At 36.9% G+C, this 57,671-nt stretch carries 50 protein-coding genes and 1 tRNA gene (1 of these 51 only partly in view); 46 read left to right on the top strand and 5 right to left on the bottom strand.

What is annotated here, in order from left to right; genetic code table 11:
* The 18 genes from pgsA to nrdG all read left to right on the top strand — a co-directional run.
* A protein-coding gene (gene pgsA / locus GCWU000282_RS01900; RefSeq protein WP_023353296.1) for a CDP-diacylglycerol--glycerol-3-phosphate 3-phosphatidyltransferase crosses the window boundary here: on the top strand, positions 1-18 show its 3' portion. The gene continues 522 nt to the left of window position 1, outside the view; only the last 18 of its 540 coding nucleotides appear in the window; its start codon lies off the left edge, out of view; it ends in the stop codon at positions 16-18.
* Positions 18-500 carry a CinA family protein gene (locus GCWU000282_RS01895; protein WP_023353295.1) on the top strand — a complete coding sequence of 161 codons (483 nt, stop codon included), beginning with the start codon at positions 18-20 and terminating at the stop codon, positions 498-500. The genes pgsA and GCWU000282_RS01895 overlap by 1 nt, the downstream gene beginning before the upstream one ends.
* A gap of 53 nt (positions 501-553) precedes the next feature.
* Positions 554-1,156 (top strand): hypothetical protein, encoded by a 603-nt coding sequence (locus tag GCWU000282_RS01890; RefSeq protein ID WP_023353294.1) that lies wholly within the window; start codon positions 554-556, stop codon positions 1,154-1,156.
* The gene (locus GCWU000282_RS01885) at positions 1,149-2,384 is read left to right on the top strand and encodes a BaiN/RdsA family NAD(P)/FAD-dependent oxidoreductase (RefSeq protein WP_023353293.1); all 1,236 of its coding nucleotides are present in this window, start codon (positions 1,149-1,151) and stop codon (positions 2,382-2,384) included. Before GCWU000282_RS01890 ends, GCWU000282_RS01885 begins: the two co-directional genes overlap by 8 nt.
* A gap of 25 nt (positions 2,385-2,409) precedes the next feature.
* Positions 2,410-2,781, top strand: a complete 372-nt coding sequence (locus tag GCWU000282_RS01880) for a RidA family protein (protein ID WP_023353292.1) — start codon at positions 2,410-2,412, stop codon at positions 2,779-2,781.
* 61 nt (positions 2,782-2,842) lie between these two features.
* Positions 2,843-3,523, top strand: coding sequence for a (d)CMP kinase (cmk, locus tag GCWU000282_RS01875; RefSeq protein WP_023353291.1), 681 nt, complete (start codon positions 2,843-2,845; stop codon positions 3,521-3,523).
* Positions 3,524-3,581: 58 nt separating this feature from the next.
* Positions 3,582-5,525, top strand: coding sequence for a bifunctional 4-hydroxy-3-methylbut-2-enyl diphosphate reductase/30S ribosomal protein S1 (locus GCWU000282_RS01870; RefSeq protein ID WP_023353290.1), 1,944 nt, complete (start codon positions 3,582-3,584; stop codon positions 5,523-5,525).
* 154 nt (positions 5,526-5,679) lie between these two features.
* Positions 5,680-6,456 carry a CheR family methyltransferase gene (locus GCWU000282_RS01865; RefSeq protein ID WP_023353289.1) on the top strand — a complete coding sequence of 259 codons (777 nt, stop codon included), beginning with the start codon at positions 5,680-5,682 and terminating at the stop codon, positions 6,454-6,456.
* A 27-nt stretch (positions 6,457-6,483) separates the two neighbouring features.
* Positions 6,484-7,494 (top strand): phosphate acyltransferase PlsX, encoded by a 1,011-nt coding sequence (gene plsX / locus GCWU000282_RS01860; RefSeq protein WP_023353288.1) that lies wholly within the window; start codon positions 6,484-6,486, stop codon positions 7,492-7,494.
* Positions 7,495-7,513: 19 nt separating this feature from the next.
* Positions 7,514-7,747, top strand: coding sequence for an acyl carrier protein (gene acpP, locus GCWU000282_RS01855; RefSeq protein WP_023353287.1), 234 nt, complete (start codon positions 7,514-7,516; stop codon positions 7,745-7,747).
* Between the two features lie 103 nt (positions 7,748-7,850).
* On the top strand, positions 7,851-8,576 hold the full coding sequence (gene rnc, locus GCWU000282_RS01850) for a ribonuclease III (RefSeq protein WP_242828918.1): 726 nt from the start codon (positions 7,851-7,853) through the stop codon (positions 8,574-8,576).
* A complete protein-coding gene (gene smc / locus GCWU000282_RS01845) occupies positions 8,567-12,127 on the top strand; it encodes a chromosome segregation protein SMC (protein ID WP_023353285.1) in 3,561 nt (1,186 codons plus the stop codon). The genes rnc and smc overlap by 10 nt, the downstream gene beginning before the upstream one ends.
* 12 nt (positions 12,128-12,139) lie before the next feature.
* Positions 12,140-13,054 carry a signal recognition particle-docking protein FtsY gene (ftsY, locus tag GCWU000282_RS01840; protein WP_023353284.1) on the top strand — a complete coding sequence of 305 codons (915 nt, stop codon included), beginning with the start codon at positions 12,140-12,142 and terminating at the stop codon, positions 13,052-13,054.
* Positions 13,055-13,510: 456 nt separating this feature from the next.
* On the top strand, positions 13,511-14,731 hold the full coding sequence (ilvA, locus tag GCWU000282_RS01835; protein ID WP_023353283.1) for a threonine ammonia-lyase: 1,221 nt from the start codon (positions 13,511-13,513) through the stop codon (positions 14,729-14,731).
* Between the two features lie 268 nt (positions 14,732-14,999).
* The gene (locus GCWU000282_RS01830; RefSeq protein ID WP_023353282.1) at positions 15,000-16,349 is read left to right on the top strand and encodes an MATE family efflux transporter; all 1,350 of its coding nucleotides are present in this window, start codon (positions 15,000-15,002) and stop codon (positions 16,347-16,349) included.
* Positions 16,350-16,361: 12 nt separating this feature from the next.
* Positions 16,362-17,039, top strand: coding sequence for a tRNA (N6-threonylcarbamoyladenosine(37)-N6)-methyltransferase TrmO (gene tsaA, locus GCWU000282_RS01825; RefSeq protein ID WP_023353281.1), 678 nt, complete (start codon positions 16,362-16,364; stop codon positions 17,037-17,039).
* A gap of 243 nt (positions 17,040-17,282) precedes the next feature.
* Positions 17,283-19,487, top strand: a complete 2,205-nt coding sequence (gene nrdD, locus GCWU000282_RS01820; RefSeq protein WP_035038999.1) for an anaerobic ribonucleoside-triphosphate reductase — start codon at positions 17,283-17,285, stop codon at positions 19,485-19,487.
* The gene (gene nrdG, locus GCWU000282_RS01815; protein ID WP_035039365.1) at positions 19,487-20,017 is read left to right on the top strand and encodes an anaerobic ribonucleoside-triphosphate reductase activating protein; all 531 of its coding nucleotides are present in this window, start codon (positions 19,487-19,489) and stop codon (positions 20,015-20,017) included. The genes nrdD and nrdG overlap by 1 nt, the downstream gene beginning before the upstream one ends.
* A 200-nt stretch (positions 20,018-20,217) precedes the next feature.
* On the opposite strand, the gene GCWU000282_RS01810 is transcribed toward nrdG, so the two are convergent.
* The 3 genes from GCWU000282_RS01810 to GCWU000282_RS01800 form a co-directional block, all read right to left on the bottom strand.
* Positions 20,218-21,333 carry a ribonuclease H-like domain-containing protein gene (locus GCWU000282_RS01810; protein ID WP_023353278.1) on the bottom strand — a complete coding sequence of 372 codons (1,116 nt, stop codon included), beginning with the start codon at positions 21,331-21,333 and terminating at the stop codon, positions 20,218-20,220.
* 95 nt (positions 21,334-21,428) lie between these two features.
* The gene (locus tag GCWU000282_RS01805; RefSeq protein WP_035038996.1) at positions 21,429-22,724 is read right to left on the bottom strand and encodes an ATP-binding protein; all 1,296 of its coding nucleotides are present in this window, start codon (positions 22,722-22,724) and stop codon (positions 21,429-21,431) included.
* Between the two features lie 307 nt (positions 22,725-23,031).
* The gene (locus GCWU000282_RS01800; RefSeq protein WP_035038993.1) at positions 23,032-24,384 is read right to left on the bottom strand and encodes an ATP-binding protein; all 1,353 of its coding nucleotides are present in this window, start codon (positions 24,382-24,384) and stop codon (positions 23,032-23,034) included.
* A gap of 284 nt (positions 24,385-24,668) precedes the next feature.
* On the opposite strand from GCWU000282_RS01800, the gene ruvA reads away from it, so the two are divergent.
* The 5 genes from ruvA to GCWU000282_RS15695 are packed head-to-tail and all read left to right on the top strand — an operon-like array spanning position 24,669 to position 31,834.
* A complete protein-coding gene (ruvA, locus tag GCWU000282_RS01795; protein ID WP_023353275.1) occupies positions 24,669-25,283 on the top strand; it encodes a Holliday junction branch migration protein RuvA in 615 nt (204 codons plus the stop codon).
* A gap of 13 nt (positions 25,284-25,296) precedes the next feature.
* Positions 25,297-26,298 carry a Holliday junction branch migration DNA helicase RuvB gene (gene ruvB, locus GCWU000282_RS01790; RefSeq protein ID WP_023353274.1) on the top strand — a complete coding sequence of 334 codons (1,002 nt, stop codon included), beginning with the start codon at positions 25,297-25,299 and terminating at the stop codon, positions 26,296-26,298.
* 18 nt (positions 26,299-26,316) lie between these two features.
* Positions 26,317-26,643 carry a cell division protein ZapA gene (locus tag GCWU000282_RS01785; protein WP_023353273.1) on the top strand — a complete coding sequence of 109 codons (327 nt, stop codon included), beginning with the start codon at positions 26,317-26,319 and terminating at the stop codon, positions 26,641-26,643.
* Between the two features lie 3 nt (positions 26,644-26,646).
* The gene (locus tag GCWU000282_RS01780; RefSeq protein ID WP_023353272.1) at positions 26,647-29,124 is read left to right on the top strand and encodes a peptidase U32 family protein; all 2,478 of its coding nucleotides are present in this window, start codon (positions 26,647-26,649) and stop codon (positions 29,122-29,124) included.
* Entirely contained in the window at positions 29,105-31,834 is a 2,730-nt protein-coding gene (locus GCWU000282_RS15695; protein WP_023353271.1) for an FtsW/RodA/SpoVE family cell cycle protein, read from the top strand. Before GCWU000282_RS01780 ends, GCWU000282_RS15695 begins: the two co-directional genes overlap by 20 nt.
* Before the next feature lie 45 nt (positions 31,835-31,879).
* Here GCWU000282_RS15695 and GCWU000282_RS01765 read toward each other — a convergent pair.
* Positions 31,880-31,962: transfer RNA gene (locus tag GCWU000282_RS01765), tRNA-Leu, on the bottom strand.
* A 152-nt stretch (positions 31,963-32,114) separates the two neighbouring features.
* Between GCWU000282_RS01765 and GCWU000282_RS01760 the strand changes: the two genes are divergently transcribed.
* The 10 genes from GCWU000282_RS01760 (at position 32,115) to thiI (ending at position 43,664) form a co-directional block, all read left to right on the top strand.
* On the top strand, positions 32,115-32,753 hold the full coding sequence (locus tag GCWU000282_RS01760) for a TetR/AcrR family transcriptional regulator (RefSeq protein ID WP_023353270.1): 639 nt from the start codon (positions 32,115-32,117) through the stop codon (positions 32,751-32,753).
* A 140-nt stretch (positions 32,754-32,893) separates the two neighbouring features.
* Positions 32,894-33,490 carry an MptD family putative ECF transporter S component gene (locus GCWU000282_RS01755; protein WP_035038990.1) on the top strand — a complete coding sequence of 199 codons (597 nt, stop codon included), beginning with the start codon at positions 32,894-32,896 and terminating at the stop codon, positions 33,488-33,490.
* Positions 33,432-34,193: an energy-coupling factor transporter transmembrane component T gene (locus GCWU000282_RS01750; protein WP_242828917.1), complete on the top strand. Its 762-nt coding sequence runs from the start codon at positions 33,432-33,434 to the stop codon at positions 34,191-34,193. The genes GCWU000282_RS01755 and GCWU000282_RS01750 overlap by 59 nt, the downstream gene beginning before the upstream one ends.
* Positions 34,178-35,647: an ABC transporter ATP-binding protein gene (locus tag GCWU000282_RS01745; RefSeq protein ID WP_023353267.1), complete on the top strand. Its 1,470-nt coding sequence runs from the start codon at positions 34,178-34,180 to the stop codon at positions 35,645-35,647. The genes GCWU000282_RS01750 and GCWU000282_RS01745 overlap by 16 nt, the downstream gene beginning before the upstream one ends.
* On the top strand, positions 35,637-37,424 hold the full coding sequence (locus GCWU000282_RS01740; RefSeq protein ID WP_023353266.1) for an ABC transporter ATP-binding protein: 1,788 nt from the start codon (positions 35,637-35,639) through the stop codon (positions 37,422-37,424). Before GCWU000282_RS01745 ends, GCWU000282_RS01740 begins: the two co-directional genes overlap by 11 nt.
* Positions 37,425-39,170 carry an ABC transporter ATP-binding protein gene (locus GCWU000282_RS01735; RefSeq protein WP_023353265.1) on the top strand — a complete coding sequence of 582 codons (1,746 nt, stop codon included), beginning with the start codon at positions 37,425-37,427 and terminating at the stop codon, positions 39,168-39,170.
* A 333-nt stretch (positions 39,171-39,503) separates the two neighbouring features.
* Positions 39,504-40,520 (top strand): 50S ribosomal protein L11 methyltransferase, encoded by a 1,017-nt coding sequence (prmA, locus tag GCWU000282_RS01730; RefSeq protein ID WP_035038987.1) that lies wholly within the window; start codon positions 39,504-39,506, stop codon positions 40,518-40,520.
* Position 40,521: 1 nt separating this feature from the next.
* Positions 40,522-41,262, top strand: a complete 741-nt coding sequence (locus GCWU000282_RS01725) for a 16S rRNA (uracil(1498)-N(3))-methyltransferase (protein ID WP_023353263.1) — start codon at positions 40,522-40,524, stop codon at positions 41,260-41,262.
* Positions 41,263-41,277: 15 nt separating this feature from the next.
* On the top strand, positions 41,278-42,459 hold the full coding sequence (locus GCWU000282_RS01720) for a cysteine desulfurase family protein (protein ID WP_023353262.1): 1,182 nt from the start codon (positions 41,278-41,280) through the stop codon (positions 42,457-42,459).
* A complete protein-coding gene (gene thiI, locus GCWU000282_RS01715) occupies positions 42,459-43,664 on the top strand; it encodes a tRNA uracil 4-sulfurtransferase ThiI (protein WP_023353261.1) in 1,206 nt (401 codons plus the stop codon). The genes GCWU000282_RS01720 and thiI overlap by 1 nt, the downstream gene beginning before the upstream one ends.
* A gap of 75 nt (positions 43,665-43,739) precedes the next feature.
* Here thiI and GCWU000282_RS01710 read toward each other — a convergent pair whose 3' ends face one another.
* Positions 43,740-43,973, bottom strand: a complete 234-nt coding sequence (locus tag GCWU000282_RS01710; RefSeq protein WP_023353260.1) for an HPr family phosphocarrier protein — start codon at positions 43,971-43,973, stop codon at positions 43,740-43,742.
* 108 nt (positions 43,974-44,081) lie between these two features.
* Between GCWU000282_RS01710 and mtaB the strand changes: the two genes are divergently transcribed.
* The 13 genes from mtaB (at position 44,082) to pepF (ending at position 57,307) form a co-directional block, all read left to right on the top strand.
* Positions 44,082-45,458 (top strand): tRNA (N(6)-L-threonylcarbamoyladenosine(37)-C(2))-methylthiotransferase MtaB, encoded by a 1,377-nt coding sequence (gene mtaB / locus GCWU000282_RS01705; RefSeq protein WP_156913099.1) that lies wholly within the window; start codon positions 44,082-44,084, stop codon positions 45,456-45,458.
* 13 nt (positions 45,459-45,471) lie between these two features.
* Entirely contained in the window at positions 45,472-46,764 is a 1,293-nt protein-coding gene (locus tag GCWU000282_RS01700) for a methionine gamma-lyase family protein (RefSeq protein WP_023353258.1), read from the top strand.
* Between the two features lie 150 nt (positions 46,765-46,914).
* Entirely contained in the window at positions 46,915-47,769 is an 855-nt protein-coding gene (locus tag GCWU000282_RS01695) for a YitT family protein (protein ID WP_023353257.1), read from the top strand.
* A gap of 120 nt (positions 47,770-47,889) precedes the next feature.
* Positions 47,890-48,183 carry an IreB family regulatory phosphoprotein gene (locus GCWU000282_RS01690; RefSeq protein ID WP_023353256.1) on the top strand — a complete coding sequence of 98 codons (294 nt, stop codon included), beginning with the start codon at positions 47,890-47,892 and terminating at the stop codon, positions 48,181-48,183.
* Positions 48,183-48,605 (top strand): Holliday junction resolvase RuvX, encoded by a 423-nt coding sequence (ruvX, locus tag GCWU000282_RS01685; RefSeq protein WP_023353255.1) that lies wholly within the window; start codon positions 48,183-48,185, stop codon positions 48,603-48,605. The genes GCWU000282_RS01690 and ruvX overlap by 1 nt, the downstream gene beginning before the upstream one ends.
* A 20-nt stretch (positions 48,606-48,625) precedes the next feature.
* Positions 48,626-48,934, top strand: a complete 309-nt coding sequence (locus tag GCWU000282_RS01680) for a DUF1292 domain-containing protein (RefSeq protein ID WP_023353254.1) — start codon at positions 48,626-48,628, stop codon at positions 48,932-48,934.
* 42 nt (positions 48,935-48,976) lie between these two features.
* The gene (locus tag GCWU000282_RS01675; protein ID WP_023353253.1) at positions 48,977-49,438 is read left to right on the top strand and encodes a Fur family transcriptional regulator; all 462 of its coding nucleotides are present in this window, start codon (positions 48,977-48,979) and stop codon (positions 49,436-49,438) included.
* Positions 49,439-49,463: 25 nt separating this feature from the next.
* Positions 49,464-51,401 (top strand): ribonuclease J, encoded by a 1,938-nt coding sequence (locus GCWU000282_RS01670; protein WP_023353252.1) that lies wholly within the window; start codon positions 49,464-49,466, stop codon positions 51,399-51,401.
* A gap of 17 nt (positions 51,402-51,418) precedes the next feature.
* Positions 51,419-51,823: an endolytic transglycosylase MltG gene (locus GCWU000282_RS01665; RefSeq protein WP_023353251.1), complete on the top strand. Its 405-nt coding sequence runs from the start codon at positions 51,419-51,421 to the stop codon at positions 51,821-51,823.
* Positions 51,820-52,473, top strand: coding sequence for an O-methyltransferase (locus tag GCWU000282_RS01660; RefSeq protein ID WP_023353250.1), 654 nt, complete (start codon positions 51,820-51,822; stop codon positions 52,471-52,473). Before GCWU000282_RS01665 ends, GCWU000282_RS01660 begins: the two co-directional genes overlap by 4 nt.
* 37 nt (positions 52,474-52,510) lie before the next feature.
* Positions 52,511-53,740 (top strand): peptidase U32 family protein, encoded by a 1,230-nt coding sequence (locus tag GCWU000282_RS01655; protein ID WP_035039351.1) that lies wholly within the window; start codon positions 52,511-52,513, stop codon positions 53,738-53,740.
* A gap of 9 nt (positions 53,741-53,749) precedes the next feature.
* Complete coding sequence (locus tag GCWU000282_RS01650; protein WP_023353248.1) at positions 53,750-55,471, top strand: phospho-sugar mutase; 1,722 nt, start codon at positions 53,750-53,752, stop codon at positions 55,469-55,471.
* Between the two features lie 36 nt (positions 55,472-55,507).
* A complete protein-coding gene (pepF, locus tag GCWU000282_RS01645) occupies positions 55,508-57,307 on the top strand; it encodes an oligoendopeptidase F (protein ID WP_023353247.1) in 1,800 nt (599 codons plus the stop codon).
* Positions 57,308-57,671 lie beyond the last annotated feature (364 nt).

The following is a 57,671-nucleotide window of genomic DNA, read 5'->3' as shown; positions in this document are numbered from 1 at the left end:
TTGAAGGAAACAAAATAATGACACTTGAAGAAAAAGTAGTTCAAAAATTGTTGGATAAAAATCTCACGATTACTACGGCAGAGTCTTGTACCGGAGGACTTATTGCAGCTACTATAGTTAATGTTTCAGGGGCTTCGGGCTGTTTTAACGAGGGTTATATTACCTATGCCAATGAAGCTAAAGTAAGACTGCTGGGTGTTAGCGAAGATAGCATAAGAAGTTTTGGAGTTGTGAGTGATACGGTAGTTACTGAAATGGCTGAGGGAGCGTTAAAAAAGGCAGATGCCGATATTGCCGTTGCAGTGTCCGGAATAGCGGGGCCTCTTGGCGGAAGTCCTAAAAAGCCTGTGGGTACTGTGTATATAGGAATTTGTCTGAGAGATAAAACGGATAAAAGTTTAACAAAGACTTCATACGAATTTCATTTTGAAGGAGACAGAAGTGAGATTAGAAATAAAACAGTTGAAGAAGCTTTAAAAATTGTTTTGACTGCCACATAACTGACAATAAAACCCCCTATTCTATAAATGTTATATTAGGAAAGGAGGTTTTTATGTTTAAAAGAGCTAAATGGATTTTGGCAGGTATTATTGCTGTTTCGCTCGGAATTACAGGTTGCGGAAACAAAGATAATGCAGATAATGTCAGTTCTAAGCATATATCCTCTGATGAACCTTTTATTGAATCCGATTCACAGATGTCAAGTACTGTCAATACAATAATTGAGCTTCCGGATAAGGAAGGAAATTTGGGGAATATAAGTATTAAACAGAAAAAAATAACCATATATACCATTGATACTGAAAATGATAAAGTAGTGGCAAAAAACAGTATGGTGACCGATAACGGAGAACTCAAACCTGAAACCGTAATTGATCTGGTTTTACTTGAACTTGATGATTTAATAGATGATGTATCTGTAAATATAACTGAGAAGAGTGATTCCGTAACGGTAGATTTAGCTGTGGAAAATAAAAGCTATCCTTTCGGAGAAAAGAATCGGATATCCGAGGTGAAGGTTTTAGATTGTATCTCATACAGCATATTTGATAATTTTACAGATTACAAGAAAATATATTTTAAATTGAATGGAGAGGCTTATAAATCAAAACAGCTGAAGCTGTCTGAGAAAAAGCCGTTTATGGCAGATGAGTAAAGTTATAGTTATCGGAGCCGGAGCCGCAGGAAGTATGGCTGCAATATTTGCGGCAAGGAAGGGACACGAAGTTACGGTATTTGAGAAAAACGCAAAAACCGGTAAAAAGATATATATTACGGGAAAAGGGCGTTGCAACATTACTAATGCAGTCAGTAATGAGGAACTTATAAAGAATACTGTCCGTAATCCTAAATTCATGTACAGTGCGTTTTCGACATTTACAAGTGAAGATGTAATCAGGTTTTTTGAAGACATGGGCTGTCCTGTAAAGGTAGAGCGTGGAAATAGGGCATTTCCGGTAAGTGATCATTCTTCGGATGTGATTAAGGCTCTTGACAAGGCTATGGAAAAAGCCGGAGTTAAAGTGCGTTATAATACACCTGTAGAAGAGCTTATAATAAATGATGCCGGGACTGAGATTGTCGGAATTAAGTTAAGAGACGGCAAAAGTGTTGAGGCTGATAAAGTAATTGTTGCTACAGGCGGACTTTCATACAAATCAACCGGTTCTACGGGAGACGGTTATGAATTTGCAAAACAGGCGGGGCATACTGTTAAAGACTTGAGACCAAGCCTTGTGGCTCTGATGGTAAAAGAAAAATTTATAAAGGATTTGCAGGGGCTTTCCCTGAAAAATGTGAGAGTAAGTGTTAAAGACGGAAAAAAACAGGTTTTTGATGAGCTTGGTGAAATGCTTTTTACAAGAGACGGAATAAGCGGACCGCTTATACTCTCTGCAAGCAGTATAGCGGGTGATTTATTTTATAATGAAGGCGGTATACTCAGTATAGATTTAAAACCCGCGCTTTCAGAAGAAGAGCTTGATACAAGGCTTTTAAGGGACTTTACGGAGTTTAAGGCAAAGGCGCTTAAAAATGCATTTGATAAATTATTGCCAAAGAGCCTAATACCGGTTTTCTTAGAAAGAACAAAAATTGATGCAGAAAAAAGAGCGGGGGACTTAACTAAATCAGAAAGAAGTGTTATAATAGATTTGCTTAAGCATTTCACGCTACAAATCACAGGCTTAAAGGGCTATGAAGAAGCAGTTATTACAAAGGGTGGGGTGTCGGTAAAAGAAGTCAATCCAAAAACAATGGAGTCAAAAAAAGTAAAAGGACTTTATTTTGCGGGTGAGGTTTTGGATGTGGATGCACTTACCGGAGGTTTTAACTTGCAGATTGCGTGGTCTACAGGGGCTGTAGCAGGAGTAGCCGATAATTAAAAAACAGTTTAAGGAGGTATTTTAAATGAACAAGATTAGTACAGACAAGGCACCGGCAGCAATCGGACCATACAGCCAGGGAGTAGAAACTAACGGACTTGTATTTACCAGCGGTCAGATTCCTATTAATCCTGCCGTGGGTAAGATTGAGGCTGAAGGAATTGAGGCTCAGGCAGAGCAGTCCTGCAAGAATGTAGAGGCTGTGCTTGCAGGGGCCGGACTTACTATGGAGAACGTAGTTAAGACTACTTGCTTACTTGCAAATATGGAAGATTTTGCAGCTTTCAACAAGGTATATGAGAAGTACTTTGTAAGCAAGCCTGCAAGATCCTGTTTTGCAGTTAAGGCTCTTCCTGCAGGTGCATTGGTTGAGATTGAAGCTATAGCTTCTAAATAGAAAATATGGGGGCAAATGAAGCGGACACTTCATTTGTCCTTTTATACAAAAAGAGGAAGAGATGAATAAGGAAATTGCGATAGACGGACCTGCGGGAGCGGGTAAGAGTACAATAGCTAAAAAAGTTGCTGAGAAACTGGGACTGGTTTATGTAGATACAGGAGCTATGTTTAGAGGAATTGCTCTTTATATGACTGAAAAAGGAATTGAGGGCAATGAGGTTGACAGAATAAAAACCGAACTTGAAAAAGTTAAAATAGACATAGTATATGAAGATGGCGAACAGCAGCTTATATTAAATGATGAGAATGTCAGCAAGAGTATAAGAAAGCCTGAAATAAGTAAGGCTGCATCTGCTTTTGCGACCATACCGGAAGTAAGGACAAGGCTGCTTAATTTACAAAGAGAACTTGCAGCTAAAAGACCTGTAGTTATGGATGGAAGAGATATAGGCTCCAAAGTACTTCCTGAGGCAACGGTTAAGATATTTTTAACTGCGGATGTGAATGTTCGTGCAGAAAGAAGATATAAAGAACTGACAGAAAAAGGTGAGAATGTTGATATAGCTGATATAATGGCCGATATCAAAAGCAGGGATGAGCAGGATATTAAAAGGGCGGTTTCGCCTTTAACACAGGCAGAGGATGCCGTCCTTGTAGATACATCTTCATTGAGTATAGATGAAGTGGTTGATACTATAATAAAAATTGCCTGTGAGAAAAATCCTGAGTTTAATAAATAACAGCGGATTTCCATATTTTTGACACTTATATAGAGTAAATTAGAAAGAGGAACTATATTTGGAAATAAAGGTTGCTAAAAATGCGGGTTTTTGTTTTGGTGTAAAGCGGGCTGTTGAGCTTGTGAACAAACTTTCATCTGAAGGAAAGCCCGTATATACCTATGGTGAGATAATCCATAATGAAAGTGTGGTAAAAGAGCTTGAAAGTAAGGGAGTTAAGGTTGTAAATGATTTAGATGAATTAAGGAATCTGGAAAAGGGTACCTTAGTCATAAGATCGCATGGTATACCTAAAGCTGATTATGACAAGCTTTCTGAACTGGGAACAAAATATGAAGATGCTACCTGCCCTTTTGTAAAAAAAATTCATAAGCTTGCAAGGGAGTATTCGGAAGATCCGAATAATAAGATTGTAATAATAGGTTCAAAGCATCATCCGGAGGTCATAGGTATCAGAGGCTGGTGCCTTACAGAGCCGGTTATCTTTGAAACTGTGGAAGAAGTCCTTAATTATTCGGAGAATTCTGACAAAAAACATATTATTTTAGCTCAGACTACATTTAATTTAAATAAATTTCAAGATATAGTTGAAATTTTTGAGAAAAAGAGATATTATAGTATTGTTTTGAATACTATCTGTAATGCTACCTCTGCAAGGCAAACCGAAACAGAGAAGCTGGCCGGGGAAGCTGATGCGATGATAGTAGTTGGGGGTAAGCATAGCTCCAACACTCAAAAATTATACAATATCTGTATAAAAAAATGTGTTGATACTTACTATATACAGACACCTGATGACTTGGACATAAGGAAACTAAGACTTTTTCGTTGCGTAGGTATTACAGCAGGGGCTTCAACCCCAAATAATATTATTGAGGAGGTTCGGACCAGAATGGCTGAAATGAGTTTTGAAGAAATGCTAGAGGAGTCTTTAAAGACTACCAGACACAACGGAGAGGTGGTAGAAGGAACTGTAATTGCTGTTAAGGAAGATGAAATCATTCTTAACATTGGATATAAAGCAGACGGAATTCTTACAAAGAATGAGTATTCCAATACTCCTACTGATCTTACCACCGTTGCTAAGGTTGGCGATAAGATGGAAGTTAAGGTACTTAAACTTAACGATGGAGATGGACAGGTGCTTCTTACATATAAGCGTCTTGCGGCGGAGAAAGGCAATAAACGCCTTGAAGATGCTTATAACAATAAGGAAGTGCTTAAGGCTAAGGTCAGCCAGGTACTTAATGGCGGCTTAAGCGTTGTAGTTGACGAGGCAAGGGTATTTATACCTGCCAGCCTTGTATCGGATACTTATGAGAAGAATCTTGATAAGTATGCAGGTGAGGAAATTGAATTTGTTATCAGTGAGTTCAATCCTAAGAAGAGAAGAGTAATCGGTGACAGAAAGCAGATTCTTACAGCTAAGAAGAATGAGCTTAAGAAGGCACTCTTTGAGAAACTTGCAGTCGGACAGGTTGTAGACGGAACAGTTAAGAATGTAACTGATTTTGGTGCATTCATAGATCTTGGCGGAGCAGACGGACTTCTCCATATCTCAGAAATGAGCTGGGGACATATCGAAAATCCTAAGAAGGTATTTAAGGTAGGCGATATGGTTAAGACTTTTGTAAAGGATATTCAGGGAGAGAAGATTGCATTAAGTCTTAAGTTTGAAGATCAGAATCCTTGGGCAGGTGCTGAAGAGAAGTTTGCTGTTGGAACTATAGTTTCAGGCAAAGTTGCCCGTATGACTGATTTTGGAGCTTTTATTGAACTTGAGCCGGGTGTTGATGCTCTGCTTCATGTTTCACAGATAGCAACAAATCATGTTGAGAAGCCAAGTGATGTGCTTAAGACCGGCGAGGAAGTAACCGCAAAGGTTGTTGATTTTAATGCTGAGACAAAGAAAATTTCGCTTTCCATTAAAGCTCTTTTAGCAGGAGCAGATGAGAATGAAGAAAAAGCTTCTGAGGATTCTGAAGAGAATCAGGCAGAATAAATTTTGAAGTTATACTCAGCTTGTGCAGTTAGGTCTGTATGAGCTGAGTATTTTGTTTAACAGAAAATTTCTATGTAATTTCCTGCTAAACAAAATAAAATAATAACATGTTCCGTGAATAGTTTGGGGTAAATTAGATATATGGAGGGGAAGTATGAGTGACTACGAGAGTTTTAAAAAGCAGATATATACCTTGTCTTCAATAGATTTAGATGCATATAAAGAGAAGCAGATGAAGAGAAGAATAGATTCTCTCATTGCAAAAAATGGTTTTAAAACCTATGATGACTATGTTAAAGCTCTAAAGACAGATAAAGAGTTGTATGCGGCTTTTATAAACTATCTTACAATCAATGTATCTGAGTTCTGGCGTAACCCTGAACAGTGGGCTATACTTGAAAAAGATATAATCCCATATCTTATGAAAAAACATGGAAAAAGCATAAAAATCTGGAGTGCTGCCTGTTCTACGGGTGATGAACCATACTCTTTAGTTATGTTGCTTTCAAAGTTTGTTCCGCTTAATCAGATAAGAATAGTAGCTACGGATATAGATGATCAGGTGCTTGAAAAGGCAAAGATGGGTGTGTATAGCTACAATAGTGTAAAAGGGCTTCCGAAAGAGTTTTTGGAAAAGCACTTTACCAAGCTTACAGCCACATCTTGTAAGATCAATGACGATATTAAGGCCAGGGTAGAGTTTAAGAAACATAATCTTCTTAAAGATCCTTACCCAACAGGTTGTTCTATGATAGTATGCAGGAATGTAGTTATATACTTTACTGATGAAGCTAAGAATGAAGTGTTTAAGAAGTTTCATTCGGTACTTAAGCCTGACGGAGTACTGTTTGTAGGAAGTACCGAACAGATTATACAGTCTACAAGTATAGGATTTAAACCACAGTACTCATTTTTCTATATCAAGCAGTAGACAAAAGAATAGGCGGTAAATAATAAAATGATTAAAGTTGCATTGGATGTAATGGGCGGTGATAATGCTCCGTATGAAATAGTCAAAGGAGCGGTTATTGCCGTAAATGAAAATAAGGAACTTAAGGTTTTTTTAGTCGGACAGACAGCGGTAATAGAAGAAACCATAAACAAATTAAAGTCTGAAGGCCTTTCAGTAAATGACAGCCTACTTGAAACAGTGGAAGCGCCGGAAGTTATAACAAATGATGAAGCACCGGTTATGGCCATAAGAAGAAAGAAGGATTCTTCAATATCTGTTGCGATGAGACTGGTAAAAGAAGAAAAGGCAGATGCCTTTGTATCTGCCGGCTCTACCGGAGCAGTTTTGGTCGGTGGACAGCTTATAGTGGGAAGGCTTAAGGGAATAGAGCGTTCACCTCTTGCCTCCCTCATGCCTACACAGAAAGGTGTTTCGCTTTTGGTAGACTGTGGTGCCAATGTTGATTCAAGATCGGCTCATCTGATACAGTATGCAATCATGGGCTCGATATATATGGAAAATGTAATCGGAATAAAGAATCCAAAGGTAGCCATAGTAAATGTGGGAGTAGAGGAAGAGAAGGGAAATGCCCTTGTCAAAGAGACCTATCCTTTACTTAAATCCCGCTCGGATATTAACTTTACGGGCAGTATAGAAACTAGGCAGATACCTTATGGTGATGCGGATGTAATTGTCTGTGATGCCTTTGTGGGGAATGCAATTTTAAAGCTCTATGAAGGAGTGGCAGGAGTACTTTTGGAAGAAATTAAAAAAGGACTTCTTAGTACAACTATCAGTAAAATAGGTGCTATGCTTTCTAAAAAAGCACTTAAAAACACTCTGTCTGCCTTTGATGCAACCAAACATGGAGGAGCACCGATGCTCGGACTTAACGGACTTGTAGTAAAAACCCATGGTAATGCAAAGCATAATGAGATAAAAAATGCACTTATTCAATGTATAAGCTTTAAAAATCAGGGAATAAATGATAAAATAAAAGAGTATTTATCAGAATAAACTGATCCAAGGAGGAAATATGGAGCTGGAAAAAATTAAGGAGATTGTAGCGGGAGTACTTCATGTAGATGAAAACAGCATAACTCCTGATACAAAATTTGTAGATGATCTGGGAGCGGATTCCTTAGACCTTACATCAATTGTTATGGAAATTGAAGAGCAGTTTGGAATTGAAATTCCGGATGATGCAATAGCTTCTATTGTAACGGTTGGTGATGCTGTAGAAAAGCTTGCAGAAGCAAGTGAACAGTAAATAATACCGGATATGCTATGGAGCTGTCGTTTAATGCCTTTATTCATAGATTTATGCGTAAAGGCATTTTACGACCTTTATTTTTTTGAAGGGGGATAAAAGTTTGAGCTTATTTATCAAACCTGAAAAGGCTGAAAAGATAGAACAGACTATAGGCTATGCATTTAAGAACAGAAAATTCCTAACCAATGCATTTTCTCATAGTTCGTTTGTAAATGAAAAACATCTCTCAAAGTCCGATTGTAATGAAAGAATGGAGTTTTTGGGAGATGCAGTGTTGGAGCTTGTTACAAGTGAATTTTTGTTTAACGGACATAAGGATATGCAGGAGGGAGAACTTACCAAGCTTCGTGCAAGACTTGTTTGTGAACCTGCGCTTGCTTACTCGGCCAGAGAAATCGGCCTATCTGATTATCTGCTTTTGGGGCATGGAGAAGCCATTACGGGCGGAAGAAACAGAGATTCCATACTTTCGGATGCTATGGAGGCCCTTATAGGAGCTATATACCTTGACGGTGGTCTTACTAATGCAAAAGAGTTTATAGAAAAACATGTGTTAAACGATATAGAGCATAAAAAACTCTTTTTTGATAGTAAAACTATCTTTCAGGAAATGGTACAGAGTGATAATATGGGGACTATCAGCTATAAATTATTAGCTGAGTATGGTCCTGATCATGATAAAAAATTTAAAGAAGCAGTCTATATCGGTGAAAAAGAATACGGTGTAGGTGAAGGACATACTAAAAAGGCGGCTGAGCAGGTGGCTGCCTATAACGGAATTTTAAAATTAAAGGCTGAGAGTGCTGAAGGAGGATTATGTACCTAAAAAGTGTAGAAATACAGGGTTTTAAATCCTTTGCCAATAAAATAGTCTTTTCTTTTGAAGGCGGTATTACCGGTATAGTAGGACCGAACGGAAGCGGAAAAAGTAATGTGGCTGATGCTGTAAGATGGGTACTTGGTGAACAGAGTGCCAAACAGCTTCGCGGCTCTAAGATGGAAGATGTAATATTTTCAGGTACTGAAATCAGAAAGGCACAAAGCTTTGCCTATGTTGCTATTACTATAGATAATTCAGATAAGGTACTCCCGATAGACTATGAAGAAGTTACGGTAGCCAGAAGAGTATATCGTTCAGGAGAAAGTGAATACCTTATTAACGGACATAATTGCAGGCTCAAAGATGTGGGTGAGCTTTTTCTTGATACAGGTATAGGAAAAGAAGGCTATTCCATTATAGGGCAGGGACAGATAGAAAAGATTATAAGCGGACGCCCTGAGGACAGACGTGAACTTTTTGATGAGGCTGCGGGTATAACCAAGTTTAAGAAAAGAAAGGCTGAGTCAATAAAGAATCTTGAGGAAGAAAGTGCCAACCTTTCTCGTGTAAATGATATAATGTCAGAGCTTGAAAGGCAGATAGGTCCGCTTTCAAAGCAGGCAGAAGCTGCTAAATTATATCTAAACTACAGAGATGAATTAAAGAAATATGAGATAATTAATTTTATAAATGAATATGACCATATAGCTGAGACAAGGGCGAAGGCTGAGACTGATAAAAACCTGGCAGAGAATAATCTTAAAGAAGCCGATGCAAGATATGAAGATATCAAAGAAGAATACGAAAAACTTGAAAATGTCTTAAATGAAAAAGCAGAACATATTGATGAGGTAACTAAGTTAATCTCTGATAAACAGGTAGCAAGGGAAAAGGCTGAAGGTGAACTTAAGCTTATAAAAGAGCAGATAAATTCTATAAATAAAAATTCGGAGGTCAATGCCGAGAGGCTTAAACAGGCGGAAATCAAGCTTGATAAAATTCTCAAGGAAAATGAAGAAATTGAACTTAAAAGTAAAACCTTGGTAGAAAAAGAGCAGAAACTCAGCGAAGAAGATGTTCTGCTTAAAGGAAAACTGAATGAAAAAATGTCCTTTAAATCAGGTCTTGAAAGCGAGAGGGATGTAAAGCTTAATGAAAAAGCGGGCAGGGATAAAGAAAAAGCTGAGGCATCAGGTCAGATAGAGCTGTATAAGGCTAACTTGGAGCAGTATAAGATAAGAAGACTTGAGATTAATCAGAAAATTCTTAGAAATAAAGAAGTCAGTGATGGTCTTAAATCCCAGTATGATGCAGCTTCAGAGAAAATTAAAGAGATTACGGTTAATCTTGAAAAGCTGGAAGCTGTGCAAAAGGATGCGTCGGAACAGGTTGACAGGTTAAATAAAGACAGGACAGCCAAAGAAAAAGAAACGGCTGATAAGCAAAAAGAGATACTGGCAGCTAAGGCTACTCTTAATTCTATGATGAACATGGCTGAAAAATATGATGGCTATGGTAATGCGGTAAAGCGCATAATGGAGCATAAAAAAGAAGAAGCGGGTATCATAGGTGTAGTAGCGGATATTATAAAAGTTAAACCAAAGTATGAGACAGCTGTAGAAACAGCCATCGGCGGAGCTATACAAAACATAGTTACAGATAAAGAAGCTACAGCAAAGCGTACTATAAGCTGGCTTAAAGAGAATAAACTCGGCAGGGCTACATTTCTTCCTTTAGATGCGATGACCTTACACAATCCGGGTAACTTTGGTGGTGCACTTAATGAAGAGGGCATAATAGGAGTTGCAGCTTCTTTGACGGAATATGAGACAAAGTATGCGGGACTTGTAAATCATATACTTGGACGTACTCTTGTTGCCGATAATATGGATTCGGCGACAAGAATAGCCAGAAAGTACAGATATTCCTTAAGAATAGTAACTCTTGACGGAGAGCAGTTAAATCCGGGAGGTTCTATTTCGGGAGGGGCATTTAGAAATACAAGCAATCTCCTCGGAAGAGCAAGAGAAATAGAGGAGAAAAAGGAAAGCCTTACAGAAATTGAAGCCGAGTATGCTGCACTTAAAAAAGAAGTAGAAGATATCAGGGCTTTAGTTTCAGAAACAAAGCATAGTCTTTCTATTTATAAGGAAAATATGTCGGAGCTCAAGATAAGCTTAAATACCGAGATAAATCATAGAAAACAGCTTGAGCAAAGACTTTCTGAATCAGAACAAAGCTTAAATGAGATTAAGCTTGACGGAACTAATCTTGATAAAGAACGTGATTTGGCAGAAAAAGAAATAGACAGACTTACAGGAATAATAAAGGCAGATGAAAATAACGAGACAGAAGTTTCAGGCTTAAATGATATTTATAAAAAACTGGAAGAACTCACTGCTGAAATTGAAGGAATAAATGAGGAAATAAATCAGTTAAGAATAACTGAGAGTACTGTTTCTGCCGAGAAAAACTTTATAGACGAGAGCCTTACCAGGGTAAACAGAGAGAAAACATCAGTAGAAACGGAGATTGAAGAACTTAACAATATGGCCTCCGCGCTAAGCATAAGTCTTGAAGAAAAAACTTCTGCCATAGAAAGTTTGACGAGCGATATAAGCTGCCTTCATGAAGCTATAGAAGAATCTGAAAACAGAAAGAAGACACTTGTTGCCGAAAAGGAAGAAATTTCGGTAAGCCATAAGGCATTCTTTGGTAAACGTGAAGAAATAACGGAGTTAAGGGCAAACTTAGATAAAGAAGTATACCGACTCAGCGGAATTATAGAAAAGGCAGACACAAACCTTGAAACTATGGTTAACTATATGCTTGACGAGTATGGTATAACCTATTCGGAAGCTGTTAAGAATAATATTGCTTCTGATGAGGAATATACAAGCTTTACACTTAAAAAACTGATTAACACTCAGAAGAATCTCATAAAAGAGCTTGGTAATGTTAATGTAGGAGCTATAGAGGAGTATAAGGAAGTAGGAGCAAGATATGAGCTTCTAAAGACTCAGGCAGAGGACATAGTAAAGGCAGAGGACGCTCTTAAGGCTATTATAGATGAGCTTGATAAAAGAATGAGGGAGCAGTTTGATGAGAGGTTTAAGGATATAAATGAGCAGTTTGACCTGGCTTTCATAGAACTTTTCGGAGGCGGAAAGGGAAGGCTTGAACTGACCGATGGAGAAGATATCCTAGAGGCAGGTATAAAGATAATAGCACAGCCGCCGGGCAAGAAACTGCAAAATATGATGCAGCTTTCAGGCGGAGAGAAATCTCTTACTGCCATTGCTTTACTTTTTGCAATACAGAATCTTAAGCCTTCGCCTTTCTGTCTGTTAGATGAGATAGAGGCGGCACTTGATGACTCTAATGTAACCAGATTTGCGGATTATTTACACAAACTTACCAAGAATACCCAGTTCATCGTTATTACCCATAGAAGGGGAACTATGAATGCGGCAGACATACTTTATGGAATAACAATGCAGGAAAAAGGTGTATCCACAATGGTTTCAGTAAACCTTATAGATGCAGATATTAACTAGGAGGTGATAGAAATGGGATTTTTCAGTAAACTTGCGGAAGGACTTTCAAAGACCAGAAATAATATAATGAACAGTGTTTCAAATATTTTCACAGGTCATGATATTATAGATGATGATTTTTATGAAGAACTTGAAGAAACACTTATAATGGCAGACCTTGGTATAAGTACAACCACTTCGGTTATAGAAAATCTGAAAGCCAAGGTAAAGGAGCTCAAGATTAAAGATCCGGCTGACTGTAAGAAGCATCTTATGGATAGCCTTAAGGAGCAGATGCAGGTAAAACCGGATGCTTATGATTTTGAAAATAAAAAATCTGTAGTGCTTATGATAGGTGTAAATGGAGTGGGTAAGACCACATCTGTAGGAAAGCTTGCAAGCCAGCTTAAGAACTCAGGTAAGAAGGTGCTTGTGGCTGCAGCGGATACTTTCAGGGCGGGAGCGATAGAACAGCTTACAGAATGGGCAAGGCGTTCAGATGTGGAACTTATAGCACAGAAGGAAGGCAGTGATCCTGCGGCAGTTGTATTTGATGCGGTAAATGCTGCGAAAGCCCGTAATGTGGATGTGCTTATCTGTGACACCGCAGGAAGGCTTCACAACAAAAAGAACCTTATGGATGAATTAAATAAGATATATAGGATAATCGGTAAGGAATTTCCTGAGGCAGCCATAGAAACCCTTGTAGTTGTAGACGGAACTACAGGCCAGAACGCTAAAGAACAGGCAAGGCAGTTCTCTGAAGCCGCTCCGGTAAACGGAATAGTATTAACCAAGCTTGACGGCACTGCTAAAGGCGGCATAGCCATAGCGATAGAGTCAGAGCTCAGTATTCCGGTTAAGTATATAGGAATCGGAGAACAGATAGATGATTTACAGAAATTTGATGCAGAACAGTTTGTAGAAGCGCTTTTTGAAGTGGAATAGTATAACCACGGATTATGGGCAGTATAATGAAAAACTGCCTTAATAAGGATAAAAATATACTGGTAAAAACTAATTTAAAGTGATACAATATTTTAAATCAGCTTAGAGCAGTGGGGATAGCCCGATTGTTGCCTTTCCGGGAACGGAGAGGAGGTCGATATGAATACTTTAGAAGTTTTAACGCTTTTATTGGTCGTATTTACAGCCTTAACATATATCGATAATCGAAAGAATCGAAAATAACAGACAGGCTATCCACTATGCAACTAGGGGATAGCCTGTAATCTGTCTTTGACAATTATAAGTTTCCGCTTGGTAACTGTTGGATCAACCAATATCCTTCAGTCATCTAAGCTGATTATAAACCAATCTTGTAATTTTTGCAAGTAGGTTTGGGAAAGAGGCAGTGGTTTGCCTCTTTTCTTATATGATACTAAGGAAGAATGAGGTAAGATTATGATGACACTGGAGAAATTTGAAGAAGCTGCCGAGGCGGTGAAAAAAGTGGTTAACCCTACCAAACTTGTTTACAGCGAGTATTTTTCAGCACAAAGCGGAAACAAGGTATATCTTAAACCTGAAAATATGCAGTATACGGGAGCCTATAAGGTAAGAGGAGCTTATTATAAGATAAGTACTCTTTCAGAAGAGGACAGAAATAAGGGATTGATTACTGCTTCAGCGGGAAACCATGCTCAGGGTGTAGCCTATGCGGCTAAGCTTTTTGGAGTAAAGGCAATAGTGGTTATGCCTACAACCACCCCTCTTATTAAGGTAAACCGTACCAAATCCTATGGCGCAGAGGTAATTCTTTACGGTGACATTTATGATGAAGCCTGTACTTATGCACTTAAACTTGCTGAGGAAGACGGGATGACATTTATCCATCCGTTTGATGATGAAGTAGTTGCTACAGGGCAGGGTACTATAGCAATGGAAATCTTCAAAGAACTTCCGACAGTTGACTATATTCTTGTGCCTATTGGTGGTGGTGGACTTTGTGCGGGAGTATCCACACTTGCTAAAATGCTTAATCCTAAGATTAAGGTAATAGGAGTTGAACCGGCAGGAGCAGCCTGTATGAAGGCATCTCTTGAAGCAGGCAAGGTTACAAGTCTTAATAAAGTAGAGACTATAGCAGACGGTACAGCAGTAAGAACTCCGGGAGCCAATGTGTTTCCGTACATCAAAGAAAATGTTGATGATATTATTACTGTTGAAGATGAGGAACTTACTCTTAATTTCCTTGATATGATAGAAAATCATAAAATGGTAGTGGAGAATTCAGGTCTGCTTACAGTTGCTGCAATAAATAAGCTCGGTGTGCAGGGTAAGAAGGTTGTTTCAATTATAAGCGGAGGTAATATAGATATAATTACTGTTTCTTCCATGGTTCAGCACGGTCTCAGACAGAGAGGAAGAATATTTACAGTGTCTGTACTTCTTCCTGACCGTCCGGGAGAGCTTGCAAGGGTATCAGAGGTAATTGCAGCGTTAAAGGGAAATGTTGTAAGGCTTGAGCATAATCAGTTTGTAAACATAAACAGAAATGCAGCGGTTGAGCTTATAATTACTATGGAAGCTTATGGAATGGAGCATAAGCAGGAGATAATAGACGGACTTGGCAAAAAGGGTTATAAGCCGAGAGAAGTAAAGGCTAAGGGAAGTCTTAATTAGTTTTAATAAAATAACAACAGGTTTTAATGATGCCTCAGGTAATAAATGTCTGCACTCGCGTCGGTTTTCTGTGAAAAGCCTAATGCGTTTGTTTAGCTATTTATTATCTGAGGCTGTTTATATTTCAATATCGTACTGCGGCGGATGTGCAGATATCGCTTACGTAACCGGCCGAATGCTAAACAGAATTATTTCCTAATTACATGGGTACTTGAAATAATTCCCTAACAGGTCTAGACTATAGTTATAATGTGAAAAGGGAATTAGGATGATGGAAGATGAGAATAGGAAGATTTTAAGAACCATATTGAATATGGCTTGGCCGGCTATTTTGGAAGCGGTATTTTTTTCGCTTACAGCTCTTGTTGACTCTTATATGGTAAGCGCACTCGGTGAAAATGCGGTGGCAGGAGTGGGAATTACCGCACAGCCAAAGTTTCTCGGTATGGCAGTCTGTATTGCTGTTAATGTGGCCTTATCTGCACTGGTGGCAAGGAGATTCGGACAGCAGAATAAAAGGGATGCAAACAGGATAGTTATAACAGGACTGATTTTTATATCCGTAGTTACGATTTTTATAAGTATACTGGCCTTAGTCTTTGCGGGGAATATTATGGATTTATGTGGGGCAACCTCTGAGACAAAGGAGTATGGAGTAACTTATTTCAGAATAATAATGGGCGGAATAATATTTAATGTCTTGCAGATGGCTATAAATTCAGCTCAACGCGGCATAGGCAATACCAGAATTACTATGAGAACCAATGTGGTCAGTAATATATTGAATATAATTTTTAATTATCTCCTGATAGGCGGTAATTTAGGTTTTCCAAAGCTTGGAATAGCGGGAGCGGCCATAGCGACAGTACTTGGAACAGTGGTAGCAAGCATTATGAGCATAGTGTCAATTACTAAGAAAAGCTGCTTTATTAATATTGGCTATATGATGACTGAAAAAATCAAACCTTCAATATCAGCCCTTAAAAATATTACTTCTGTTGGTTACAGTATTTTCTTAGAACAGCTTCTGATGAGGATAGGTTTTATGTCTACAGCTATTATGGCAGCTAATCAGGGAACTTCACAGATGGCAGCCCATCAGGTAAGTATGAATTTATTAAGTCTTTCATACTCTTTTGGAGATGGTATTCAGTCTACAGTTGTAGCACTAATTGGCAAAAGTCTTGGTGAAGAAAAGCCGGAACTTGCAAAAAAATATGGAATTATCTGTAGGATAGTTGCAATGATAATAGCAGGAGCACTTGCTATAGTATATATAATTGGTGGCAGGGGAATATATTCTATGTTTTTTGATAATCCTCAAGTGGTTGATATAGGTGTGAGCATAAGTCATGTGTTGATAGCAGCCATTCTTTTCCAGATTCCGAGCGTGGTGTATGTAGGTGCACTAAGAGGTGCGGGAGATACACTTTACACAGCCATATCATCTACCATAAGTGTAACCATAATAAGGACAAGTATATCATTTTTCTTTGGTTATGTCCTTAAAATGGGTATAGTCGGTATATGGCTTGGAATAGTGGGCGATCAGATGAGCAGATTTATATTATCCGGAATACGTTTCAGACAGGGGAAATGGACTAAAATTAAGATATAGAATGGAAACTTTATGAAAATAATTGGAAGAATACATACGGATTTCAAGGAAAAATTTGGAATACCCAGACAGAGCGGATTGGTAGAAGAACTGACAGCCAAGATATATTTTGAACCTGAATACAGAAATATAGATGCTTTTAAGGGATTGGAACAGTTTAATTATATATGGCTGATTTGGGAATTTTCAGAAACTGTGACAGATGCCTTTAAGGCAAGTGTAAGACCACCAAGACTCCCAAGAAATGAGCATCTGGGAGTGTTTGCAACCAGGTCGCCTTATCGCCCTAATCCCATAGGACTTTCCAGTGTGAAACTGATTTCTGTGGAAGATACTGAAGAAGGCCCTGTACTTACCGTTGGCGGGGCAGACTTGTTAGACGGAACACCTATTTATGATATTAAGCCGTATTTGCCCTATGCAGACTGCCATATTGATGCGCTTGCGGGATATACAGAGACCACAGGAAAGCATAAATTGCAGGTAGAGGTTGAGGAAAGCGAGATTAATAAGATAAATTCAGATAAAAGAGAAGCTTTAATTAAGGTTCTTGCCGAAGATCCCAGACCTTCATATCAAAAGTCTGATGAAACCAGAGTTTATGGTATGAGCTTTGCAGGTTATGAAGTAAAATTTAAGGTAGTCGGAGAGGTACTTAAAGTTGTCAATATTACTACTACTGTAGAATAAAATTCATTCTACAGTTATAAGAAAATTATATGAATGAGATTGTGTTATTATATTTTTAGATTTATTTAAAAAGGGCTTTCATTTTCCTGTAGAATATATTATGATAGTAGACGCAGGAACACAAGATATTGTACTTTACATCAATAATTAACAATAACTTGTATAAAAAATGCTGAAAACTGCTTGTATCGGGTGGTTGTGGCGGTTCTACAATGTTAATATATTTAAGGGAGCGTGATTGCCGTGAAGATTATCAAAAGAAGTGGTCAGGAAAGTATATTTGACAGCAATAAAATTAAGCTGGCTGTTCAAAAAGCCAATGATGAGGTTGTTGCAGATGATTTAAAACTTTCTGAGGAAGAAGTGCTTAAGATTACAGAGAATGTTACTAAAGTGTGCAGTAGTATGAATAGAGCTTTAAGTGTTGAAGAAATTCAGGATTTGGTTGAAGATGAACTGATGAAAACCGGTAAAACACATGTAGCCAGAAAATATATTACCTATAGATATAAAAGAGCTTTAGTTCGCCAGTCCAATACTACGGATGATCAGATTTTAAGCCTTATCGAATGTGATAATGAAGAGGTTAAGCAGGAGAATTCCAATAAAAATCCTACTGTAAACAGTGTTCAGAGAGACTATATGGCAGGAGAGGTAAGTAAGGACATTACAAGAAGATTCTTATTGCCGCAGGATATAGTAAGGGCACATGAAGAAGGGCTTATACATTTCCATGACAGTGATTATTTTGCGCAGCATATGTACAACTGCTGCCTGGTTAATCTTGAGGATATGCTCCAAAACGGAACGGTTATTTCAGAGACCATGATTGAAAGACCTAAGAGTTTTTCGACTGCCTGCAATATAGCTACTCAGGCTATTGCGCAGATAGCAAGTAACCAGTATGGCGGACAGAGTATTACTCTCAGTCATCTTGTGCCTTTTGTGGATGTGAGCAGACAGAAGTATCGTAAAGAGGTGGCTAAGGAGTTTGCGGCGGCCGGAGTAGAACTTGATACAGATAAGATAAATAAGGTTGCCGAACTTAGAGTACGCGAGGAAGTAAGGCGCGGCGTACAAGTTATACAGTATCAGGTAATCACACTTATGACTACTAACGGACAGGCTCCTTTTATCACGGTATTTATGTACTTAAATGAGGTTCCTGAGGGCCAAATCAGAGATGATCTCGCTCTTGTGATAGAAGAAATGCTTAATCAGCGTATGCATGGTGTTAAAAATGAAAAGGGAGTATGGATTACACCTGCTTTCCCTAAACTCATATATGTACTTGAAGAGGATAATGTAGCTAAAGACAGCAAGTATTATTACCTTACTGAGCTTGCTGCAAAGTGTACATCTAAACGTCTTGTACCTGACTATATATCTGAGAAGATTATGCTCAGAGAAAAAGGTGATGTTTATCCTTGTATGGGATGCCGTTCCTTCCTCACACCTGACAGATTCACGGATGCAGGTGTAGGAAATATAGCAAAAGCCAAGAATTTTGATGATAAAAAACATAAATACTACGGAAGATTTAATCAGGGTGTGGTAACTATTAATCTTGTAGATGTAGCCTGCTCATCTAAGAAGAATGAGGCTGCATTCTGGAGAATCCTTGATGAGAGACTTGACCTTTGTCACAGAGCTTTGAGAGCAAGACATGACAGATTGGTGGGCACACTTTCGGATTCGGCTCCTATTCTTTGGCAGAATGGTGCTATAGCAAGGCTTGCAAAGGGTGAGAAGGTAGATAAGCTTCTTTATGATGGCTACTCAACTATTTCCCTTGGCTATGCGGGAGTCTATGAGATGACCAGATATATGAAGAATGCAAGCCATACTTCACCTGAAGGCAAGGAATTTGCTCTTAAGGTTATGGAGAAGTTAAATGAAGCTTGTAATAAGTGGAAGAAGGAAGAAAACATAGACTATTCAGTATACGGCACACCTTTAGAGTCAACCACATATAAGTTCTCAAAGTGTTTGCAGAAGCGTTTCGGGCTTATCGAAGGAGTAACTGACAGAAATTATATAACCAACAGCTACCATGTGCATGTATCTGAAAAAATAGATGCATTCTCAAAGCTTAAGTTTGAGTCGGACTTCCAGAAGCTTTCTCCGGGCGGGGCCATAAGCTATGTGGAAGTACCTAATATGAGTAATAATGTAGAGGCTGTAATCTCTATTATGCAGTATATTTATGATAATATAATGTATGCTGAGTTAAATACCAAGAGCGATTATTGTCAGTGCTGCGGTTTTGACGGAGAAATTAAGATAGTAACAGATGAGGACGGAAAGCTTGTTTGGGAATGCCCGAATTGCGGTAACAGAAACCAGGATAAGATGAATGTGGCAAGGCGTACCTGCGGTTACATCGGTACACAGTACTGGAATCAGGGACGCACTCAAGAGATAGCGGAGAGAGTTCTTCATTTATGATGAAATACAGTGAAATAAAATATTTTGATATAGCCAATGGACCGGGTGTAAGAACGAGCCTTTTTGTAAGCGGCTGTACCCACCATTGTAAGGGTTGTTTCAATGAAATGGCCTGGGATTTTAATGCAGGCTTAGAATATACTACAGAGGTAGAAGGGGAGATAATATCTTCCCTTTCTCCGTCATTTATTGCAGGTCTTACCCTTCTGGGCGGAGAGCCTATGGAAGTCAGAAATCAGGAAGGCATAGTAGGGCTTGTTAAGAAAATTAAAAATGAAATGCCTGATAAAACAATTTGGCTGTTTTCGGGCTATACCTTTGAAGAATTGCTTGATAGTGCAAATTCACGCTGTCATTGTGAGTGTACAATGGAAATACTTGAAAATACAGATGTACTTGTAGATGGAAAGTTTGTGCTTGAACTTAAGGATTTGAGTCTTAAATTCAGAGGAAGCTCTAATCAGCGTATAATAGATATGAAAAGAAGTATAGCTGAAAATAAGGTGGTTTTGTCTGAGTATATGAACTGATTAAACAGGCCTGAAATTGCGATATTTTATAGGTATTTGGTAATATCACCCCATAATCACAGACCGAAAACAGTTTATTCTACTGTACAATGCGGAATATTAGGTCTGTGATTTATGGTGTGAATAATTTTGAGTTGTTGTTAACCAATCATAATCTTTTGTATATCTTTTCTTAGTGTTACATCCCTAAAAGTTTAAGTTTATTTCATAATATACCTTAGTACGGATTTGAATATTATGCTTAATTTTTCATTTGAATTAAGCAACCTGTCATCAAGAAGGGTATATAACATTTTATCGGAATAATCAGTCCTTAGTATAGGCAGGTCAAGTTCTTCGGGTATTTTTACAAAACTTCCCGAATGTTTGGTATAGCAGTTGGCTGCAGTGGCTTTTGTCTTATTTTCTTTATCTACAAAGGCTGCCAGACTTTTATGAATGACCGTATCTTCTTTTGGAAGATAATAGTAGTTTTTGTAGTCCTTATAAAATAATTTAAGTTCGGTATCAAAGATGTCTAAAGCTAAAATAACTTTATTTCTTGCATTTTCGCAAATTATTTCAAGATAAAAATCATCTTTAGAGAATTTGGTAGTTTTAATGAAATCAAAATCTACAAATGTAGAAAGCACTATTGTATTTATCTTGTCCTTTATCTCATACTTAATATCAAGAGGTTCACCGGAGTTTATAAGCTTACCTATAGCTTGAAGAAAATTATAGAGCTCTGTAAGTTTAGCCATTCCTACCAAGTCATCGCTGTTATGCAAAATAAGAGTCTTATAGATTTCTTCTTTTTCCGGTGAATCGCTGAATCTAAGTTTCAAATACCTTGCATACCATTCTATAAGTTCTCCGCCTGAGAATTTATCCTCCCTGAATATACCAAGATAAGTTTCAGCATCTTTTTGTTTAAGCCCCTTTATCCCAAGAAAACTTTTGTACGAAGAGAATACCCTGTAAAAATCAATTATTTCAAATTTATCTGTATTAAATTCCAAACTATGTTTTTCATATTTTTTTCTGAGGTATGGAAGATCAAAGGTGGTTCCGTTGTAACAAATCAGATACTTTTTATCCTGTAAAAAGTCAGAAAAGGATGTCAGGGCTTCTTTTTCGGAGTTTTTATCTTCCGCGAACCATTGGATTAGCTTCCATTTGCCATCATCATAATATATACAGCCGATAAGATATAGAGCAGTAACATCGGCTGAAAATCCGGTAGTTTCTATATCAAAGTAGATGGTTTCTTCCGGAGGAAGATTATAAGGCGGGACAAAGGTTTCACTGTCAAGTATTTTAGTTTCTGTTAGCATAGTTTTATTATTCCTTTAAGGTGATATTATAAATCTTTATGAGATTATTATAGCAGATATTCCGGTAAAAACTATCTACTGAGATTGAATTATATTCAAACAGTAAACACCCCATACAGAGGTACTGACTTTATCCCGTTTTCAAAGCCGAAATTTTTAGCCGAAAATCTAAATGAAAATTCAGGTTTATACTTATCACTGTATATTTTAAGACTTTTTGATCTTACATTATCTGCGGATTTTACCTCTACCGGGATGGCATTACCACCTGTCTGAATGACAAAATCAACCTCTGCCTTATTAGTTGAAGCCCAATAGTATGGAATTATACCTTTTGCAGACAATTCTTCGGCTACATAGTTTTCAGCCAATATTCCTCTCATTTTATCGGAAATTTTTAGATTGTGCACGATGTTTTCTGCGGGAAGCTCCGACTTCATAGACAGAAGCCCTACATCTGAATAATACATTTTAAAAGAAAGAGCATCTTCATATATTTTTAAGGGAAGATTGCCTTCAGTTACCTTATTACATTTGATTACCACACCGGCGGCAATAAGCCATTGCAAAGCACTTTCATAATCCTTGGCACGGGCATTGCTTCCTATAACCGAATACATAAATTTAGAGTTTTCCTTGGCAAGCTGTGCCGGAAGACTGTTATATGCTGAAATTGATTTGACTGTATCGGAAGGGGTGGAGTATTTTGCCATGTCAGAGATATAAGCATCGGCAATATTACCCTGCACAGCCCTTACAAAATTAAAATCTTTCTTTTCAATATATCGTACTACAGCTTCCGGGTATCCGCCTACAGCGAGATATGTATAATACAGGTTAAGAGCTTTTGTATGGATTGCTTCAGTTAATGGTGAAAAAATTTTTGAAGCGTCCATTATTATATCTCTGAGCGCGGTTTCTCCTAAAGCTATAATAAATTCCTCAAAAGTCATAGGGTACATATTTATGGTGTCAACTTTGCCAACGGGAAAAGAGAAATTGCCCCTGTTAAGAGCAAGTCCGAGGAGGCTTCCGGCAGCAATAATATGATATTCATTGGCAGTTTCATTCATATATTTAAGAAAAGTATGTGCTTTTTCGCAGCCCTGTATTTCATCAAATATAATTAAAGTTTTTTCGGGAATTATTGTTATGCTTTTAAGTATGGAAAGCTCATTAATTATCCGTTCAGGGTTTAAATCTTTTTCAAATACACTTATTAATTCTGAACTGTTCTCAAAATTGCAGTATGCTACATTGTCATACTCCGACTGTCCAAATTCAAGCAGACTATAAGTTTTTCCTATCTGTCTTGCACCATACATGATTAGCGGTTTTCTGGAAGTACTTATTTTCCATTTTTTTAATTGCTCCATAATCATTCTATACATATTTTTATCTCCGTAGTGATAATCATAGGGTTATAGTTTACAATATTTCTATTAATGTAATACTATCTTACATCTTATATATCAATTATGCAAGATTAAACCGCGTTTTTGATACTTAAAATGTGAAAACTATAAAATATCTTGTAAAATGCATAAATGTTTTACCGGTAAAATATGGAAACTCAAGGAAAAATAAAGGTTGATTGAATAAAATACACAAAATACAGCAATAATGAGTCTCGCAATAATAATTAATCTACTATATTTTATGGCGCTTTTACTTAGTGTAACAGTCCCATTTCCTAAGTTACAACATCCCAACCATATAAATCGGAATATAAGTTATATCATCTTCCTCTTTAAAATCCTTAGTATAGATGATATATCTCTCAGAAGTCTTTAACCTGTATTTATCAATAAAATAATCAAAAGATTTATGAGATTTGTATCCGGATGATTTTACCTCTATTGGACATATATTTTTCTTCTTTACAATCAAAAAATCTATTTCATATTTTTTCTCTTTGTCAGACTCATAGGGCGTGTATAAAAACTCGTGAAAATATAAGCTATATCCTCTTTCCCTAAGCATCTGTGCTACTATATTTTCCATTATCATCCCCTGATTTACACCTAATTTATCAAAAATAAGAGATTTATACAAATTTTCATCAGTTTCATCAGCATTTCTCATTATCTGTGTAACTAAAAGCCCGGTATCTCCAAGGTATAGCTTAAAATTGCTTCTATCTGCAAAAAGTTCCAGAGAAATTTCAGGCTTAGTTACATTTATACATTCATTTCCTATCATTGATTCAGCTACAAAATTTACAGCGTCTATATAGTTTTTGTACCTTGCACTTTTATCTACAAGAGAAAATTTAAAATGCGAATTTTTGTTTTCAAGCTGTTCCGGGATTGTTTTATAAATAATAGAAGCTTTATCTTTGTTTTCTTCATCGTATTTGGCAAGGTCTGCTTCATACAAGTCTAAAATGCTTCTTTTTATAAAATCAATTCGTTCAAAAGTTTTTCCTTCCGCAAAAGCTTTTACAGCTTGTGGCATACCTCCAACAGCCATATAGGTACGGAAAGTTTTCATTATTTTTCTATGTAATGTTTCACCTAAAGGCTTTTTATTTTTAAAATTTTCTTCAATTACAGGCATAGTAACCTCATCACCACAGGCCCACAAAAACTCCTCAAAATCCATAGGATACATCTTTAGCTTATATTCCTCAGAAGGAATTAAAATATCTTTGACATTTTTTTTGATTGAAATAAGTGAGCCGGTTTCTATATAATCATATCTTCCATCGGCTACAAGGTATTTGATAGCCTCCCTTGCCTTAGGAAAAAGCTGAACTTCATCAAATATTATTACAGACTTCTTCTCTTTAAGCTTTTTCCCTTTAAGTAAAAATAAATTTCTAAAAAAATTATCTAAATCTCCAATTTCTTCTAAAAAAATATTCTTTATATCATTATTTTCTTTAGCAAAATCAAGCAGGAGATAGTCATCATATTCATTTATTGCAAATTCCGTAACTAGAGTACTTTTTCCGATTCTTCTTGCTCCTTCAAGCATAACAGCAGTTTCCCCGGATGAAAGTTCTTTCCACTCTAAAAGCTTGAAATACATTTTTCTTTTAAAAATCATGTTGCCTCCATGTATCTTATAATATGCATAAATCAAATGTTTATTGAATTTATCATAACTCATTTTCACGAAATTTGCAAATGTTTTATGTTGATTTTTTACGAAATTAAGAAATGTTTTGTCTTGATTTTTCACGAAATCAAGAAATGTCTTAAGCTGATTTTTCACGAATTTTGCAAATGTTCAGTCTTATTTTTTCACACCTAAACTTTGACATAGAGCCCTATTTGTTGTATCATAGAACTGCTTACGTAATGATATTAAATAGATGCAGGAGACGATTTATGATAGCCTCGGTAAAGGGAAAGTTAGAGGGTGTGACAACCGAAAGTGTGATTATAGATGTAAACGGACTGGGAGTAGAGGCTATAGTTCCTACCACAGTTATAAACCTTCTTCCAAAGATAGATGAAAATATAAAGCTTCATACATATTTGCATGTAAGAGAGGATGTAATGCAGCTCTACGGTTTTCTCGAAAAGGAAGATTTGGACTTTTTTAAACTCCTGATTACGGTAAACGGAATAGGACCTAAGGCTGCAATAGCTATTCTTTCATCAATGCCTACGGATATTCTTACCTTTGCCATACTTTCTGAGGATACAAAGACAATACAAAAGGCTCAGGGGATAGGTGCTAAAACAGCAAAGAAACTTGTGCTTGAACTTAAGGACAAAGTAGGTATTATAAAAACACCTCAGAATACCGGCTCTGAAATCTATGATAATGCTGCTTTAACAATAGGAATAAATAGCGAGATAAAAGATGAGGCGGTACAGGTGCTTACGGCTCTGGGTTATAGTCAGACAGAGGCTGTAAAAGCTATAAGCACGGTAGAAATGTATGAAGAAATGACTTCTGAGGAGTTGGTTAAGCTCTCTCTTAAAAATTTGATGTAAAAGGTTAGATTAGATGCAAAACGATACAAAAAGACGAATAATATCAACCATAGCTTCTGAGGAAGATATTAGAAATGACGATACCTTAAGACCGAAGTTTTTGACTGATTATATTGGTCAGAAGAAAGCCAAGGAAATGATGAAGGTATATATAGAAGCTGCCAAAGGACGAAAAGAACCGCTTGATCATGTCCTTTTGTACGGACCGCCCGGACTTGGCAAGACTACACTTGCAGGCATTATAGCCAATGAAATGGGAGTTCATATCAAGATAACTTCCGGACCGGCTATAGAAAAGCCGGGTGATGTAGCAGCCATATTAAACAATCTAAAAGAGGGTGATGTACTCTTTGTAGATGAAATTCACAGACTTAACAGGCAGGTGGAAGAGGTGCTTTATCCGGCAATGGAGGACTTTGCTATAGATGTGGTTATCGGAAAAGGTGCAACTTCAAAAAGCATAAGACTGGAACTTCCTAAATTTACTCTGATAGGGGCAACGACAAGAGCGGGGATGCTTTCGGCACCGCTTCGGGACAGATTTGGTGTTGTAAACAGACTTGAATATTACAATTTAACAGAGCTTGAAACTATAATTATGCGTTCTGCAAAAGTTTTGGGTGTTAAGATTGAAAATGAAGCTGCTCTTGAAATGGCAAAACGTTCAAGAGGAACTCCAAGACTTGCCAACAGATTGTTGAAAAGAGTAAGAGATTTTGCTGAAGTAAAATATGACGGTAAGCTTACAAAAGAGGTTGCAGCCGAGGTGCTTACCTTACTAAATATTGATAATTATGGGCTTGACCATATAGATAGACAGATTCTTACTACAATGATAGAAAAGTTTGGCGGAGGTCCTGTAGGACTTGAAACTATAGCGGTCTCCATAGGAGAAGATACTGCTACAATAGAAGATGTATATGAACCATATTTAATCCAGTCGGGATTTATAGCGAGAACACAAAGAGGAAGGATAGTTACAGACCTGGCCTATACACATTTAGGGCTTAGATAAAATGTTTGGGGTAAAATTATGAATGAAAAAAATGATATCAAAGTAATAATTAATAATAAGCAGTATACTATAAGCGGATATGAAAGTGAAGAATATTTACAGAAACTGGCTCTGTTTCTGAATTCAAAATATACGGAGCTTTCAAAGGAAGACGGATATAAACATCTGGACGATAAACACAAAAATCTTATGATACAACTAAATCTTGCTGATGAATACTATAAAATGGTTGAAAAAAAGGAAGATGTGGAGAAAGAATTAGAAAAGAGAGATAAAGAATTATTTGAGTTAAAACATGAACTCATTTCAATAAAAGAAGAGGAACGAGGGAAAAAACACAAGTAACAGATGGATAAGAAAAAAGAAATTGAGATACTGGCACCGGCAGGCTCCGTAGACAGGATGAAGGCTGCATTTGCCGGAGGGGCGGATGCCTGCTATATAGGCGGTAAAAATTTTGGAGCCAGAGCTTATGCAGATAATCCTGAAGAAAAAGAACTGGTAGATGCCATTTATTATGCGCATGTACATGACAAAAAACTGTATATGACTATTAATACCCTTATCAAAGAAGATGAGATGAAAGGGCTTTATAACTATGTCCTGCCATATTATAAGGCTGGTATTGACGCTATACTTGTACAGGATTTTGGAGTATTAAAATTCCTTCACGAAAATTTCCCTGACCTTGTATTGCATGCAAGTACCCAGATGACAGTATGTGATACGGGAGCAGTAAATCTTCTTAAGAAATTTGATGTAAAAAGACTTGTGCTTTCAAGAGAATTGTCCTTACAGGAGGTTGCTGCCTTTAAGAAAGAAAAAGTAGAGATAGAGTGCTTCGTTCATGGGGCACTCTGTGTCTGTTATTCGGGGCAATGTCTTATGTCGGCTATGAATGGCGGAAGAAGCGGCAACAGGGGCAGCTGTGCGGGACCCTGTCGTATGAGTTACAACCTCTATGCAGGAGATAATTCAAACGGAATTAAACCGACAGGAAGTTTGGAAACTAAGCCATATTTATTAAGCCCCAAAGATATCTGTGCCTTAGATTTGATACCGGATATGGCAGAAGCCGGCATAGATTCTTTTAAGATTGAAGGAAGGATGAAACGACCTGAATACGCAGCACTTACGGCATATTTATACAGAAAATGGACAGATGTATATTTGGAAAACGGAAAGGAATATTTTAATTCTGAAAAGGCTGTAAGAGAGAGAAATTCAGATATAGAAAAACTTTCCGATATATATAACAGAGGCAGTTTTACAAAAGGCTATCTGGTTAATCATAACGGACTTGAAATGATGGCGAATACCAGACCTAACCACAACGGAGTATTTGTTGGAACGGTCAAAAATGTGATTACAAACGGCAGAAAAAATGTAATGATTATTAATGCCGCAAAAGAAATGAATGCCCATGATGTAGTTGAAATAAGGGCTGAGAACAGACCTACCGAGCCTGTTTATGAATTTACACTTAAAGACGGTAAAAGAGCAGGTGAGAATTTTGAAGCCAATTTTACCAAAGGGCTGCCGGTAAAAGCGGGGTTATCGGTATATAGAACTAAAAATGAGAAACTGCTTAACAGTATAACGGAAGATATTATATTAAAGCCGCTTAAAAAGAAGATTAAGGCAAGCTTTTATGCAGAACCTGATAATGTCCTTATGTTGACACTTTTTACGGAGGATACGAGTATAACCGTTAACGGTGCTGTCTGTCTGCGGGCTGAAAACAGGCCTATAGAAGAAAACCGGGTTCGTGACGGGCTTTTAAAGCTTGGAGATACAGAGTTTACAATGGACAGAAATGATATAGAGGCAATACTTGCAGGAGAGGTATTTTTCCCTATGTCTGCTCTAAATGAACTCAGACGTACAGCCTGTGAGGCATTATATCATGCTATAACAGAAAAACAGATGAAAATTCCGGTTATAACATTTGATAATGAATTAAAGCTGTTTCCGAAACCTGTTTTTAAGCCTGATTATGAAATAGTGGTTTCATCCGTAGAACAGCTGAAAACAGTTTTGGAGCTGACTAAAAATGTCAAAGAGCAGGCTGAACTTATTGTTAATCTTGAACTTTTTGGTTTTGCTTATTTGTTGCAGGGACTGGACATGATTGAGGCTGACCTGAGAAAAGCATATATCAGGCTGCCTGAAATATTTAGAAGCAAAACAAAGAAAAAGTATATGAGGTATTTTTCTGAGAATGAGGACGGCTTTGATGTGCTTTTAAGAATTAAAGGCTTTATGGTAAGAAATCTTGAGGAGATAAATTTTGTGAGAGAATTAATTGGCATATCGGATGCTCCTCTTGAAATGATAGCGGACACCAATCTTTATACATTTAACTCCAAAGCCGTAGAAACCCTTGCAGATTTTAATATTCATCATTATACAGCCTCTCTTGAGCAGAGTTTAAGGGAAGCTGAGCTTGTCAGGGATAATATTTCGGTGCCATCCAAGCTTTCACTGGTTGTATACGGAAGAGAAGAGTTGATGGTTATGACTCAGTGTCAGTGGAAAAATAAAGGAGCCTGCGTAAAGGAGTTAAAAAAGGGACAGAAACCGCTTCCCGATGTTCTTTACATAGAAAATAAAAAGAATAAATCTGATGGCGGGAAGGGGAAATTTCCTGTTATAAAAGATTGTGAAAGCTGTACAAACTATATTTATCAGGATGAACCGCTTAATTTATTTGATAAAATGGACGAAATAAAAGAGCTGGCACCTGACTTTTTAAGGTTAGATTTTTCTTTTGAAACGGAAACAGAAGTAAGAGAGGTAATGAAGTTTGCAAAGTTTAATAAGTGAGCTGTCTAAGTATATAATTATAATAATTACGGCTATTTATGCCTATTTGGGCTTCATAGGCTTTGTTAATAATGATAAAAAACGAAATGGTGAGATATACTTTTTTCAACCGGTTTTGATTTTGATGTTTCATTGTGCAGGTTTCTTATGCATATTTTTAAGAACTCCGGAAATTAAGGTTACAATTCTCTACTTTGTACAGGTATTTTTATTTATAATTTCTACATTTCTATACAGAATTTTTTATAAGAAATTGTTTAAGACTTTATTTTTTCATATGCAGTTTCTTATAGCTGTAGGCTTTGTATTTGTAACAAGGCTGAATTATGTATGGGGAGTAAAACAGACTGTATTTGCGGCTATGGCTTTGGCCGTCTGCCTTGTTTTGCCTGTTTTGATTAAGAAAATGGTGATGTTAAGAAACATGGGTTATCTTTATGCGGTCACGGGAATAGGTGCATTGGCCTATGTATTTTTACGTGCAAAAGCTCAATACGGTGCCAAAAACTGGATAAAGATTTTCGGAATAAGCATACAACCTTCTGAATTTGTAAAGATACTTTTAATATTTATGATAGCCTCACTCTTCTATGTTAGTAGAAGTCTCAAACAGATTATAATAACAACCGGACTTACCGCTGTAATGGTACTTTTGCTTGTGCTTAGTAAAGACCTTGGCGGTGCTATGCTGTTTTTTACTACCTTTGTTGTGATGACATACTTTGCAACCGGAAGTGTAAAGCTTTTGGGGCTTTTTACCGGAGGAGGAATGGCTGCGGCAGTTGCCGGATATTATATATTCTCCCATGTAAGAGTAAGGGTACAAGCCTTTGTAGATCCTTGGAAATATATAGATGACAAGGGATATCAGGTTACCCAGTCTCTTTTTGGTATAGGAAGCGGTGGCTGGTTTGGCTTTGGCCTTGGAAACGGAGCACCTAAAAATACTCCTGTAGTGGAAAGTGACTTTATCTTTTCGGGTCTTTGCGAAGAGTTAGGTTTGCTTTTTGGATTTTGTCTGATTCTTATATATCTTTGTACGATTATAGCTTTTATATTATTGGCCTGGCGTACTAAAAATTCTTTTCATCAGCTTGTATCCATAGGCTGCGCTACCATGTATTCATTTCAGACATTCTTATCCATAGGGGGTACTGTGAAATTTATTCCTTCTACAGGGGTAACTCTGCCCCTTGTCAGTCAGGGAGGAAGCTCTATTATTAGTACAATCATAATATTCGGTGTAATTCAGGGACTGTATATAGCGGGAAATAAGAAAGTTATCAATAATGAAGAAGTTGCTGCAAAGCCTATTAAGAAACCTGTAGGGTTTACTTATCTTATAATAGGACTATTTGTGGCTATGGTGGGGTATCTTACATATTTTCAATTCGATACCGCACCCAAGATTATGAATAATGCTTACAATAAAAGGACTGATATATATTCTGCCTTTGTGTCAAGAGGGAAGATACTTTCAGCGGACGGAGACGTACTTGCCTACACGAGGGAAGAAAACGGTAAAAGTGTAAGAGTTTATCCTTATGGGGATATGTACAGCCATATTGTAGGCAGAAATGCATCCGGCAAGACGGGGATAGAAGCTATTATGAACTATGAGCTTCTGACGTCAAATGACAATGTGATAACCAGAGTAATTGAAAGGTTGAATCAGGTTAAAAATAAGGGAGATAATGTGGTTACAACCATAGACAGCAGGCTGCAAAAGTCTCTGGATAATGCACTTAACGGCTTTCATGGGGCGGGTGTGATTATTGAGCCTGAAACAGGCAAGGTGCTTGCAATGGTATCTAAGCCTGATTATGATCCGAATACTGTACTTGCTGATTGGGATACACTTTCAAATCTTCCTGCAAAAGATGCTAAGCTGGTAAACAGGGCAACAAGCGGACTTTATCCACCGGGTTCTACCTTTAAGGTGATTACTGCTCTTGAGTATATTAATGAGCATAAGGACTATGATAAGTTCAGTTTTAACTGTACCGGTGTGTATACAGTTAGCGGAGAGAGTATAGCCTGTTTTGACAGGATACAGCATGGAAAAGAAAACTTAAGGACAGCATTTGCAAAGTCCTGTAATGGTGCATTTGCAAGTATTGGCCTGGGACTTAACAAGAATAAGTATATGAAGCTGGCAGAGAAATTCCTGTTTAATAAAGAACTTCCTTTTGCGCTTACTACTTCAAAGAGCAGTTTTGTGCTAAATTCTTCCTCAGATACGGATGAAATTATGCAGACTTCAATAGGTCAGGGAAAGACTCAGATTACGCCGCTTCACAATGCACTGATTGCCTCTGTGATAGCCAATAACGGTGTGCTTATGAAGCCTTATACAGTGGAGAAAATAACAACTCAGGATGGGAAAATAACAATTCAAAACTTTCTTCCTGAAAAGGTAGGAAAACTTTGTTCGGGGAAAAAGGCTGAAACTCTTAAAGACTTTATGAAGGCTGTAGTTACTGAGGGTACGGCAAGAAAGCTTTCATGGCTTGGTTATAATATTTACGGAAAGACAGGAACTGCCGAATATAAGAAGGAAGACGGTACCAAGGGAGATCATTCCTGGTTTATGGGCTTTGGTGAAAAGAACGGGAAGAAAATAGCGATAAGCGTTGTAGTTGAAGGAGAAGGAAGAGGAAATTATTCGGGAGTTGATGCGGCATATAAAGTATTCGCAAACTGGAAATAATCAAAAATGGAAATTCAACAGGAATTTCCATTTAAAATAAAAAAATACAGGAGATGGGACTTGAACCCACATGATATCGCTATCGTCAGATTTTGAGTCTGATGCGTCTACCATTCCGCCACTCCTGCAAAACAAAAGTATTTTAGCACAATTTTTTAAAATATGCAAGTATCTTGCAGAAAATAAATAAGAGTTGGTTGATAAATTATTTACCTTGAAATTAAATATAACAAGTGTTATAATATAACAAAGTTATTTTTGAAGAAAGGAGGGAAATAAGTTGGCAAATGGCGATTATGAAGTAACTCATAAAAAAATATTAGACTGTGGCAAAAAGATTTTTAAGGAGCAAGGATTTGAAAAGGCTAATTTAAGAGCTATATGCAAAGAAGCCGGTGTGACCACCGGGGCTTTTTATGGTCATTTTGAGGATAAAGAAAGTCTTTTTGCGGAACTGGTAGAACCTCTAATAATAGAAATTAAAAGATACTATGCCATGTATGAGAATAAAAGTTTTTGTGCTTATAAAAAAGAAAAAAAGATAGAAAAAGAAACCATTCAAAGGATTTTGGAGTTAAAAGCACAGGGTGCGATAGATATGGTTTTATATTTTTTTGAGAATAAAGATGTGTTTGAGCTTTTAGTGTTTGGCTCTTATGGAACTAAATATAGCAGTTTTTTGGATGAACTGATAGAAATTGAAGACAAAAATCATTTAAAAATATTAGGTATGATTTATGGTGCAAACCATGTTAATGATAGAATAACAAATAGGGGGATTCATTTACTTAACCATGCATATTTTTATGCCTTATCAGAAATTGCTGTACATTCTGAGGACAGAGAAGAAGTAAAACAAAATGCAATTTTAATTTCAAACTTTTTTAATGAAGGATGGGGGAAAATACGAGGTTTGTAAAGATTTTTTTTTGCGTCAAATATAACTTAGTTATATTTGGACTCAATAAAACTATATTTTTTTATTTCAATAACTAAGAAGAATATTATTTCTGGATGATAAACAGAAGAATATTAAATAAAAAACCAGGAGGAAGTATTATGAAATTAAAAGGTATCGTGAAGGTAGCAGTATTTTCTGTTATTGGATTTGTGTTGACAATGGGATTGGGATTTTTGACAGGAACATTTGGAATGATTCCAAGTTTGTATTTGTCTTCAGCATTGCCAACGATTATTGTTGCACCTGTTTTTGTAATTATGTGTAAACAGGTTGCAGAAAGAGGAACGGCTTTTTTGTACTTTTTATTGATAGGAGTGTTTTATGTTCTTATGGGCATGTGGCCTGTAATTGCGATTTGTGCTATTGCAGGGATTCTAGCGGAACTTGTAATTGGTAAGAAAGAAAACTATGTAGAAAAGAATATGAAAGTTGGAGTTGCTTTTGGGACAGGCATGTTTATTTATTCTCTACATGCTATGTATTTTACTTTTGTATTTGGTGTCGAAGGACTTACAAAGCAATTTCCAAAGATGTTTACAACGGATTATGCAACGTTTCTTAATGACTTTTACACACCTAAGAATATATCAATCTGCTTATTGATTGCTGCTATTGCATCTATTATAGGAGCTTATTTTGGAACATATATTTACAATAAATTTTTTAGTGATAGGAAGAAAAAAAGTGTTTTGTAAAGGCAGAAAAAATAACAAAGAAAAATACCGACTATCAAATAATATCACCCCACTTACTATAGTGGGGTTGATCTTGATGTTTTCGGTGGTTTTAACAGTGGGAGAACAATTTCAATATTTTATTACACTTATTTTTGCATTGGGATTGTTGTTTCTGTTTACCTGTAAAAAAACCTTTAAGGCTATATGTACAATAATAGTTATATGGGGAATGGTTTATCTGTTAAAACCGTTCTTGGGAAATGTTTTGGTTGGTTCAATATATACAATGTTGCTTATAGTTTTAAAGTTTTCTCCTATTTTTATTTTAGGAAGAGTGTTATCGTCATATAGTTCATCCCATTTGTTGGCGGCATTTAGAAAAATAGGAGTTGGAGGCTGTGCCGGTATAGGAATTACAATATTTTTTCGATTTGTTCCGGAAATATCTATCCGAATGAAAGAAATTAGAAACGGAATGAAAATAAGAAGATTTAAAGTAAGTATCTTTAAGCCGATAAAGTCATTTGAATTATATTTTGTTCCACTAATGTATAAGTGTATTGATATAAGCGATACATTGACTTGTTCGATTATATCTAAGGGGATTGAATATGATGGTAAAAAAACATGTTTTCACGAAATTAAATTTAGTGTTTTTGATATTTTAATATTAGTGATCGGTATAGCATTAGTTGGAGTGAGTGTATGGAAAATATTTTAGAAGCAGAAGTACAATCCTTTTCTTATGGAGAAGATTTGATACTGAAAAATTTAAGCCTATCTGTAAAAAAAGGAGAACTTATTATATTGACAGGTCTTTCAGGGTGTGGGAAAACCACACTTTTAAGGCTTTTAAATGGGTTGATACCATCTTTTTACACCGGTGATTTAAATGGTGAAGTCAAGTTATTGGGGAAAGATATAAGTTTATATAAAAAAGGAGAACTTGCAAAATATATAGGTAATATATTTCAAAATCCTAAAGACCAATTTTTTTGCGATGTAGTTGAAGATGAAATTGTTTTGGTTGGTGAAAATTTAGGTTTAGAGAGAAAAATCTTAAAAGAAAAAGTTGAAGAAGCAATGAATTTACTCGAAATAAGTTATCTAAGAAAAAAGTCTGTTTTTGAATTATCCGGAGGTGAAAGACAAAAAGTAGCAATAGCAGGAACTCTTATTTATGACACAGAGATTATCTTTTTTGATGAACCGTCAAGCAGTTTGGATTACGACAGTATAAGAAAATTTACTGAAGTTCTTATTAACTTAAAAGCATTAGGAAAGACAATCATAATAGCCGAACATAGACTTTACTACCTAAAAGATATTTTTAGCAGATTGGTCTATATCAAAGATGGAACAATACAGGATGTTTTTCAAAAAGGACAGCTTAATAATAAAAAGTGTAAAGAGCTTGAACTAAGAACACTTAATGAGAAGGAGCTTGTGTCAGAAACGGAGCCTGTGGATAATAAAATCTGTATCAAAGTCGATAAAGCTAATATCCATCAGGGCAAAAGAGTGTTGATAAAAGATTTAACTTTTGATATTAAAGAAAAAGAAATCATGGGAATCATCGGCTCTAACGGAATCGGTAAAAGCACACTTGCAAGAGCATTGTGTGGACTTTCTGAAAAACATTTAGATGTGAGCTATGCGAAGAACAAAAAGGAAAGAGTAAAGAATTCTTATTTAGTTTTACAAGATGTAGATGCTCAGATTTTTTTAGACACTGTAGAAAATGAATTGATATTTTGTAAAGACAAAAATTCAGAAAGTGATTTGGAAGAAATCCGTAATTACTTAAAAGCAACAGATTTGTGGAATAAGAAGACCAATCACCCACAGAAATTGTCCGGTGGACAAAAACAACGATTGGCAATTATTACATCCTTTTTATCAAATCGCAAGCTGATTGTTTTGGATGAACCGACATCAGGCCTTGATTATAGAAGTATGAGGATTATGTCTGAACTAATTATAAAAAAGGCGGAAGAAGTTCCGATTATTATTATCACTCACGACTTAGAATTGTTATTTAAGACCTGCCACTTTGTTTTGATGATTGGCGACAGGGATTATAAAAAAATAGCTGTAAAGGGTAACGAAAATATGATAATGGACTTCATGAATAAAAAAGAAAATTTGTTTAAGGAGGCAGGGTATGTTAAATAAGGTTTTTAACTATGCAGGCTCGCATAAAAAATCTATACATTTAGCAAGCTTTATTATGCTCATAAGTGTATTGATGGGTGTTTTACCTTTTATATTTGCATATCAAATTATAAATCCGCTTATTTTAGGAGAACAGTTGGAATTTTCCAAACTTATTATCTTGTTGTTAAGTATTTTGGGTTGTTTGGTTTTACAAGCTGTTTTGGGTGGATTGGGACTTAATGTATCACATAAAGCAGCATATAACACACTGTTTGGGCTTAGAGTGTCTTTACAAAAAAAGATGGATAATCTCCCTTTAGGCGTGATTGAAGAAAAAGGAACCGGTACTATCAAAAAAATGTTTGTAGATGATATTGGCAGCTTAGAAGTTCTTTTGGCACACTCGTTGCCTGAAGGACTTGCCAATTTAGTGGTTCCGGTAATAGTTTACATTGCGTTGTTTTTCATTGATTGGAGACTTGCGCTGATGTCATTAGCGTCTATTCCACTTAGTATTGTTGCAATGATGATTATGTATTCCGTAGGTATGAAAAAAATGGAACCATATTATATGGCAAGCGGAAAAATGAACAATACTATTATAGAATATGTAAACGGTATGGAAGTAGTAAAGGTATTTAACAAAGAAACAGAATCTTATAAAAAATTTACAGAAGATATTAGTAATTATAGGGATTATGCACTTGCCTGGTATAAGACCGCCTGGGGCTGGATGGCATTATACAGTGCCTTACTTCCATGCACAATTATATTGACATTGCCACTGGGAGGATATTTTGTCTATATGGGTTATGCAAATCTTTCTGATTTGATATTGGTATTATGTCTTTCATTAAGTATTGGGTTGCCATTGCTTAAGGCTTTGAGCTTCTTACCAACTATGCCACAGCTTAATTATAAGATTTCAGCTTTGGAACAGGCATTAAATATGGAGCCTATACAGCAAGGCAAAGAAGAGTTTAAGGGAACAGATAAAACTGTTTTTTATGACAATGTTAGTTTTGGCTACCAATTAAGCAAGATGGGTGAAAACGGACAGTCTGAAAACTATATTAAGGATGTCATTCATAATCTAAGTTTTATAGCAAAGTCCGGAGAAAAAACAGCTATTGTTGGGGAGTCTGGTTCCGGAAAAAGTACCTTAGCTAAACTTTTGATTCATTACTATGATGTATCAGATGGAAGTATTAGTATTGGTGGTCAAAATTTACAAGATATGAGTTTAGAAGCACTTAATAAACAAATCTCTTATGTAGCGCAAGACCAGTATTTATTTAATACATCTCTTTTAGAGAATATTCGTGTTGGAAACTTATCTGCCAGTGATGAAGAAGTAATGGAGGCAGCGAGAAAAGCACGGTGCATGGAATTCTTAGATAAACTTCCAAAAGGTATTCATTCTTTAGCAGGTGAAGCAGGTAAGATGTTATCAGGAGGAGAACGTCAAAGAATATCACTTGCAAGGGCTATTTTGAAGAATGCTCCGATTATTGTTTTAGATGAAGCAACAGCATACGCAGATCCGGAAAATGAAGAAAAGATGGAAGCTGCTATAGCTGAACTTGTGAGAGGAAAGACTCTGATTGTTATTGCTCATAAGTTGCCGTCTATCATAGATGCAGATCAAATATTGGTTATGGATAAGGGACATTTAGTTGCAAAGGGGAAACACCAGGACTTATTGGAGTCTTCGGCAGAATATCGAAAACTATGGAATGCAACCATGTTTAGTAAGGATTGGACAATCAGTAAAAATAAGGAGGGTGTGAAATAAATGTTCAAGTTAATTTCAAGAATTTTGAACTTATCAGGAAAATATAAGATTAGAATTCAATCGGCATTTTTATTTGCATTTATTGAATCTATATTAAGCAAAATACCTATTTTTATTGCATTTACTGTTTTAATAGGATTTTATGAAAAAACAGTAACTCCCCAAACATTCCTACAGGTAGGAATCGGACTTATTATGATAGTTCTTGCTCAAGCACTGGTTCATTTCTTGAGTGATAAATTACAAAGCGCTGCCGGATTTATGATTTTTGCTGATAAAAGAATGGAATTAGGTAATCATCTCAGAAAACTTCCAATGGGTTATTTTACAGCAGGGAATTTAGGAAAAATCAATTCTGTTTTAAGTTCAGATATGGCATTTATTGAAGAAGTGTCAATGAGTACCATTGCTAATATGATGAGTTATGTATTATCTTCTTTTGTACTGACTGTATTCCTGTTTGTTATGGATTATAGAATTGGGCTTATCGCAGTAGGTATAATTACTATAGCAACATTACTTGCAAACAGAATGAATAAAATGTCCCTATCAGAAGCGGTTATCAGACAGGAACAAGGTGAAAAATTAACTGAGGCTGTATTATCCTTTGCAGAAGGAATGGGTGTTATCAAAAGTTACAATCTTTTAGGTGAAAATTCAAAATTACTTACAGATAGTTTTGAATCATCGAAAGATACATCCATAAAGTTTGAAAAGAAAATAACTCCTTGGATAAGTGGGTTGAATATTATCTATGGAATCGGAATTATTCTTATTTTGGCTGTAGCCTTATATCTTTATACTCATGGAGCATTAGGACTTCCCTATGTTTTAGGATTGCTTTTGTTTCTATTTGATTTATTTAGCCCTTTGAAAACCCTATATGGAGAGGCTACAAGACTTACAGTTATGAATGCTGCTTTAGATCGTATTGAAGAAGTGTTGAATGAAGCAGAGCTAAAGGATACCGGGGAAAAGCAATTACCGTCAAACATTTTATCTGAACCTGAAATTAGATTTAATCATGTGAAATTTTCTTACGATGATAAGGAAGTTTTGCATGATGTGAGTTTTGATATACAAAAAAATACAATGACAGCTCTTGTAGGTCAGTCCGGTGGCGGGAAATCCACTGTAGCTAATCTATTGGCGAGGTTTTGGGATACAGATTCCGGTGAAATATTGATTCGGGGAGTAAATATTAAAGATATTTCACTTTCAGAATTGATGTCAGAAATCAGTATGGTTTTTCAGAGAGTGTATTTATTCCAAGATACTATTTTTAATAATATTGCTATGGGAAGAGAGAATGCGACAAAGGAAGAAGTTATAGAAGCTGCCAAGAATGCAAGGTGTTATGACTTTATTATGGCTCTGCCGGACGGATTTGACACTATGGTTGGAGAAGGTGGTGCAACACTGTCAGGTGGTGAAAAACAGAGAATTTCTATTGCCCGTTGTATTTTGAAAGACGCACCGATTGTAATTCTTGATGAGGCAACGGCAAGTGTAGATGTAGATAATGAAAGCTACATACAAGAAGCAATCAGCGAATTGGTAAAGAACAAAACATTATTAGTGATTGCACATAGATTAAATACCGTCAGAGATGCCGACAATATTATTGTGATTAAAAACGGAAGTATTGCGGAACAAGGAAATCACCAAAGTTTAATGGATTTAGACGGAATCTATAAAAATATGGTTGAACTACAAGGAAAGAATAAAGGAATAAAAATCTTATAGAAATACATATATAGTAGGCAGCATTACATAGGGAGTTAAATATTTAATTGATTTATAATTGAGACTGTCACCTTAACAAATATAATTTTGTTTAGAAGATAGTCTCAATTTTTAACTAATAAGACAGGTTAAGTTATAACAGGTTAAACCGGTTTTTAAAAGAACTGTTATTGACAAAAAAACACTCGGATTATAAGATAAAATATCCTGAAATTTTGCAAAAATGTTTGATTTATGTTAAACTTAATTGGTTTAGTAGTGATGGTATTGATTAGATAGAAATTATGCATTATATAAATGGCAAATGGATTTGATAAATGGGAGGAAAAACATATGAAATGGCTTAAATACACTTTGGAAACTACAACTGAAGCAACCGACCTGATTATAGATATGCTGGGAGAACTTGGCATATATGGGGTGGAGGTCATAGATAAGGTTCCGCTTACAGAAGCAGAAAAAAAGCAGATGTATGTGGATATTCTTCCTGAAAGCCTCCCTGATGACGGAAAAGCGGAGCTTGTTTTTTATATCAGTGACGGGGCACCTGATGAGGATTCATCTGCATTCTACAACAGTGGAACAGGTATCGAAAATGTCGCAACCTTTTATTCGGATGAACTGATAGAAAAGATCAGAGAAGGACTTGAAGAGGTATCTAACTTTGCAGATATCGGAAGCGGAGCAATCTATATCTCCGAAACAGATAATGTAGACTGGGCTGATAAATGGAAGGACTATTTTCATACATTTAAAATAGGTAAAAATATAGTTATAACGCCTACCTGGGAGGAACCTGAGAATATATCAGAAAGTGATATAGTAATCAAGATAGATCCGGGCGTAGCATTTGGCACAGGAACACACGAAACTACAAGGCTTTGCGTGGAAGAACTTCAAAAATATGTGAGAGAAGGCTCTGAAATTCTGGATGTCGGCTGTGGAAGTGCCATACTTACAATAGCTGCGCTTAAGTTAGGTGCAAAATATGCTTATGCTATGGATATTGATCCGGTGGCTGTAAAGTCTGCTAAAGAAAATCTTTTAATAAATGATATTACAGATGATATAGCAAAGCTTGAAGTAGGCAATCTGCTTGAAGATAAAGATCTTTGTGAAGAACTTTACAAAAAGCAGTATGACATAGTTGTTGCCAATATACTTGCACCGGTTTTAGTGCCGCTTACACCTGTTATAGTACCTGCACTTAAAGAGGGTGGATATTACGTCTGTTCAGGTATAGTAAAAGAGCTTGCGGATACAGTGATTGAAGCAATAACAAGCTCCGGACTTGAGTTGATGTCTAATACTGTAGATGGTGACTGGGTTTGTCTTGTAGCGAGGAAATAAGATGTCAAATTTTTTTATAGACAGCGGCAATATAGACGGTGAAAATGCCTATGTTACCGGAAGTGATGTAAACCATATTAAAAATGTGCTCAGAATGAAGGAAAGTGACGAGATAAAATTATCCGCAGGAGATGGGCTGCTTTATACTGCCACAATCAGTGAATTTTTACCTGATAGAATAGTGTGTAGAATTATAGACTGTGAAGGCGGTAAGTCCGAGCTTCCTGCTAAAATTGTGCTTTTTCAGGGGCTCCCAAAGAAAGACAAGATGGAGCTTATTATCCAAAAGGCGGTAGAGCTTGGAGTGTCTGAGATTGTACCCGTAATGATGAAGAGGACTATAGTTAAGTTTGAAGATAATAAAAAAGAGCAGAAAAAGCTTGAAAGATGGCGCACCATATCCCTTACTGCAGCCAAGCAGTCGGGAAGGGCTGTAGTGCCTGAAGTATCTGATTTTATTACCTTTAATGAGGCTGTTAAGCGGGCGGAAGGTCTTGAATATAACCTGATTCCGTATGAAAATGAAAAAGGTATGGATAAGGCTCGTGAACTTATTAAAGAAGTTAAGAATAAAAAAAGTATAGGCATTTTCATCGGACCTGAGGGAGGAATATCAGAGGATGAGCTTGAACTTGCAATAAACGCGGGAGCAAAGCCAATCAGCCTCGGAAACAGGATACTTAGGACTGAAACGGCAGGGCTTGCCTTGGTTTCAGTAATTGCTTTTGAGATAGATGTATAGGAGAGAAGATATAAAATGGAGTGTTATTTAGACAATGCGGCTACTACAAGACCGCTTGACAGTGTAATTGATATAATGAATGAAACTATGAAGGTAGCCTATGCCAATCCTTCATCCAAGCATATAAAGGGATTTGAGGCTGAACGTTTTGTAGAAGAAGCCAGAGAGAAGATAGCAAAAACTCTTAAAGCTAAAAAAAGTGAGATTATCTTTACTTCCTGTGGTACGGAATCAAATAATCAGGCTATTATTATGGGAGCTGCTACCAGAAAACGCTACGGTAACAAGATAGTGACCACCTGTTTTGAGCATGCTTCTGTGTATCAGTCGATGGAAGTGCTTGCCAAAGAAGGCTATGATATAATCTATCTGCCTGTGGATAAGCTTGGACATATAATAGATGAAGATTTGGTTAATGCCATAGATAAAGAAACCATAATGCTTTCGTTTATGCTTGTTAATAATGAAATAGGGGCTTTAGCAGATGCGGAACATATTATTAAGCTTGCACGTGAAAAGAATCCGGATATTTTAATTCATATAGATGCTATTCAGGGCTATGGTAAATTTGAAATAAATACAAAAAAACTCGGTGCGGATTTTATTTCTGTAAGCGGACATAAGTTCCATGCTCCTAAGGGAATAGGATTTCTTTATGTGAGAGACGGAGTACGTATTACTCCGTACATACATGGCGGAGGTCAACAGAGAAACCTGCGTTCAGGTACCTTAAATGTGCCGGGAATTGCGGCTATCGGAGCAGCGGCTGAAAGTATATATACTGACCATAAAGAAAAAACAGATAAACTTTACAGTATAAAAGAAAAGTTTGTAAAGGCTTTACTTGAGAATTTTCCGGACTGCACCATAAACGGAGTAGATACTGCAGGAAACCTCACAGAAAATATCAGAAAAACCGCTCCACAGATAGTCAGTGTAAGCTTTAACGGAGTGAAGGCTGAGGTACTTTTACATGCTTTGGAAGAAAAAGGAATTTATGTATCCTCAGGCTCAGCCTGCTCATCCCATCACCCGGATTTTAGCGGAACTCTTAAGGGAATAGGGCTTGATGAAGCCTTACTTGATTCAACTCTCAGATTTAGTTTTGGAGTCTTTACTGAGCCGGAAATGATAGATTATACTGTAGATATGCTTAAAGAATTGGTACCTGAACTTTCAAAATATAGGAGAAAATAATGTTTGAATATAGAGCTTTTTTAATAAAATATGCAGAAATAGGTGTAAAGGGTAAAAACCGTTATCTCTTTGAAGATGCCCTTGTTGGTCAGATAGCCAACTCCCTTAAGAAGATAGAGGGAAATTATAAGGTATATAAGCAGCCCGGAAGAGTTTTTGTAGAGGCAGGTAAGAGTGATATTGACTACGATGGTGCTCTTGATGCCCTTAAAAGGGTAATGGGTATACTTCACATCTGCCCTGTGTATATAGCGGAAACAACCGATTTGGATAAAGCCTATGAAGAAGCGGTGAATTATATAGGAGAATGTTATCCTACAGAGAGCTTTACTTTTAAGGTAATGGCAAAGCGAAGCGATAAGAAAATGCCTAAGACTTCTCCTGAGATTTCGGCAGAAATAGGCGGACTTATCCTTGAGAAATATGGTGACAGACTTACTGTAGATGTGAAAAACCCTGACAAATTTATAACAATCGAATTTAGGGATAAGGCATATATTTACTCCGAAACTATCAAGGGCGAAGGCGGTATGCCTATAGGTACGGCAGGTAAGGCTATGTGTCTGCTTTCAGGGGGTATAGACAGTCCTGTTGCGGCTTATATGATGGCCAGGCGCGGAGTTAAGGTAGAGGCTGTTTATTTCCATGCACCTCCTTATACAAGTGAGAGAGCAAAACAAAAGGTGGTAGACCTTGCAAGGCTTACAGCCAGATATGCAGGAAATATCAAGCTTTATGTGGTTAATTTTACTGATATCCAGCTTGCAATCTATGAAAAATGCCCGCATGACGAGCTTACTATAATAATGCGAAGATATATGATGAAAATAGCTGAAGATTTGGCTAAAAAAGACGAGTGCTTCGGTCTTGTAACAGGAGAGAGTATAGGACAGGTAGCAAGCCAGACTATGCAAAGTCTTCTTACCACAAATGCAGTTTGTGAGCTCCCTGTATACCGTCCCGTTATCTGCTTTGACAAACAGGATATTATCAATATTTCACAGAGAATAGGTACATTTGAAACATCCATCCTTCCTTTCGAGGACTGCTGTACTATATTTGTAGCAGAGCATCCTGTAACCAAACCGTTACTTTCAAAGATTGAAAAGGACGAAAGAAAACTTGATGATGTGATTGATGAGTTATATAAAAAGACAATGGAAAGTATTGAAGTTATAAACTGCGAACCTATGGAAGTTGAATAGAGGGTATAAAGAAATTTCCTATTAAAAAAGAAAGCCGCTTCTCTTTTACGGAGAGGCGGCAATGCGAATAGCAGATTATTCTACTATAAAAGGCTTAAGTGCATTAACGATGTTATCAGCCTGAGCGTCATTGTGGATATTAAGGTCAATTGGCTTTGAGAGGTCAAGACTGAAAATACCCATAATTGACTTAGCATCAATTACATATCTTCCTGAAACAAGGTCAAAATCTGAATCAAACTTTGTTACCTCATTTACAAATGCCTTTACCTTGTCGATAGAATTCAAAGAAATCTTAACTGACTTCATTTTTAATCCTCCTCCTTATTGAGATTTATTGCTATATACAACTAAATGATAAGGTTTAGAGGACAAAAAGTCAATATACATATTAAATAAAAAGGAAAACTAAAAACTGTGAAAATCAACAATAATTATAATTCAGTGGCCTTTTTGACTCTGGGTTGTAAGGTAAATGCCTATGAAACCGAGTCAATTAAAGAAATGTTTAAGAATAATGGCTATGAAATTAAACAATTCAATGAAGTTGCTGATATTTATATAGTAAATACCTGTACTGTTACTAATATAGCTGACAGAAAATCCAGACAGATGTTACACAGAGCTAAGAAACTTAATCCTGAGGCAGTAGTGGTGGCGGTTGGCTGTTATGTGCAGGCACCTCAGTCAAAGCTTGAGGATGATGATTTAGTGGATATACTTGTCGGTACAAGGGGAAAATCCTCTGTATTAAGTCTTGTTGAAGAATATATAAGAAGTAATAAAACAAGAGATTTTAAGCATAATGTAATTAAATCGGGAGAAGAAAATAAGGATTGGGCTTACGATAGCGGTGAAGTAAATGCCGGCGGAGGAAAAAATCGCGCCAATATTAAAATTCAGGACGGCTGCGACCAGTTCTGTACCTACTGCATTATTCCTTTTGTAAGAGGACGGATAAGAAGCAGGGATATGGAGGGCATAGTCGAAGAAACTGACAGACTCGTGAAGGCCGGTTTTAGGGAAATGGTGCTTACCGGTATTCACATAGGTTCTTATGGCAGGGATATAGACGGTGAGAGCAGGATGTTGGAACTGCTTACTGAATTAAATAAAGTAGAAGGTGACTTTAGGATACGTTTGGGCTCTGTAGAACCTAGGCTTATTACGGAAGAATTTCTTGAAGGACTGGTTAAGCTAAAAAAAGTTTGTCCTCATTTTCACCTTTCACTTCAAAGCGGGTCTACCACTGTACTTAAGCGCATGAACAGGCATTATGGTGCAGAGGAATATCTGAATTCGGTAAAATTACTTAAAAAATATTATGACAGACCGGGAATTACAACCGATATTATAGTCGGATTTCCGGGAGAAACTGACGAAGAATTTGAAGAAACAGTAGCTTTTGTAAAGGAAGTGGGTTTCTTAAAGGTACATGTATTTCCTTATTCTAAAAGAGACGGTACTTATGCTGCTAAGATGAATGAGCAGATTGCACCTGAAATAAAGAAAGAGAGAGAAAATATACTGATTAAGGTGTGTGAAGAAGTATCAGAAAAATACCTTGAAAGCTTTAACGGAGATATGGAACAAGTTTTACTTGAAGAAGAAATCAAGGGAAGAGAAGATTATGTTATGGCTCACAGCGCAAGATATATTGAAGTTGCCGTTCCTAAGATGATTCTTTCGGGACGTGAAAATGCAGATAAAGAGTTCCTTAATGTTAAGGGGATGATGCTTTCGGATACTTCGGATGGTGCGCTCAAAGGTATGATGATAGCAAGAGAAATATAGAAAAGAGGAAGTCATGTTAAAAGAACAGTATTTAGAAATGGGAATAAGTGAGGAGGTTTTTGATTATTGTGAAAAAATCTGTACGGAACTCACCGATAGATTTAAAAAGGTAGATGAAACAGCTGAAATCAATCAATTAAAAGTGCTTAAGGCTATGCAGAAAAATAAGGTTTCCGATATTCATTTTGCGGCCAGCAGCGGCTATGGATATAATGATTTGGGTAGGGAAACTCTTGAAGCGGTTTATGCGGATATATTTCATACTGAAGCCGCCCTTGTAAGACCTGCCATACTATGCGGAACCCATGCCCTTACTGTAGCCCTTTTCGGGAATTTAAGACCGGGAGATGAGATACTTTCGCCTGTTGGCAAGCCTTATGATACCTTGGACGGGGTAATAGGAATAACGCCCACAGACGGATCATTGGCTGAATACGGTGTAACTTACAGACAGGTGGATTTACTTCCTGATTTTTCCTTTGATTATGACGGAATAAGAGCCGCCATAAATGAAAAAACAAAACTTGTAACTATTCAGCGTTCCAAAGGTTATGATGTACGCCCTACATTTTCGGTAGAAAAAATAGGAGAGCTTATAAGCTTTATTAAAAAGATAAAGCCGGAAGTAATCTGTATGGTGGATAACTGCTACGGTGAATTTGTAGAAGAACTTGAGCCTTCCGATGTAGGAGCTGATATGGTGGTAGGCTCGCTTATCAAGAATCCGGGCGGCGGACTTGCTCCTATAGGCGGTTACATAGCAGGTAAAGAAAAATATGTAGACATGGCTTCGTATCGTATGTCCTGTCCGGGACTTGGTAAGGAAATAGGGGCTACTCTCGGGCTTAATCAATCCTTCTACCAGGGCTTGTTTATGGCGCCTACAGTTACGGCAGGGGCTGTTAAGGGAGCAATTTTTGCGGCAAATGTATACGAGAGCTTAGGCTTTGATGTGCTTCCAAACAGCAAAGAAGACAGATACGATATTATTCAGGCGGTTTCACTAAAGTCTGGTGACAGGCTTAGGGCTTTTTGTGAGGGCATACAGGCGGCTGCTCCTGTAGACAGCTTTGTAACTCCTGAGCCTTGGGATATGCCGGGGTATAATGATCAGGTGATTATGGCCGCCGGAGCCTTCGTACAGGGCTCTTCAATCGAACTTTCCGCCGATGGCCCTATGCGCGAGCCTTATGCCGCATATTTTCAGGGAGGACTTACCTTTAACCATGCAAAGTTCGGTATAATGATGAGCTTGCAGAAAATATTTGAAAAAGGCCTAATCAATACAGGGATGCTTTCAAAATAAAATATAATTATTCACAAGATGTTTCGGGAATAACTTGAGATGAATTTAAGGATAACGAGCTAAAATCCGTGTTAAATGATAATCTTTTATAGAAAACAGTCATAAAATGTGTTATAATATTTAACAACTTTATATATTTGGGGGATAAAGATGAAGGGTAAATGTTGGTGTTACATTCAGGATATGGCAGTAATCACCTTTGCTACTTTCATAGTGGCAATAGCCGTATTCTTTTTTATGATGCCAAATAATCTGGCTATAGCCAGTATTGCAGGTCTTGCAGTAGTTTTACAGAAATTTATGCCGTTTAGTGTGGCAACTATCAGTTTGATGTTTAATGTGGGACTTTTGATTATAGGATTTATTTTTGTAGGTAAGGAATTCGGAGGAAAGACTGTATATACTTCCATAATTTTGCCTGTTTTTGTAGGAATCTTTGAAAAACTTTTTCCTTCCTATAAGGGGCTTACCAATGATCCGCTCTTAGATATGATTTGCTATATTTTTATAATAAGTATAGGGTTAAGCCTACTGTTCAATCATAATGCATCTTCAGGCGGGCTGGATATCATTGTTAAGATTTTAAATAAATACCTGCATATTGATAAGGGCAAGGCTATGTCCTTTGCAGGAATGCTGGTTTCACTCTCGGCTATTTTTGCTTATGATACTAAAACAGTTGTATTAAGTGTGCTTGGTACATATCTTAACGGGATTATTTTGGATTATTTCCTCTTTGGTACAAATATTAAAAAGAAGGTATGCATTTTATCCCGTAAAAGTGATGAAATTAAGGAGTTTATTTTAAAAAACATGCATAGTGGGGCTACCTTATATAAGGTAATAGGAGCTTATAACAATACTGAGCAGGAAGAAATAGTGGCTGTTGTAAATAAGAGGGAATATGGCATGCTTATGCAACATTTAAGGCAGTCAGATCCGGATGCTTTTGTCACAGTGTCTACAATTAATGAAATTATGTATAAACCAAAACCAAAATGCTAGAAACTTATATCTTGAAATATCTCATTACTTATATTAAAATTGTAAGAAATATAGCTTAGTTTGATTATGGAAGTTATAATCTCAGATTTGAAATAATTTATTCGGAAGGAAGAGAATACATTGGCTGATATAAATAATACACAATATTTTAAAGAAGTTGCTGTTGCTCCTAAGATTGAGGTAGGAGATGTGCTGAAAAAAGTATATGAGGCTCTTAATGAAAAAGGCTACAATCCTGTAAATCAGCTTGTAGGCTATATAATGTCGGGAGATCCTACCTATATTACCAATCACAACAACGCAAGAAGCATGATAATGAAGGTTGAGAGAGATGAACTTGTAGAGGAGCTTATGGAGAACTATATTGAGTCATTTACCCAGACAAAGAAGTCTATGTTTAAGGGCAAGCGTTAATGAGGATAATGGGTTTGGACTTAGGCTCTAAGACCTGTGGTGTGGCAGTTACCGATGGACTTGGTTTAACAGCGCAGGGACTTGAAGTTATAAGGCGAAAAGAAGAAAATAAACTCCGGCAGACTTTAGCCAGGATAACAGAGCTTACAGAGGAATATAAAGTAGAAAAAATAGTATTGGGCTACCCGAAGAATATGGATGGCTCTGTCAGTAAAAGGTGTGAACTGTCGGAAGAGTTTGCTAAAAAGCTTACCGGCAGGACGGGAATAGAGGTCATACTCTGGGATGAGAGACTTACCACGGTAAGTGCTCATGAGATAATGATAGAAGCCGGACTAAAGCGGGAAGAGCGTGAAAAGATAGTTGATAAGGTAGCGGCTGTATTTATTTTAGAAGATTATATGAATGCTAATAAACAATAAAACTAAGAAATGGAGAAACTATGTTAGAGAATGAAGAATTAAGAACTGTTGATTTCGTTGATGAGGACGGAGAAAATGAAGAGCTTACAGTGCTCTGCCAGACAAAGCTTGCGGGAGTGAGTTATCTTTTAGTTTCAGATGCTGAAATTGAAGATTTGGAAGATGATGATGCCACTGTTGATGTATTCATCATCAAAGAAGAGAGTGTTTCCGAAGACGGAGAAGATGTAATATACAAGATTGTAGATGATGAAAAAGAAATTTTAACCGTATCCAAAGTATTTGAAGAAATGATGGATGACGTAGATTTTGAAATAGACGAAGAATAATTGTAAACGAAGTATATCAGAACCTGGGGAATAGGTGAAGCCATGCAAAACGAAAAGAATAATGAGAATTTTAAGGCATTACTTAAGTCAAAGGGCTTAAAAGTGACAGGGCAGCGTTTAGCTGTCCTTGAAGTGTTGCAGCAAAGAGAGGATGAGCATCTTACGGCAGAAGAAATATTTGATTTGGTAAGAGTGGATCATCCTGATATCGGACTTGCTACGGTTTATCGTACTATTCAGTTACTGTCAGACATGGGACTTATAGACAAGCTCAGTCTCGATGACGGATTTATAAGGTATGAGATTGGAAAGTCATCTCCAAGTGGGCATAGACATCATCATCTTATTTGCCTTGGCTGTAACAGTGTATTTTCATTTGAAAAGGATTTTATGGAACCTCTTGAGAATGAGATTAATAAATTAACAGGTTTCCAGGTTGTTAATCATGAAGTTAAGCTCTATGGATACTGTAAGGCTTGCAGAGAGGCTAACAAACAGGACTGATTTACTCCTAAATCAAGGAGGACAAATGTCAGAAAAAAACAATGAGAAAAAGAACGAAAAGAAATTTGGTAAGCTCGTCGAAACTATAGGGAAAGCTACAACCAAATACAGGCGCACAAAAAAAGAAACAGTAGAAGCTTTAAATTCTGCCGAAAAAAATACCGGGAAAATAATAACCGGACAGCGTAAAGAAAAAGTAGTGGCAGAAGGAGTAGATATAGATAAACTTCCTGCTGTTTCTAAAAAGCCAAAAGAAACTTCAAGAGAAGTAAAACCGAGAAAGACAGTTAAAGAGACAAAGAAACCTGTGAGCGGACTAAAGATTATACCGCTCGGAGGCCTTGAACATATAGGAATGAATATCACCGCCTTTGAATATGAGGACAGTATAATAGTTGTTGACTGCGGTATGTCTTTTCCGGAAGATGATATGTTGGGAATAGATTGTGTAATTCCTAATGTAAACTATTTAAAAAAGAATATTGATAAAGTTAAGGGCTTTGTTATTACACATGGTCATGAGGATCATATAGGTGCACTTCCTTATATTTTAAAAGATATTAACGTGCCTGTGTATGCAACAAGGCTTACAGTTGCGATTATAGAGAGTAAATTAAGTGAAAGAAATATGCTTAAGACTACTAAACGTAAGATAGTAAAATACGGGCAGTCTATTAATCTTGGCTGTTTCAGAATTGAGTTTATAAGAACAAATCACAGCATCAGCGATGCGGCGGCGCTGGCCATATATTCACCGATTGGAACCATAATACATACAGGTGATTTCAAGGTAGACTATACCCCTGTTTTCGGAGATCCTATTGATTTACAGAGATTTGGAGAAATAGGGCGTAAGGGTGTGCTTGCACTTATGTGTGAGTCCACAAATGTGCTTAAACCCGGATTTACAATGTCTGAAAGATCAGTTGGTAAGACTTTTGACAATATTTTCGCGGATAATAAAAATAACAGAATTATAGTTGCTACCTTTGCTTCAAATGTGGACAGAGTTCAACAGATTATTAATTCAGCAGAGAATTTTGGCAGAAAAGTTGTTGTAGACGGAAGAAGTATGGTTAATATCATAAACATTGCAAGGGAGTTAGGTTATATTAATATCAAAGAAAATACTCTGATAAATATTGACCAGATGAAGGATTATTCAGATGAACAGCTTGTACTTATAACAACAGGAAGTCAGGGAGAAGCCATGGCTGCGCTTTCAAGAATGGCTGCTTCCATTCATAAAAAAGTAAGCATTAAGCCGGGAGATACCATAGTATTCAGCTCTACCCCTATTCCCGGTAACGAAAAATCTGTTTCAAAGGTTATAAATGAACTTTACCTGAAGGGGGCAAAGGTTATTTTCCAAGATGCACATGTATCGGGACATGCCTGTCAGGAAGAAATAAAGCTTATGTACTCGTTAATAAGACCTAAGTATTCTATACCAATACATGGAGAATACAGGCATTTGGTACGCCATGCTGAACTTGCGGAAGAAATGGGAATATTAAAGGAGAATATATTCATTCTCAAAAACGGAAATGTACTGGAAATTAAAGAAGATGGCGGTAAGGTAATAGACCAGATAGAATGTAAGGGGATTATGGTTGACGGTCTCGGCATAGGTGATGTAGGTAACTCAGTAATGAGAGACAGACAGAAGCTTTCAGAAGATGGACTTGTAATAGTTACATTTGCGATGGAAAAGGGAAGCAATCTCATGGTATCGGATGCGGAAATTGTAACCAAAGGCTTTATCTATGTTAAAGAGTCGGATACTATTCTTAAAGATGCGCTGAATACTGTAAATGAAGCCTTAATCAGATGTCAGGACAAAGGAACAATTGAAAGAAATAAAATCAGAAATGAAATAAGAGATGCTTTAAGTGACTTTATCTGGAAACATACAAAGCGTTCTCCGATGATAATTACAATAATTACAGATGTTGAATATTAATATGTGGAGGTGACTTGGTGACAGCCGGCAGAAGAACAGGAAGAATTGTACTGAATATATTCGGGGTGGTTATACATATCTTTCTGAATATAATATTTTATATGGTAATAGTTTACCTGGTAATTAAAGCCAGTCATTATGCCTATGACTTTGCATACCAGGTATTTGGTTCGGTCTCAGTCACCAAAAACTCAGGTTATACTGCTGAAGTCACTATAGGTAAAGGTGAGTCAACAATGGAAGTGGCAAATATGCTTGATGCCAAGAAGATAATCGTTAATAAGTATTCATTTTATTTGAGAGCGAAACTGACGAAACAGAATATTTTGCCGGGAACTTACAAAGTTAGCAGTGATATGGATTATGATCGGATTTTTAAAGTTATTACTACACCAACAAAAGGTACGGAGAATAAAAAATGATGGTGGAGCATGAAAGATTTGAAAGTTTTTTAGAAAGTATTCCTGATGGTTTGCCTGAATATCTTACAGATTTTGAGATTGAAAATATAAAAGAAAATATCCCTATAATCAGAAAAGGGAGCCAGCGTATTATAAGATTTATGTTGGAGATGAAAAAACCTTTGAATATACTTGAAGTAGGCACTGCTACAGGATTTTCATCTGTATTTATGTTGGAATTTTTGAACAAAAAGGCTAAAATTACTACAATCGAAAAGATGGAAGATAGGGTAGTTAAAGCAGAGAAAAATTTTAATAAGTTTGATAAAAATAAGCAGATTACCCTTATTGAAGGTGATGCAACGGATATTTTGTCTGAGCTTGTAAGCAAAGATAAAACTTATGACTTTATATTTATGGATGCTGCAAAAGGTCAGTATATCAATTTTTTTGAAAATATTAAAAAGCTTTTAGTTTCCGGAGGAATACTTATAACGGATAATATGCTCCAGGAAGGAAGACTGCTTGACTCAAGATATACTGTAGTAAGAAGGGACAGAACCATACACCGAAGAATGAGGGAGTATGTAAATGCCCTGCTTACGGATAAAGAATTTGAAACCATGCTTTTGGAATCAGGCGATGGCATGGCTGTATCAATTAAAAAGTAAAATTAGAATGGAAGATTGGATGGAAGAAAATTTAGTTATAAAGAAACCGGAGCTGCTAATTCCTGCGAGCTGTCTTGAGGTACTTAAGCTTGCTGTTAAATATGGAGCGGATGCTGTCTATATAGGTGGCGAAATGTATGGACTTAGGGCAAAGGCGAAAAATTTTTCTAAGGAAGATATGGCAGAGGGTATAAAATATGCCCATGAAAAAGGTAAAAAGGTTTTTGTTACGGCTAACATAACTGCACATGATAAGGATTTGGAAGGAGTTCGTGAGTACTTTAAGGAACTTAAAGAAATAAAGCCTGATGCGATTATTATTTCCGATCCGGGTGTATTTATGTTGGCTAAGGAGATAACCCCTGAAATAGATATTCATATCAGTACACAGGCAAATAATGTAAATTATGCTGATTTTAACTTCTGGTACGGACTTGGGGCGACAAGAGTAGTATCTGCCAGAGAGTTGTCTTTGGATGAGATAGCAGAAATCAGAAATCATATACCGGCAGACAGGGAAATAGAGACCTTTGTGCATGGAGCTATGTGTATGGCTTATTCCGGCAGATGTCTGCTTTCAAATTATATGACGGGAAGAGATGCCAACCAGGGAGCCTGTACACATCCTTGTCGCTGGAAGTACCATGTGGTTGAAGAAAACAGACCGGGCGAGTACATGCCTATAGAAGAGAACGAAAGAGGAACTTACATATTTAACTCTAAAGACCTTTGTATGATAGATTATGTGCCTGAGCTTGTTAAGGCCGGTATAGACAGTTTCAAGATTGAAGGGCGAATGAAAACTGCTCTCTATGTGGCTACAGTCGCAAGAACTTATAGAAAAGCTATTGATGACTGGTTTGAATCTGCTACGTTGTTTGAAGCCAACAAAGGTTGGTATGCGGAAGAAATAAAAAAATGTACCTATCGCAATTTTACTACAGGTTTCTTCTTTGACAAGCCTGACAGCGATTCGCAGATTTATGATAACAACACCTATGTAACCGGCTGTAAGTATTTCGGTTATATTGATAAAGTTAATGAAGACGGAACTGCCATATTTGAACAAAAGAATAAGTTCGGTGTAGGTGATAAGATTCAGATAATGAAGGCGGATGGCAGGGACGTAAATGCTACAGTTCTTAAAATGTGGGATGAGAATGGGGCAGAGATAGAATCCTGTCCGCACCCTCAGTCCATAGTTAAGATAAAGTTTGATGCAGATGTAGAGGTTATGGATATTATGCGTAGCGCAGAAGCAGAATAGGAGGAAGGTATGGACGATAAGAAACTTTATGAAGAGTGGCTCACAAGTCCCGTATTTGATGAGGCGACAAAGGCTGAGCTTAAGGCTATAGCCGGGAACGATGCTGAGATAAGGGACAGGTTCTATAAGGATCTTGAATTTGGAACAGGTGGACTCAGAGGTATAGTCGGAGCCGGTACCAACCGTATGAATCTTTACACAGTAAGAAGAGCAACTCAGGGTCTTGCAAAGTATATAATAAGCAGGGGAGCAGAAGCTAAGGGTGTTGCAATTTCCTTTGATTCAAGACATTTTTCGCCTGAATTTGCGGAAGCGGCCGCTCTTACTCTAAATGCAAACGGAATTAAGGCTTATGTGTTCGATGCACTTCGTCCTACCCCTGAGCTTTCCTACGCAGTAAGGGAACTTAAGTGTACTGCGGGAATAATGGTAACAGCCAGCCATAATCCACCGGAATATAACGGATATAAAGTATACTGGGATGACGGATGTCAGATAACAGCACCTGTAGACAAGGATATAATAAATCTTGTTAAGGATACAGCATTTTCCGACATTAAGACTATGGATAGGGCTGAGGCTGAAAAATCAGGTCTTTTTAACGTAATCGGTGCTGAAATAGATGATAAGTATGTGGCCGAACTTAAAAAACTGATACTTAGTCCTGAGGCTATAAAGAAGCAGGCGGAGAACTTAAAAATAGTTTATACTCCTTTCCATGGTACAGGAAACGTACCTGTTCAGAGAATGCTTAAGGAATTAGGCTTTAAGAAGGTGTATATAGTAAAAGAGCAGGAGGAGCCCGACGGAGATTTTACTACACTTGAATATCCTAACCCTGAGGATGAGAAGGCTTTTGCACTTGCACTCAAATTAGCCAAAGAAAAGGATGCTGACATAGTGCTTGCCAATGATCCGGATGCTGACCGTCTCGGTGTGTACGCTAAGGATAAAAAGACCGGAAAATACATACAGTTTACCGGAAATATGTCCGGTATGCTTCTTGCTGAGTATGAACTTTCAGTAAAGAAGGAAAAGGGATTGCTTAAAGATGACAGTACCATGATTACAACCATAGTTTCAACCAATCTTGCATTTAAGATAGCTGAGCATTATAAGCTTAACCTGATTGAAGTACTTACGGGATTTAAGTTCATAGGTCAGCAGATTAAGGGTTTTGAGGAAAAAGGTAAGGGAACTTATGAATTCGGTTTTGAAGAAAGTTACGGATGCTTAATCGGAACACATGCAAGAGATAAAGACGGTATTATGGCTGTAGTAGGTCTTTGTGAGGCTGCTGCTTACTATATGGACAAGGGACTTACTCTTTGGGATCAGATGATAAATATATATGAGAAGTACGGATATTTCAAAGAGGGTATCTACACAATGACTCTTGTGGGAGAGGATGGAGCCAAGCGTATCAATGAAATACTTGATAACCTTCGTAAGAACCCTCCGACAGAGCTTGCAGGTTATAAGGTAGTTAAGACAAGAGATTATGAAAATGATGTGGTTAAAGATTTAACTACAGGTGAGACAGGAACTACAGGGCTGCCTAAGTCAAATGTACTTTATTTTGACATGACGAACGATGCATGGTTCTGCGTAAGACCATCCGGAACCGAGCCTAAGATTAAGTTCTATGCGGGTATTAAGGGAGACAGCTTAGAAGATTCTGAAGAAAAATTAAATAAGGTGCTTGCAGAACTTAAAAAACTTGGAGACTGATAAAACAGATTTTATAAATTTTAAGGAGAGAGACAGATGGAAAATAAATTGCCAAAGAGAAGCGAAGTGGCTACTGAGCTTACTTGGAAGATAGAAGACATATTTGTGTCTGAAAAGGAATGGGAGGAAGCCTTAAATGAAGCTTTATCATTGGCTGATGAGATTGTAGAATTTATAGGTAAGGTGACAGAAAGTGCCGATACTTTGTACAAGGTACTTGAAACTTATGAAAAATACAGTTTGAAGTTTCACCTTGTAACCGGATATGCATTTAAAATAAGGGATGTGGATACAACCTCTACTTCAGGCCAGAAACTTTATTCAAAGGCTATGTCTGCAGAAGTAATTGCTTCTGAGAAGCTTGCTTTTATGGAGCCGGAAATTATAGCTGCAAGTGCCGCAACCATAGAAAGATTTTATTATGAAAAACCTGAACTGGCTAAGTATAAGATATTTATTGCAGAAATAAGAAGAGGCAAGGAACACTCGCTTAGTCCTGAGCTTGAAAAGCTGCTTGCGGGTACCAACGAACTTACCGAGCTTCCTTATGAGGGCTTTGCAACTCTTTCAAATGCAGATCTCAAATTTCCTGAGATAACTAATGAAAAGGGTGAAAGCATACAAATTACAAACGGAAGATTTGTTCCTCTTCAGGAAAGTAAGGACAGAGCTCTGCGTAAGGAAGTATTTGAAAAGTATTATGAGACTTTTGGAAGCTTTAAGAATACCTGGGCGGTTTTATATGCCGGACAGGTCAAACAGCTTATGTTTAATGCAAGAGCAAGAAAGTATTCTACAACCTTGGAAGCGGCAGTTGACAGCACCAATGTATCTCCTGAAGTTTATAAAAACCTTGTGGAAACTATAAATGACAATCTTGACAAGATGCATAGATATGTAAAACTTAGAAAGAATCTTTTAGAAGTTGACGAGCTTCATATGTATGATATCTATGTGCCTATAGTTAAGGATTATGAGGCAAAATATACTATAGAAGAGGCTAAAGAGCTTGTACTCAGGGCTGTGGAGCCTCTTGGAACCAACTATGTGAATCTTTTGCAGAAAGCCTTTGCAGAGCGCTGGATAGATGTGGTTGAAAATGAAGGCAAACGTGGTGGTGCTTATTCCTCGGGAGTTTATGGAGTACATCCTTTTGTATTGCTTAATTTCAACGGCACTCTTGACGATGTATTTACTCTGGCACATGAAATGGGACATGCTATGCATTCTTATTTCTCAAATGAAGGTCAGAATTTCCTTGATTCACGCTATAAGATATTTGTAGCGGAAGTTGCTTCTACTACAAATGAAGTTCTGCTAATGGAATATATGCTTAAGAACGCAAGGGATAATAAAGAAAGAACATATCTTTTAAATCACTATATGGACAGCTTTAAGGGTACTGTTTACAGACAGACTATGTTTGCTGAATTTGAAAAGACTTCAAATGAGTTGGCTGAAAGCGGTGAACCGCTTACTCATGAAAATCTTACCGGTTTATATTTAGAGTTAAATAAAAAGTATTATGGCGAAGATATGGTAAGTGATGAGTTAATAGGTTATGAATGGATGAGAATCCCTCATTTCTATTATAACTTCTATGTTTATCAGTATGCAACAGGATTTTCGGCCGCTGTTGCAATAGCACATCGTATTCTTAAAGAAGGAGAAACTGCTGTAAATGATTATATGAAATTCTTACACAGCGGTTGTACGGATGATCCTGTAAGTCTGCTGAAAATAGCGGGAGTAGATATGGCTTCCAAAGAGCCTATAAACTCAGCGCTTAAGATATTTGAGAGAGTTATAGCGGAAATGGAAGGATTGATTAAGTAAGCTACAGAAGCATATTTGAGTTAAATATAAGAGCATTTTGTTGGACATATTAAGTAGTAAAAAGTCAAACAAAATGCTCTGTTTTTTAATCCTATATTTGCTAAAATATATATAACCCCGTTTTCGACAGTTAAAAAATATTAAAAGGCGTAAACCCTTGAAAATTAAAGGATATTACGCCTTTTTAAGTGCTGTAAAAATGTTGTATCCAAAGCTTATCTTAAAATTTTTTACGACATTTTTTATTAAGGTCTTTCGGTAGAAAATTTTTACGGTCAAGACCAAGGGCGAAAACTCCTTCCAGTGCTGTCAGTGCTTTGGAACCGGTATATTGTGACACATATGCCATGTCGGATATATTTGC

This window comes from Catonella morbi ATCC 51271, from assembly GCF_000160035.2.
Lineage (GTDB): Bacteria > Bacillota > Clostridia > Lachnospirales > Lachnospiraceae > Catonella > Catonella morbi.
Note: the sequence above shows the minus strand (reverse complement) of the source record. Positions and strands in the feature narration are given on the sequence as shown.

Excerpts from the sequence above, each read along its gene's own strand:
- GCWU000282_RS01895 (WP_023353295.1), top strand. The coding sequence starts at position 18 with ATGACACTTGAAGAAAAAGTAGTTCAAAAATTGTTGGATAAAAATCTC.
- GCWU000282_RS01890 (WP_023353294.1), top strand. The coding sequence starts at position 554 with ATGTTTAAAAGAGCTAAATGGATTTTGGCAGGTATTATTGCTGTTTCG.
- GCWU000282_RS01885 (WP_023353293.1), top strand. The coding sequence starts at position 1,149 with ATGAGTAAAGTTATAGTTATCGGAGCCGGAGCCGCAGGAAGTATGGCT.
- GCWU000282_RS01880 (WP_023353292.1), top strand. The coding sequence starts at position 2,410 with ATGAACAAGATTAGTACAGACAAGGCACCGGCAGCAATCGGACCATAC.
- cmk (WP_023353291.1), top strand. The coding sequence starts at position 2,843 with ATGAATAAGGAAATTGCGATAGACGGACCTGCGGGAGCGGGTAAGAGT.
- GCWU000282_RS01865 (WP_023353289.1), top strand. The coding sequence starts at position 5,680 with ATGAGTGACTACGAGAGTTTTAAAAAGCAGATATATACCTTGTCTTCA.
- plsX (WP_023353288.1), top strand. The coding sequence starts at position 6,484 with ATGATTAAAGTTGCATTGGATGTAATGGGCGGTGATAATGCTCCGTAT.
- acpP (WP_023353287.1), top strand. The coding sequence starts at position 7,514 with ATGGAGCTGGAAAAAATTAAGGAGATTGTAGCGGGAGTACTTCATGTA.
- smc (WP_023353285.1), top strand. The coding sequence starts at position 8,567 with ATGTACCTAAAAAGTGTAGAAATACAGGGTTTTAAATCCTTTGCCAAT.
- ftsY (WP_023353284.1), top strand. The coding sequence starts at position 12,140 with ATGGGATTTTTCAGTAAACTTGCGGAAGGACTTTCAAAGACCAGAAAT.
- ilvA (WP_023353283.1), top strand. The coding sequence starts at position 13,511 with ATGATGACACTGGAGAAATTTGAAGAAGCTGCCGAGGCGGTGAAAAAA.
- GCWU000282_RS01830 (WP_023353282.1), top strand. The coding sequence starts at position 15,000 with ATGATGGAAGATGAGAATAGGAAGATTTTAAGAACCATATTGAATATG.
- tsaA (WP_023353281.1), top strand. The coding sequence starts at position 16,362 with ATGAAAATAATTGGAAGAATACATACGGATTTCAAGGAAAAATTTGGA.
- nrdG (WP_035039365.1), top strand. The coding sequence starts at position 19,487 with ATGAAATACAGTGAAATAAAATATTTTGATATAGCCAATGGACCGGGT.
- GCWU000282_RS01810 (WP_023353278.1), bottom strand. The coding sequence starts at position 21,333 with ATGCTAACAGAAACTAAAATACTTGACAGTGAAACCTTTGTCCCGCCT.
- GCWU000282_RS01805 (WP_035038996.1), bottom strand. The coding sequence starts at position 22,724 with ATGTATAGAATGATTATGGAGCAATTAAAAAAATGGAAAATAAGTACT.
- GCWU000282_RS01800 (WP_035038993.1), bottom strand. The coding sequence starts at position 24,384 with ATGATTTTTAAAAGAAAAATGTATTTCAAGCTTTTAGAGTGGAAAGAA.
- ruvA (WP_023353275.1), top strand. The coding sequence starts at position 24,669 with ATGATAGCCTCGGTAAAGGGAAAGTTAGAGGGTGTGACAACCGAAAGT.
- ruvB (WP_023353274.1), top strand. The coding sequence starts at position 25,297 with ATGCAAAACGATACAAAAAGACGAATAATATCAACCATAGCTTCTGAG.
- GCWU000282_RS01785 (WP_023353273.1), top strand. The coding sequence starts at position 26,317 with ATGAATGAAAAAAATGATATCAAAGTAATAATTAATAATAAGCAGTAT.
- GCWU000282_RS01780 (WP_023353272.1), top strand. The coding sequence starts at position 26,647 with ATGGATAAGAAAAAAGAAATTGAGATACTGGCACCGGCAGGCTCCGTA.
- GCWU000282_RS01755 (WP_035038990.1), top strand. The coding sequence starts at position 32,894 with ATGAAATTAAAAGGTATCGTGAAGGTAGCAGTATTTTCTGTTATTGGA.
- GCWU000282_RS01745 (WP_023353267.1), top strand. The coding sequence starts at position 34,178 with ATGGAAAATATTTTAGAAGCAGAAGTACAATCCTTTTCTTATGGAGAA.
- GCWU000282_RS01740 (WP_023353266.1), top strand. The coding sequence starts at position 35,637 with ATGTTAAATAAGGTTTTTAACTATGCAGGCTCGCATAAAAAATCTATA.
- GCWU000282_RS01735 (WP_023353265.1), top strand. The coding sequence starts at position 37,425 with ATGTTCAAGTTAATTTCAAGAATTTTGAACTTATCAGGAAAATATAAG.
- prmA (WP_035038987.1), top strand. The coding sequence starts at position 39,504 with ATGAAATGGCTTAAATACACTTTGGAAACTACAACTGAAGCAACCGAC.
- GCWU000282_RS01725 (WP_023353263.1), top strand. The coding sequence starts at position 40,522 with ATGTCAAATTTTTTTATAGACAGCGGCAATATAGACGGTGAAAATGCC.
- GCWU000282_RS01720 (WP_023353262.1), top strand. The coding sequence starts at position 41,278 with ATGGAGTGTTATTTAGACAATGCGGCTACTACAAGACCGCTTGACAGT.
- thiI (WP_023353261.1), top strand. The coding sequence starts at position 42,459 with ATGTTTGAATATAGAGCTTTTTTAATAAAATATGCAGAAATAGGTGTA.
- GCWU000282_RS01710 (WP_023353260.1), bottom strand. The coding sequence starts at position 43,973 with ATGAAGTCAGTTAAGATTTCTTTGAATTCTATCGACAAGGTAAAGGCA.
- GCWU000282_RS01700 (WP_023353258.1), top strand. The coding sequence starts at position 45,472 with ATGTTAAAAGAACAGTATTTAGAAATGGGAATAAGTGAGGAGGTTTTT.
- GCWU000282_RS01695 (WP_023353257.1), top strand. The coding sequence starts at position 46,915 with ATGAAGGGTAAATGTTGGTGTTACATTCAGGATATGGCAGTAATCACC.
- ruvX (WP_023353255.1), top strand. The coding sequence starts at position 48,183 with ATGAGGATAATGGGTTTGGACTTAGGCTCTAAGACCTGTGGTGTGGCA.
- GCWU000282_RS01680 (WP_023353254.1), top strand. The coding sequence starts at position 48,626 with ATGTTAGAGAATGAAGAATTAAGAACTGTTGATTTCGTTGATGAGGAC.
- GCWU000282_RS01675 (WP_023353253.1), top strand. The coding sequence starts at position 48,977 with ATGCAAAACGAAAAGAATAATGAGAATTTTAAGGCATTACTTAAGTCA.
- GCWU000282_RS01670 (WP_023353252.1), top strand. The coding sequence starts at position 49,464 with ATGTCAGAAAAAAACAATGAGAAAAAGAACGAAAAGAAATTTGGTAAG.
- GCWU000282_RS01660 (WP_023353250.1), top strand. The coding sequence starts at position 51,820 with ATGATGGTGGAGCATGAAAGATTTGAAAGTTTTTTAGAAAGTATTCCT.
- GCWU000282_RS01650 (WP_023353248.1), top strand. The coding sequence starts at position 53,750 with ATGGACGATAAGAAACTTTATGAAGAGTGGCTCACAAGTCCCGTATTT.
- pepF (WP_023353247.1), top strand. The coding sequence starts at position 55,508 with ATGGAAAATAAATTGCCAAAGAGAAGCGAAGTGGCTACTGAGCTTACT.